Below are 55,229 nucleotides of genomic sequence, written 5' to 3'. Positions count from 1 at the left end.
GCGCAACAGTTGGTTGACCGTCGCGCGCAGCGTAGCCAGGCCCGAGGCGTCAACCCCGACGTGTGGGTACACGGGACTCCCAGAGGCAGAGCTTCCATCACGTGCAGTACGGAACCTTTCACCCGTCGTAGCGACGGAGGGGTACCGGTTTGCGTTTGAGGAGAATAACGCTTCGTGCAGGCACTGCTACACCCAGTTGCTCAAATCATCGATTACGTCGCTTCTGTAACCGATTGACGGCTGCTCAAGTGCCGATCCGTGATCGATTGCTGATCGATTGAGTTCGTGTTCCGTCTGGGTGCGGGGCGTGTTGTGGTCGGGTGCGGATGGCGTGACTGAGGGGCACGGAGTGGGGGTAGGACGGCTGGAATGCGGGGTGGCGGGGCCGGACGCGCGAACGCCGGAGAGGCTGGTTTCCCAGCCTCTCCGGCGTTCGAAAAACGACAGACAGTTCAGACGGCCCGGACGGTTCAGCGGCGACGGCGATGCAAAGCGATCGCGGCCGCCGTGCCGCCGGCCACCGCTCCCACACCCGCCGCCGCGGGCAGACCGACCTTGGCGGCCTTGCGGGCGGTTCGGTAGTCGCGCAGCCGCCAGTCCATCTCGCGGGCGTGCTTGCGGAGTTTGGTGTCCGGGTTGATGGCGTAGGGGTGCCCCACGAGCGACAGCATGGGGATGTCGTTGTGGGAGTCGCTGTACGCGGCGCAGCGGGAGAGGTCGAGGCCCTCCGCCGCGGCCAGGGCGCGGACGGCCTCGGCCTTCGCGGGACCGTGCAGCGGCTCGCCGACCAGCTTGCCGGTGTAGACGCCGTCGACCGACTCGGCGACCGTGCCCAGCGCGCCGGTCAGGCCCAGGCGGCGGGCGATGACCTGGGCGATCTCCACGGGCGCGGCCGTGACGAGCCAGACCTTCTGGCCGGCGTCGAGGTGGGCCTGGGCCAGGGCGCGGGTGCCCGGCCAGATGCGCTCGGCCATGTACTCGTCGTAGATCTCCTCGCCGATGATCGTCAGTTCGGCGACGCGGTGGCCCTGGACGATGGAGAGCGCGGAGTTCTGGGCGTCCTGCATGTGCTCGGGGTCCTCGGACCCCGCCAGCCGGAACCATGCCTGCTGCCAGGCGAATCGGGCGAGGTCGCGGGTCTCGAAGAACTTCCGTTTGTACAGGCCCCGGCCGAAGTGGAAGAGCGAGGCGCCCTGCATGACGGTGTTGTCGAGGTCGAAGAAGGCGGCGGCCTTGTCGTCGCCGAGGACCGGGAACTCCGGTTCCTTGACGGCGTCGGGCGCGGGGGAGATGTCCTCCAGCTCCTGGGAGGACTTGCGCGCTGCCTCCGCAGAGGCCTCGCCTGCCAAAACGCTCCGCGCCGTGGCGGAGCGCCTACGGGGAGTGAGCCATCCGAGAGCGGCCATGACGTGAGCATAGCCAGTCAGTTCAGTGGTTCCGGAGTCGAGAGGTTTGCGGGTTGTGAACTCTCCACGACCGTGTCGTTAAAGGAGTGGACCCGGCGGCGTGTCCGTATGCGGAACGGGGAGGAACCGGTCGGGAAAAGAGCAGGTCGTGCGCTTCGTGGTGAGGAAGAGGTGTGCGCCTTCGTGCGGAGCGACAATGGCCGACATGAGTGCCATGTTTCGGCGGACGCCGAGGAATTCCGGTGAGCGTCTCGTCACACTGATCGGGAAACCCGGGTGCCATCTGTGCGACGACGCGGAGGCGGTGATTGGGAAGGTCTGCGGTGAGCTGGGCGTTCCCTGGGAGAAGAAGGACATCACCGAGGACCCCGAACTGCACCGCCAGTACTGGGAGCAGATCCCCGTGGTGCTGGTGGACGGTGCCCAGCACACCTTCTGGCGTGTGAATGAGGAGCGGCTGCGCAAGGCCCTCTCGTAGGGGGCTCTACGAATGTGACCTGACCGACCAGTCCAAGTGGTCCCAAAAGTCGCTTAGGATCGATGGGCTGGTTGGTCTCGGGGGCGGGATTCGTGAGGAGAGTGTGCGGTTTTGCCCCCGTCGTGCAAGGCGCCCGGTGAGGAACGAAGGCATGTGTGTGCCGGTTCCATTCGCGCGTGTCGCGTGCGCGTGACCCCGGTCACGTTGGCCGGGCAAATCGGACACCATCTTTGTGCACGCGTTCACAAAGACATAGCCTGCTGTCGACGGGGCGGTCTGGGGACGCATGACCGCCCGCAGCCCCGCTCTACCCGCAGGAGCACCGTGGCAACTGGCCGAACTCACCGACCGGCGACCCGTAGCCGAGGAATTCCCGAGGCCACCGTCGCCAGGCTTCCGCTGTACCTCCGTGCTCTGACCGCGCTGTCGGAGCGCTCGGTACCCACCGTTTCATCCGAGGAACTCGCGGCCGCCGCCGGGGTCAACTCCGCGAAGCTGCGCAAGGACTTCTCGTACCTGGGCTCCTACGGGACCCGGGGTGTGGGGTACGACGTCGAGTATCTCGTCTACCAGATCTCGCGTGAGCTGGGGCTGACCCAGGACTGGCCGGTTGTGATCGTCGGTATCGGTAACCTCGGCGCCGCGCTCGCCAACTACGGCGGGTTCGCCTCCCGTGGATTCCGGGTCGCTGCGCTGATAGACGCCGATCCGACGATGGCGGGGAAGCCGGTCGCGGGTATTCCGGTCCAGCACACGGACGAGCTGGAAAAGATCATCGACGACAACGGCGTGTCCATCGGCGTGATCGCCACCCCCGCCGGTGCCGCCCAGCAGGTGTGCGACCGGCTGGTCGCCGCCGGGGTCACGTCGATCCTGAACTTCGCGCCCACCGTGCTGTCCGTGCCGGACGGGGTCGATGTCCGCAAGGTGGACCTCTCGATCGAGCTGCAGATCCTCGCCTTCCACGAGCAGCGCAAGGCCGGCGAGGAGGCCGCGGCCGAGGCCGGTGCCGTACCGCTGGCTCCCAAGGAGTCCGGGAAAGGGCCCGACGGGGATGTCCCCGCCGTGATGCCGGCATGAGTCTCCTGGTCGTCGGACTGAGCCACCGCAGTGCTCCGGTGAGTGTGCTGGAGCGGGCGGCGCTGTCCCTGGACGCGCAGATCAAGTTGCTTCAGGACACGGTCGCCGCCGAGCCGGCCGCCGAGGCCGCCGTTCTCGCCACCTGCAACCGCATCGAGCTGTACGCCGACGTGGACAAGTTCCACGCGGGTGTCGCCGAGCTGTCGACGCTGCTCGCCCAGCACAGCGGGGTGGGGCTCGACGAGCTGACGCCGTACCTGTACGTGCACTACGAGGACCGGGCCGTCCACCATCTCTTCTCGGTGGCCTGCGGGCTGGACTCCATGGTCGTCGGCGAGGGGCAGATCCTCGGGCAGATCAAGGACGCGCTGGCCCGGGCGCAGGAGCTGCACACCGCCGGGCGGCTGCTGAACGACCTGTTCCAGCAGAGCCTCAGGGTCGGCAAGCGGGCGCACTCCGAGACCGGGATCGACCGGGCCGGGCAGTCGCTGGTGACCTTCGGTCTGGAGCAGTTCACCGCCGGCGCGGACGTCGAGAGCTGGGCCCGGGGCAAGCGGGCCGTCGTGATCGGTGCCGGGTCGATGTCCTCCCTGGCCGCCGCGACGCTCGCGCGCGCCGGTGTCGGCGAGATCGTGATCGCCAACCGGACGTACGACCGGGCCGAGCGGCTCGCGCAGATCTTGACCGAACAGGGCGGAACGGACGTGCTGGCCCGCGCGGTTCCGATGGAATCGGTGCCGGCCGAGCTGACACGTGCCGAGGTCGTCGTCTCCTGTACGGGCGCCACGGGCCTGGTCCTGACCGCCGAGACGGTCGCGGCGGCCGTCGAGGGCCGGGTGCCCGAGGGCGTCCCCGCCGGGCCGGAGAGCCGTACGGACACGCGTACCGCGATACGGCCGGTCCTGCCGCCGGCCTCCCTCGGCAGCGACGACGACTGCCCCCTCGACCTCCCCGCCGTCCAGGGCGGTGGCTTCTCCGTGCACGGGGAGGCCGCGGTGGCCGGGATGGACGCGGCCACGCTGGAGCAGCACGCCGCCTGGGTGGACAACGCGACCGTGGACCGGCGCGCGAGCCGCCGTACGCCGGAGCGTGAGACCGCGCGTACGCCCGCCGCGGACGCCGAGCTGATCGCAGCGCTCGTCGCGACCGTGGCCGTCACCGGGCGGATCACCGAGCTGCGCAGGCCCGAGCCCGTCGTCGAGGTGCCCCGGCCGACGCCGGTCCTGGCGTTGCTGGACCTGGCGATGCCCCGGGACATCGACGCCGCCGCGCACCGGCTGGCCGGGGTGCGGCTGGTCGACATCGAGTCGCTCGCCGAGGTCTCGGCGGACGCGCCGATGGCCGCCGACGTCGACATGGTGCGAAGGATCGTTTCCGACGAGGTGGCCGCCTTCGGCGCCGCTCAGCGGGCCGCGCACATCACACCCACCGTCGTGGCGCTGCGCGCCATGGCCGCCGATGTCGTCGCGACCGAGATCGCCCGCCTGGAGGGCCGGCTGCCGGGCCTCGACGACAAGCACCGCGGCGAGATCACCCAGACCGTGCGGCGCGTCGTCGACAAGCTGCTGCACGCGCCGACCGTACGGGTCAAGCAGCTCGCGGCCGAACCCGGCGGCGCCGGGTACGCGGACGCGCTGCGGACTCTGTTCGACCTGGACCAGGAGACGGTCGCCGCCGTGTCCCGGGCCGAGGACAGCAGGACCATGGAGAACGACGCCGAGAACCGAGGGCGATCATGAGTGAGCCGCAAAACAGGGCCCTGAGGCTGGGGACCAGGCGAAGCAAACTCGCCATGGCCCAGTCCGGGCAGGTGGCGGACGAGGTCCGCCGGCTGACCGGACGGCCCGTCGAACTCGTGGAGATCACGACGTACGGCGACGTCTCCCGCGAGCAGTTGGCGCAGATCGGCGGCACGGGTGTGTTCGTCACCGCGCTGCGCGAGGCGCTGCTGCGCGGCGAGGTCGACTTCGCCGTGCACTCCCTCAAGGACCTGCCCACCACGCACCCGGACGACCTGGCGCTGGCCGCCGTGCCGGTGCGCGAGGACGCGCGGGACGTGCTGGTCGCCAGGGACGGGCTGACCTTCGAGCAGCTGCCCGAGGGCGCGCGCGTCGGCACCGGTTCGCCGCGACGGATGTCCCAGCTGAACGCGTACGCGCGCAGCCACGGGCTCACGATCGAGACGGTGCCGATCCGCGGGAACGTAGACACCCGGATCGGGTATGTGCGGAAGGGTGAGCTGGACGCCGTCGTTCTGGCCGCCGCCGGACTGAACCGGATCGGGCGGATTGATGAAGTGACCGATTTCCTTTCGGTCGACACCGTTTTGCCCGCCCCCGGCCAGGGGGCACTGGCGATCGAATGCGCCGCGGACAACGCGGAACTGATCGCCGCGCTCGCCGGGCTCGACGACCCGTACACACGGGGCGCCGTGACCGCCGAGCGGTCCCTGCTCGCCGCCCTGGAGGCCGGTTGCAGCGCACCTGTGGGTGCGTTCGCCGACCTGCTGGCCGACGGGCAGATTGTCAAGGAGATGCGCCTGCGCGGCGTCGTCGGCACGACCGACGGCTCGACGCTGGTGCAGCTGTCCACCACCGGTCCCGTGCCCGAGACGTACGACCAAGCAATGGCGCTCGGCCGTGAACTCGCCGCCGAGATGCTCGCTAAGGGTGCGGCCGGTCTGATGGGGGAGCGAGCACATTGAGCCCCACCACCCTTCCCGCCGGTCCGGACCACGGTCACGTCACCTTCCTCGGTGCCGGACCCGGGGATCCGGGACTGCTGACACTGCGCGCCGTCGAGGCGCTGGCGAACGCGGACGTTCTCATCGCCGAGCACGACGTGCTCGACGTGGTGCGTACGCACGCCCGCGAGGGCGTCACGCTGCTGGACACCGATTCGAGCCCGCCGCCGGCACTGACTGCGGCGTCCTCAGCTGCTGCCTCTGCCTCTTCCGCGGCTACTTCAGCGGATACGTTTTCGGGCACAGGCACGCCTCAGCTGACGGTTGTTGACGGCGCGTCAACAACCGTTGGTGCACCCGCTGTGCGGGATGCCGCACATCTTGTCATGGAGGCCGCGCGGGGCGGCAAGCGGGTCGTGCGTGCGGTGTCAGGGGACCCTGGCCTCGACACTTACGCCACCGAGGAGATGCTGGCGTGCGCCGCCGCCGGCGTGCCGTTCGAGGTGGTGCCCGGCGTGGCGGCCGCCGTGGGCGTGCCCGCGTACGCCGGTGTGCCGCTGCGGGACGCGCAGGGCGCGGACGTACGGTTCGTCGACGCGCGCACGGCGTCCGAGCGGTGCTGGTCGGAGGTCGGCACGTCGGACGGGACGGTCGTGGTCTCGGCGACGCTGGAGACCGTGGCCGCGGCGGCGGGTGAACTGGTCGCGGCGGGCCGCAAGCCCGATACGCCGATGACCGTCACCGTCGCCGGTACGACGACCCGGCAGCGGACCTGGAGCGCGACGCTCGGCACGATCGCGCAGACCTTCAAGCAGGCGAAGGTGCTGCCCTCGCCCGAGGGCGGTCGGCCGGTGATAGCCGTGGTCGGTGAGCGTTCCGCGGCGGCCCAGCGCGACCAGCTGTCGTGGTTCGAGAACAAGCCGCTCTTCGGGTGGCGGGTCCTCGTGCCGCGTACGAAGGAGCAGGCTGCCTCGCTCTCCGACCAACTGCGCTCGTACGGGGCCGTGCCGCACGAGGTGCCGACGATCGCGGTCGAGCCGCCGCGGACGCCGCAGCAGATGGAGCGGGCCGTGAAGGGGCTCGTGACCGGGCGCTACGAGTGGATCGCCTTCACCTCGGTGAACGCGGTCAAGGCCGTGCGGGAGAAGTTCGAGGAGTACGGGCTCGACGCCCGTGCCTTCGCGGGGATCAAGGTCGCGGCGGTGGGGGAGCAGACCGCCAAGGCACTCATCGCCTTCGGTGTGAAGCCGGATCTCGTGCCGAGCGGGGAGCAGTCCGCCGCCGGGTTGCTGGAGGACTGGCCGCCGTACGACCCCGTGTTCGACCCGATCGACCGTGTCTTCCTGCCGCGCGCCGACATCGCGACCGAGACGCTGGTCGCCGGACTGATCGAGCTCGGGTGGGAGGTCGACGACGTCACGGCCTATCGGACCGTGCGCGCGTCGCCGCCGCCGGCCGAGACCCGGGAGGCGATCAAGGGGGGCGGGTTCGACGCGGTGCTCTTCACGTCGTCGTCCACTGTGCGGAACCTGGTGGGCATCGCCGGGAAGCCGCACAACGTGACGGTGATCGCCTGTATCGGTCCGGCCACGGCCAAGACCGCCGAGGAACACGGGCTGCGCGTGGACGTGATGGCTCCCGAGCCGTCCGTGCACAAGTTGGCCGAGGCGCTGGCGGACTTCGGGCTGCGGCGGCGCGTGGCTGCGGTCGAGGCGGGGGATCCCGTCACTCGGCCGAGCGAGCGGCGGCCGGGGGCGCGGAGACGGCGGACGACCACCTGAGGGTAGGTACGTGAGAACGGCGGAGGGGTCCTGGGTGGACGCCTCCGCCGTTCTTTGCGTGTGGGTCACGGCAGCGCCGGTACGGCGGCACACCCGGCGTGATGAACCGTGCGGCGTACCGGAGCCCGGAAACACGGGTCCCGGTCGGGCGTGTGTCGGGGGTGCGGGCGGTAAAAGAGAAAGAACTCTTGGGAAAGAACCCTCCAAACCAATCCAAACCCCGTGTTCGTCACTCGGCGGAGTGAACTCTCCCAACTCGGCTGGCGCGAGGGAGGTTTGGACGTGCAGGCTCGGCGGAGACCGACCGCAGACATGCGACGGCCCTCGCCGGGAGTGCAATCCCAGTGCGAGGGCCTGACCACCGAGGAGAAGTAGGGCTTCCCTCATGGCTGAGACCAAGCTTAGTGGCGCTGTGCGCCCGCAGTCCCGTATCCGGCAAAGTGCCACCCGTTCCGGTGTCACTCACGTCAAGGAGTACCAGCCTGACCGGTACACGATCATCGGGAATCACCTCTCCCAGCATCGTGAGTTGTCGCTGACCGCCATCGGGCTCGGCACCCACATCCTGTCGCTGCCCCAGGGGGCTTCCGCCGACATCCGCACTCTCGCCGAGCGGTTCACCGAAGGCAGGGACCGGATCGCCTTCGCGCTGAGGGAGTTGGAGGCGCACGGTTACGTCGAGCGGGTGCGGGAGCGGGTCGACGGTGGGCGCGTGGTCACGCGGACGTACGCGTACAACGCTCCGGCGCTCACACGGGCCCGTGGGGTGGCGGGGGAGAGGGAGGGGTCGATTGCTGTCGCCGCTCCGGTGGACCCCGTGCCCGTACGGCCGGTCGTCGAGGAGGTGCCCGTCGAGGACGTGGTGGGCGACGGGGGGCCTGTTGGAGGCGATCCAGGCGCCGTTGATTCCGTCGTACCGCCTGCGGCGCAGGACGTCGACCCCGACTCGTCGGAACGCGGTGAGCACCACGACAAGGCTGTCGCGCTGCTCGTGGGGCTGCGCCGGACCGATGATCGGTTCACGCTCTCGCAGAAGGATGTGCGCCGTCTCGCTCCGGCCGTCGTCGCCTGGTTCGAGAACGGGGCCACTAAGGCGGCGGTGCACCACGCCATGACGGCCGATCTTCCCGTGCCTCTCCGGAATCCGGCACGGTTCCTCGCCTACCGCCTGAGTGAACTGCTGCCACCGCCGTTGCCAGTCCTGCCGGACATGTCCGAGGAGCGGGCCGCAGAGGGCGAACCGGCCCCGTGGTACCGGATGGTGGACTGCGCGGGCGGCTGCAATCGGGCCTTCCGCCAGCCCGAGGGGACCTGGTGCCGAGATTGCCGCGCCGAACGCGACCGCCGTACCACCGGGGCGGCCGGGGCCACCGGGGCCACCGGGGCCGTGGGGCGGCAGGACCCGAATCCGTCCGTACCGCCTGAGCTGTCCGTACCGCCTGAGCTGTCTGAGCTGTCTGAGCTGTCTGAGCCGGATTCGGGGCGGACCGATCCACCCGGCTTTCCGAGGAGTGCCGCATGACCGACCACACGATCCACGCCACCTATGTGCAGGTGTACAACACCCTGCGCGATGCGTCGGCCACCCTGGAGTACCTGAAGAAGGAAGGGGTGGCGGAAGGGGTGGAACCTCATGCCGGGGCCGCCATGTGGGGTGTCCGGTTCGCCGCCGCCGTCCTCTACCCGCTGCTGCCCTGCCAGCCGGGGCCGCCCGTCGACTACGACCCGCAGAAGTTGCTGGACTTGGCCGCGCACTGGCGGGATGCCGCGTTCGATCTCGGCGAGTTCGCCCTGCCGGAGCCCGTGCTGCGGGTCGTCCGGGAAGAAGAAGGGGGCGCCCACGTTCCGGGGAGTGGCGTTCAGGGGGCGTAGGACGGGTGCGGGGCTGCCGACGGGGTGTTGGCAAAGGGGGCCACGGCCCGGGCGTAGCGTAGGTATATGTCGAAGTACGGATCGTTTCCCGGTACGCGGCCCCGCCGGCTTCGTACGACGCCCGTGATGCGCCGGATGGTGGCCGAGACGCGGCTGCATCCCGCCGACTTCATCCTGCCCGCGTTCGTGCGGGAGGGCGTGAGTGAGCCGGTGCCGATCGCGGCGATGCCGGGGGTCGTGCAGCACACGCGGGACAGTCTGAAGAAGGCCGCCGTGGAGGCCGTGGAGGCCGGGGTCTCCGGGATCATGCTGTTCGGGGTGCCGGAGGAGGCGAAGAAGGACGCGCTCGGGACGCCTGGGACCGATCCGGACGGGATTCTGCAGGTCGCCATCCGTGATGTGCGGGCCGAGGTGGGCGACGAGCTGCTGGTGATGTCGGATGTGTGTCTCGACGAGACCATCGACCACGGGCACTGCGGGGTGCTGGACGATCAGGGGCGCGTCGACAACGACGCGACGCTGGAGCGGTACGCCGAGATGGCCCAGGTGCAGGCCGACGCCGGTGCGCATGTCGTCGGGCCCAGCGGGATGATGGACGGCCAGATCGGGGTCATCCGTGACGCCCTCGATCAGATCGGGCGTGAGGACGTCGCCATCCTCGCCTACACCGCCAAGTACGCGTCCGCCTTCTACGGGCCCTTCCGGGAGGCCGTCGGCTCCTCGCTGAAGGGGGACCGGAAGACGTACCAGCAGGACCCGGCGAACGCCCGCGAGTCGCTGCGCGAGCTCGCCCTCGATCTGGAGGAGGGCGCCGACATGGTGATGGTCAAGCCGGCCGGGCCCTACCTGGACATCCTCGCGCGGGTCGCGGACAGCGTGGACGTGCCGGTCGCCGCGTACCAGATCTCCGGGGAGTACTCGATGGTCGAGGCCGCCGCCGAGAAGGGGTGGATCGACCGTGACCGGGCGATCCTGGAGACGCTGACGGGGATCAAGCGGGCGGGTGCGCAGAACATCCTCACGTACTGGGCCGTCGAGGCGGCTCGGATGCTGCGCTGAAAAAGACCGGTCGGTCGCCCTGCGCACTGCGGCTCATCCAGGCCCGGTGGGGTTCCGCGGGCGGTTCGGGATGCGGCCCCAGGCGGCGTGGTGTCCGCCGCCTGGGGGGACGCGCTGAGAGGCCGCCGCTCAGTACATCAGGGCGTCCTCGATGGTGGACTGCCAGTAGGTGACGGCCACCGTGCTGTCGACGTACACGCCGCCGGCCGGGAGGGCGGGGGACGCGGGGGAGCCGGCGTCGCCGCCCTCGCGGTCCTGGAAGTAGACGACGGCCTTGTTCTCCGTCGAGCCGCCCTCGCCGCTGCCGTCGGCGGAGGAGAGGAGGACGCCCGCGTAGCCGGACTCGCCGGGAGCGAGGGTCACCACGGCCTGCGGCTGGGACTCCTCGATGACGCGCGGTGCCGACTGCGCCTCGCCGAAGCGGACCGAGGGGGCGTAGTAGAGGTCGCAGTACTTCGAGCCGGTGTTCTTGACGGTGATCAGCATGTGGTTGATCGGGCGGGACACCCGCTGGGTCGTCACCGTGGTGTTGGAGCCGTTGCAGGTGACGCGGTTGGCGGGGTCCCAGGGGTCGTCGCTGACGGCTTTCGAAGAGGCCTTGTGGGAGGCCTTGTCGGCCGTGGCGCCGCCGGTGGTGGAGCCGGACGTGCCGGTGGTCGTGCCCGAGCCGCCGGTGGTCGTGCCCGAGCCGCCGGTCGTCTGCGAGGTGCTCGCCGAACCCTCGTCCCGGGGGCCCATTCCGTTGTCGCACGCCGTGAGGGCGAGGGCCGCGAGGGCGACTCCTGTCGCGGCGAGCAGACGGGCGGGGCGGGCGGTACGAGCGGTGCGGAACGTGCGCATGGTGAATCCCTTTCGGACAAAGCCAGTTGAAGAGGCTGAGAACAAGTGCTCGAAGCCGCGCCGCTCGACCGGTCTGCCGGGAGCGGCGTGCTTGGATGACCAGAGCTTGCGGGGTGATCCGTCCCAGCCGCCACAGTTGGCGGCCGATCAGGGACGCTGGAATGCCCGCAACGGCTTTGACCTGGGGAAACGTTGCTTCCCTGGAACGCGGAACGGGACGTGAGGGACGTGAAGGCTGACTTTGCCGAGCTCCTACGGGAGTTGAAGGAGCGCTCCGGGCTCAGTTACGGGGTGCTCGCCAAGCGGCTCCACATGAGTACGTCGACGCTGCACCGGTACTGCAACGGGGACGCCGTGCCGACGGACTACGCGCCCGTCGAGCGGCTCGCTCGCCTCTGCAAGGCGACGCCGGAGGAGCTGGTCGAGCTCCACCGGAGATGGGTGCTCGCGGACGCGATGCGGCGGCACAAGGGGGATGACTCCGTCGGTTCGGCGGCGGTGGGGGCGGCTGCGGATCGGGTGCCTGCGGAGGGGCCGGCTCCGGAGGCGGTGCCTTCGGGTGGGGTGCCAGCGGACGGGGCCACTGCGGAGGGGCCGGCTGCGGAGGCGGCGGCTGCGGGCGCGGTGCCTTCGGAGGGGTCGGCCGGGCAGGTGGCGGCCGTGGAGGAGCGGCCGGAGTTGGAGGCGGTCGTCGGGGACCAGGGTTCCGGTGTGGCGAAGGCCCCGCCGCATGCTCGACGGCGTACCCGGCTCGCCCTCGTGGCCGGGGTGGCCGTGGCCGCCGTACTGGGCGCGGTGACGCTCGCCGCCAGTCTGTCGCCGGGCGGGACGGAGGACGGAGCCGGGCGGAAGGCCGGGTCGGCGTCCGTCGGGAGCGACGGGAAGGACGCGGCGGACGAAGGCGCCGCCTCGCCGTCCAGCGCCTCGCCTTCCGCCACGGCGAGCAGGAAGGGCAAGGAGGGCGACAAGGGGGGCGACGGCGGCAAGGGCGACAAGGCCGACGGCAAGGGGGCCGGTGCCTCGGTCACCACCGAGCCGACCAGCCCCGGCGAGGGCGGTGAGGACGCCTCCCTCCCGGCGCCGCTGTCCGTGAAGGTGGAGCCGTACACCTGGGAGAGCCCCTGCGGTCAGCGGTACCTGGTCGACCGGCCGCCGGCGAAGGTGGGGCCGCCGCCGCCGGAGCAGGACGCGCCGGCCTGGGTGAGGTCCGCCGGGGCCGTCTCGTCGGGGGAGCAGTTCCTGACGCTCACCCTGCAGGGCACCGGCGAGGAGACCGTGGTCGTACGGAGCCTCAAGGTCCGGATGGCCGACAAGCGGTCGCCCCTCGCCTGGAACGACTACGCCATGGGGTACCCCGGTGTCGGCTGCGGGGCCGGCGTACCGACCCGGTCCTTCACGATCGCCCTCGACGCCGCGCGCCCCGATGTCCAGCCCAAGGCGGGCAGCAGGGACTTCCCGTACTCCGTCAGCGAGTCCGACCCCGAGGTGTACTACATCACCGCCGACGCCTCGGCGTACTACGTCAGCTGGTACCTGGAGCTGGAGTGGACCAGCGGCACCCGCAGCGGCACGCTGACCGTGAACGACAACGGTCAGCCGTTCCGTACGAGCGGCAACAACGGGCGCCCGGCGTACGAGTACCCGCTGGGCGGGCCGAAGTGGGTCCCGGAGGGGACGACCTTGGGCGAGAACGGCGAAAGCAGCGACAGCAGCGAAAGCGGCGACAGTGGTGAAGGTGGCTGAAGCGGTTAAGGAATTGACGAGTCCTCGTCAATCGGCATAACTTCTGCGCCTGTCCTGATGTGCAGGGCAGGCGTGTGCCGATTCTCGGGGGAAGCTATGAACTGGTTCGTCGAGGTGCTCAAGAAGTACGCGGTCTTCAGCGGGCGGGCGCGTCGCCAGGAGTACTGGATGTTCACGCTGATCAGCTCGCTCATCTATCTCGGGCTGGTCATCCTCGGCCTCGCCATGGACACCGAGGTGCCCGAGATCGTCTTCGCCGTGGCCATCTTCCTACCGTCCCTGGCTGTCAGCGTCCGGCGACTGCACGACACCGGCCGCAGCGGCTGGTGGGTCCTCATCGGGCTCGTCCCCTGCGTCGGTCTCATCTTCACGATCATCTTCATGGCCACCGAGGGGCAGCGGGACGCCAACCAGTACGGCCCCGACCCGAAGGCGTATCCGGCGCAAGCCTGACGCGGCAACTCCCCTGGGGCGTTAGGTTGTTGGTCATTCAATGACCCGACCCCCCAGGGAGAGCTTGATGGCCGGTGACGCGCTCAGCCAGGACCCCGCCGAGCTGCGGAAGAGGATCGACACCACCAAGGCGCACCCGGCGCGGGTCTACGACGTCTTCCTCGGCGGCAAGGACAACTACCCGGTGGACCGCGAGGCCGCCGGCGCGGCCCTGGCGGCGAACCCGCGCGGATACCTCGACGTCCGGCACAACCGGGACTTCCTGCGCCGCGCGGTGAGCACGCTCACCGAGGACGAGGGCATCCGGCAGTTCCTCGACATCGGCACCGGCCTGCCGACCGCCGAGAACGTCCACCAGATCGCCCAAGGCATCGCCGCCGACTCCCGGGTCGTGTACGTCGACAACGACCCGGTGGTGCTCGCCCACGCCCGCGCGTTGCTCACGAGTGGGCCCGAGGGGGCGACGGACTACATCGACGCCGACCTCACGACGCCGGCGCGCATCCTCGAAGCGGCCGCGAAGACGCTCGACTTCGACCGGCCGATCGCGCTGTGCCTGGTGGCGATCCTCCACTTCATCGAGGACGACGAGGCGTACCCCGTGGTGCGGGAGCTGGTGGAGGCGCTGCCCGCCGGGAGCCGGCTCGTGCTCAGCCATCTGACCGAGGACCTCAATCCGGCGAAGATCCGCGCGGTGCAGGAGACCTACACCACGCGGGGGTTCACCTTCGTACTGCGGTCCAAGGCCGAGGTCGCCCGCTTCTTCGAGGAGAGCGGGCTCTCGGTGGACGAGCCGGGGGTGGTGCCGGCGCATCACTGGCGGTTCGAGGGTGGGGCGCCGTTGCCGGAGGCGATCGAGTCGCTGCGGCTCGCCGCGATGGACGACATCGAGAAGGTTCGGTATCGGGACATCAACGATGTGACCGACGCGGACATCAACGTGTACGCGGCGATGGGGCGGAAGGGGTAGGGGGCAGGCGCAGCCCCGCGCCCCTTCAGGCGCGCAGCCCCCGTTACCAGACGCGCGGCCCCCGTTACCAGGCGCTCAACCCCCCGTTCCGAACCACGTCTCCGCCAGCGCGTCGAAGTTCTGGCTGGGCGGGGCCGGGAGGCTTCGCAGGTACCAGTTCAGGTCGCTGTAGACGTGCAGGAGGGTGTAGGCCATCAGTTCGCGGGGGTCGAACGGGGGGTGGCCGTACGCCTCGTAGAAGAGTTTGAGGAGGGTGGGGTCGGCTCGGGTCAGGAAGAGCCCGACGCTGACGAAGTCGTAGGCGGGGTCGCCGACCATGGCGGGTTCGAAGTCGAAGAGGCCGGTCAGGCGCCAGCCGTCGTGCGGGTCCACGGTGAGGTGCTCGCGCATGAACTCGGTGTGCAGGAGGACCGGTCGGCGCGAGGCGGGGAGCGGGACGGAGCGGAGGAAGTCCGGGATCTGTTCCAGCCAGGGGCCCGTGAGGCCGCCGCTCCGCTGCTGCTCGACCGCCGCCGCGCGCTGTGCGGCGATGAACCTCCCCCAGTCCGGCGGTCCGGTGAGGGAGACGATCGGGGCGGCGTCCAGGGCGTGCAGGGCGGCGAGGCCCTCGGCGGCCTCGGCGACGATACGTTCCTGGTCGGGCCGGGGGATGCGGGGCCAGACCTCGTTGAGGTCCTCGCCGGGCAGGCGGGACATCAGCGCATAGCGCCAGCCGTTCTTGTACTGGTCGGCCGAGTGCAGCCGGGGTGTGGGGATGGGCAGTTTGCCCCACAGGAGGGACAGCAGCCGGGCTTCCCGGATGGCTTCGTCCGCTTCGAAACCCGGATACAGCTTGAGGACGAGGGCGTCACCGACGGCGTACACCGGCAGCGAGCCCTCGGGGAAACGCACGATTCGCGCGCCTGCGAGACCGAGTTGACCACAGAGATCCTGGGCGGCCGGTCGCAGCAGCGCCTCGTCACCGACGACTTCTTCCAACTCGTCGTTCGTGTCCACGCTGGGGAGCATGCGCGCAGCCTAGGGGGTGCGCAGGGCGGTCCGCATCGCGGAAATGGTGGATGTAGGAGGCATGTATCGGGCTAGGGTGCGGGCAGGGGGCGGGGTTCTGCCGTCCGGGAGTGCCGAAGGAGCCGTGGGATGGGTGCCGTGGATGCTGTGCGGGGCGCGGATGACGTGGGGTTTGTCGCGGTGGAGGGGGATCCGGGCGGGGCGGCGGGCGAGGACGCGGTGGACGGCGGGGCGGCCGTGCCCGCCTTCGCCGAGCGGGTCGCGGCTGTCGGAGGTTCCCCCGTACGGGACATCCTCGCCGTCACCTCGCGTCCCGAAGTCGTCAACTTCGCGGGTGGGTTGCCCGCGCCGGAGCTGTTCGACACCGAGGGGATAGCGGCGGCCTACCGCGATGTGCTCGCCGAGTCGGCCGGGCGCGCCCTGCAGTACGCGACGACCGAGGGCGAGCCCGCGCTCCGGGCGGCTCTCGCCGCGCGGTACGGGGCGCGGGGGCTGGCGACGGACGCGGACGAGGTGCTCGTCACCACCGGGTCGCAGCAGGCGCTGTCGCTGCTCGCCACCGCGCTCGTCGAACCGGGGGACGTCGTACTGGTCGAGGACCCCTGCTATCTGGCGGCGCTTCAGGCGTTCCGGTTCGCGGGGGCACGCGTGGTGGCCGTGCCGGGCGACGCGTACGGCGTGGACCCGGAGGCGCTGGAGAAGCTGGTGGTGCGGACCCGGCCCAAGCTCTTCTACACCGTGCCCACCTTCCAGAACCCGACCGGGCGCACCCTTCCGGCCGCGCGGCGGGCGGCCGTCGCCGCCGTCGCCGCCCGGCGCGGGCTGTGGATCGTCGAGGACGACCCGTACGGCGAACTCCGCTTCGAGGGCCACCGGGTGCCGTGGATCGCTTCGTACCCGGGCGCCGAGGACCGTACGGCCCTGCTGGGCTCCTTCTCCAAGGTGATGGCGCCCGGTATGCGGCTCGGGTGGCTGCGCGCGCCCGCCGGGCTGCGCCGGGCGTGCGCGGTCGCCAAGCAGGCGGCCGATCTGCACACCCCGACCGTCAACCAGCTCGCCGCGGCCCGCTATCTGGCCGACCGTGACCTGGACGCGCATGTCGCCCGGGTCGCCGCCGCGTACCGGGAGCGCCGCGACACCATGCTCGCGGGGCTGGCCGGGGCGCTGCCGGAGGGGTCCGTGTGGAACCGGCCCGAGGGCGGCATGTTCCTCTGGGCCCGCCTTCCTTCGTCCTACGACACCACCGCCCTCCTCCCGCGCGTGGTCCGCCAGGACGTGGCGTACGTGCCCGGGGCGCCCTTCTACGCCGGGGAGCCGGACCGGTCGACGCTGCGGCTGTGCTTCGTCACACAGGCGCCGGAGGAGATCCGGGAGGGGCTGCGGAGGCTGGGGGAGGGCTTGCGGGGCGAGTGAGGGGGCGTTCCGGGGCGAGTGAGGGCGTTCCGGGGCCCGCCGCGCGTCCCCTCGGCGGCCTCAGTCCCACCAGAAGGACCACGTGCGCTCGCCGGGCAGGGTGCGGGCGTACGACTGGCGGGTGCCGTCGGGGGTGCCCTGCCGGACGTTGTCGGGGCAGAAGGCGAAGTGTTCGGCGGCGACGGCCTCGGCTTCGGCCTCGGTGGCGGGTGGGACGGCGACCGAGAGGACGAGCTGGTCGTAGGTGAGGGCGATGACGCGTATGCCGAAGCGGTCCTCCCAGGAGCGCAGGACCGCGCACAGCCTCGCCACGTCGTTCTCGTGGTTCATCGGGCCGCCCCAGCCGATGGCCGCCGGGATGTCGGCGCTGCGGCGGGCGGGGACCAGGGCGAGGCGGGGTTCCTTCAGCCGGGAGGGGTCCTTGACGAGGGCGTCGGCGGTCTCGGCGGCGAGGGCGTCCGGATCGGGGGCGAGGGCGTCCGGGTCGGGAGCGGAAGAGGGTGCGTTCCGGGCGGGGCCGGGCGTGGGGGCTTCGGTGAGGCCGGGCCAGTCGGGGTCCTCGCCGGTCGCGTACTCGTCCCAGAACTCGGCCAGGACCTCGTCCGCGTCGTGGTCCCCGGGGTACGACATCTCGCCGGGCGCCAACTCCCACCCCTCCGGCCCGCCCTGGCTGCCGCCGACGTCCAGCAGCACCGGGAGCAGACCGGCCGTACGGCGTGCGGGCTGGACGGCGGTCCAGACGCCGGGCGTGGCCGGCTCGTCCGCGCACCACAGCAGCGGCTCGTGCCACGGACCCTCGTCCGTCGCATCGATCAGCCGCCCCTGCGGAAGCGGGATCTCAAGCCCGAGCACACGCCCGCTCGGGTCGGCCGCCAGCTTGGGCAGCGGGTTGGGAAGTGTCGCCATGCCGGTGACTGTAAGGGCAGCCACTGACAGTCACCGACGGACGGACGGACGGACAGACGGCCGGCTCGCGCGCGCGGGAGGGCTCCTGTCCCGCTGTGTCCCGAAGGGCAATGCCCGAAGAGACGGTTGCGGCCAACTCCCAAGAGAGCGGTTCAGAGCTTCTCGGGCGTCCTGATGCCCAGCAGGGCCATGCCCTGGTGCAGGGTGCGGGCCGTCAGGTCGACCAGGAACAGGCGGTTCTCCACCTGGGCCGGGGTCTCGGCCTTCAGGACCGGGCACTGGTCGTAGAACGTCGTCAGCAGCGTCGCCAGCTTGAAGAGGTACGCGGCCAGCTTGTGCGGCTCGTACGACTGGGCCACCTCCGCCAGCGTCTCGCCGAACTGGTCCAGGTGCAGGCCCATCGCCCGCTCGGCCGGGGCCAGTTCCAGCTCCGGGTGCGCGGCCGGCGCCGTCTCGCCCGCCTTGCGGAGGATCGACTGGATACGGGCGTACGCGTACTGGAGGTACACGGACGTGTCGCCGTTCAGCGAGACCATCTGGTCCAGGTCGAACTTGTAGTCCCGGACGGCGGACGTGGACAGGTCGGCGTACTTCACCGCGCCGATGCCCACGTGACGGCCGTTCTCGACGATCTCCTGCTCGGTCAGGCCCACCTTCTCGGCCTTCTCCCGGACGACGGTCGTGGCGCGGTCGATCGCCTCGTCCAGCAGGTCGACCAGGCGGACCGTCTCGCCCTCACGGGTCTTGAACGGCTTGCCGTCCTTGCCGAGGACCGTGCCGAAGGCCAGCTGGAACGCCTTGACGTCGTCGTCGTTCAGCCAGCCCGCCCTGCGCGCGGTCTCGAAGACCATCTTGAAGTGCAGGGACTGGCGGGCGTCCACGACGTACAGGAGCGAGTTCGCCTTGAGGTTGAAGACGCGGTCCCTGATCGCGGAGAGGTCCGTCGCCGCGTAGCCGTAGCCGCCGTCCGACTTCTTGACGATCAGGGGGACCGGGTTGCCGTCCGGGCCCTTGATGTCCTCGAAGAAGACACAGAGGGCGCCCTCCGAGCGGACCGCGACGCCCGACTCCTCCAGGAGGCGGCACGTCTCGTCCAGCATGTCGTTGTAGCCCGACTCGCCGACGATGTCCGCGTCCCGGATCTCCATGTCCAGCTTCTCGAAGACGGAGAAGAAGTAGATCTTCGACTCGTCGACGAACTTCTGCCATGTGGCGAGGGTGTGCGGGTCACCGGCCTGGAGGTCGACCACCCGCCGGCGGGCCCGCGTCTTGAACTCCTCGTCGGAGTCGAACAGCCTCCGGGCGGCCTTGTAGAGGCGGTCGAGGTTCGACATCGCCTCCTCGCCGCTCACCTGGGCGTCCTTGTGGTCCAGCTCGTGCGGGTGCTCGTCCAGATACTGGATCAGCATGCCGAACTGGGTGCCCCAGTCGCCGATGTGGTGCCTGCGGACCACGTTCTCGCCGGTGAACTCCAGGATCTGGACGACCGCGTCGCCGATGACGGCGGAGCGGAGGTGTCCGACGTGCATCTCCTTCGCCACGTTCGGCTGGGCGTAGTCGATGACCGTCGTACCCGGGTGCTCCGCGAACGGCACGCCGAGACGGTTCTCCGCGTCCGCGTAGCGCTCCGCGAGGTTCGCCGTGATCGCGTGGTCGGTGAGGGTGATGTTGAGGAAGCCGGGGCCGGAGACCTCGATCTCCTTGATCAGCTCACCGGACTCCACCTGGGCGACGACCTGGGTGGCCAGCTCCCGGGGGTTCGCCTTCGCCTTCTTGGCGAGGGCGAGGATCCCGTTCGCCTGGTAGTCCGCCCGGTCGCTGCGTCGCAGCAGCGGGTCCGCGTCCGCGGTCGGCAGGGTTGCCGAGAGGGCGGTTGCGAGGCGCTGGTGGACGGAGGCGGTGAGGGACGTGACCGAAGCCATCAGGGGGTGCCGTTCTCCTCGGGGTACGGGTGGATGTCGTCAGTATCCCACGGGGGGTAAAGGGGTTTTCCTGGTGCGGGGGGCTGGGGTGAGGGCGCCTGAGGGGGAGGGGGTTCGGGTGCGTCGGCGGGTGCGGGTGCGTGGGGCTTCTCGCGCAGTTCCCCGCGCCCCTGAAAAGCAGGGGCTGCGCCCCGTGCTTTTCGGCCCGCGGCCCCGTGGTCTTCCAGGCCCGCGGCCCGTGCTTTTCGGCCCGCGGCCCCGTGGTCTTCCAGACCCGCAGCCCCGTCGTCTTCATGCCAGCGGCCTCGTCGTCTCCATGCCCGCAGAGCCGTGGTCTTTCAGGCCCGCAGGGCCTGATCTTTAGGGGCGCGGGGAACTGCGCGAGAAGCCCCACCGACCCGCACCCGCCGACGGACCCGCATCCCCGAGTAAATAGGCGCCCGGTTCGACCCACGGAGTGAAAGGCTGGGAGAATGGCGCGGTCGCCCGGGACCGTAACCGGCGGCCATGGAAACTCCAGGAAAAAGAGGACGTGCCGATCGTGGCTCAGAGCACCGAGACCACCGACTGGGTCTCCCGTTTCGCGGATGAGGTCATCGAGGAGTCGGAGCGTCGGGCCCCGGGCAAAGCGACATCACCCGCTAACGCTCCGGTGGTCGTCGTCGCGTCCGGACTCTCCCCCTCCGGCCCGATCCACCTCGGCAACCTCCGCGAGGTCATGACCCCGCACCTCGTCGCCGACGAGATCCGGCGCCGCGGGTACCAGGTCCGGCACCTCATCTCCTGGGACGACTACGACCGCTACCGCAAGGTCCCCAACGGCGTCGAGGGCATCGACGCCTCCTGGGCCGAGCACATCGGCAAGCCGCTCACCTCAGTGCCCGCCCCCCGTGGCTCCGCCCACCCCAACTGGGCCGAGCACTTCAAGGCGGCGATGATCGACGCGCTCGCCGAGATGGGCGTCGAGTTCGACGGGATCAGCCAGACCGCGCAGTACACCTCCGGGGCGTACCGCGAGCAGATCCTGCACGCCATGAAGCACCGCGGTGACATCGACGCGATCCTCGACCAGTACCGGACCAAGAAGGCCCCGGCCAAGAAGCAGCAGAAGCCGCTGGACGAGGCCGAGATCGAGGCCGCCGAGGGCTCCGGCGCCGCCGCCGAGGACGACGGCAGCTCCGGCTCCGCCGGGTACTTCCCGTACAAGCCCTACTGCGGGCGGTGCGAGAAGGACCTCACCACCGTCACCGCCTACGACGACGACACCACCGAGCTGACCTACACCTGCACCGCCTGCGGTTTCTCCGAGACCGTCGCGCTGAACGAGTTCAACCGCGGCAAGCTGGTGTGGAAGGTCGACTGGCCGATGCGGTGGGCGTACGAGGGGGTTGTTTTCGAGCCCTCCGGGGTCGACCACTCCTCGCCCGGGTCCAGCTTCCAGGTGGGTGGGCAGATCGTCGGGATCTTCGGCGGGAAGCAGCCCATCGGGCCGATGTACGCCTTCGTCGGGATCAGCGGCATGGCCAAGATGTCGTCGTCCAAGGGCGGTGTGCCGACGCCCGCCGACGCGTTGAAGATCATGGAGCCGCAGATCCTGCGCTGGCTCTACGCCCGCCGCCGGCCCAACCAGTCCTTCAAGATCGCCTTCGACCAGGAGATCCAGCGGCTCTACGACGAGTGGGACAAGCTCGACGCCAAGGTCGTGGACGGGTCCGCCCTCCCCGCCGACGTGGCCGCCCACTCGCGTGCCGTGCGCACCGCCGCCGGTGAGCTGCCGCGCACGCCCCGCCCGATGCCGTACCGGACCCTCGCGTCCGTCGCCGACATCACCGCGGGCGCCGAGGACCAGACCCTGCGCATCCTCAGCGAACTCGACCCCACCGACCCGCTGTCCGCCCTCGACGAGGTACGGCCCCGGCTCGACAAGGCCGAGGCCTGGATCAACACGCAGGTCCCCGCCGACCAGCGGACCATCGTGCGCGACGAGGCCGACGCCGAGCTGCTGAAGTCCCTCGACGAGCAGTCCCAGCAGTCGCTGCGGCTGCTGCTCGACGGCCTCGCCGAGCACTGGTCGCTCGACGGGCTCACCCATCTCGTCTACGGCGTGCCCAAGGTGCAGGCCGGCTTCCCGGCGGACGCCACGCCCAAGGAGCTGCCTGCCGAGATCAAGACCGCCCAGCGGTCGTTCTTCGCGCTGCTCTACCACCTGCTCGTCGGGCGTGACACGGGTCCGCGACTGCCCACGCTGCTGCTGGCGGTGGGGCAGGAGCGGGTGCGGCGTCTGCTCGGGGAGTAGACCGGCCTCGCTCGACGACGATGGGGGCGCCCGGTGTTCGCCGGGCGCCCCCATCGTCGTACGGGTGCGGGTCACGCGATGTGGTCGTCCTCCAGCTCCGCGGTGTGGCGGTTCTGGAAGCGCAGCACCATGCGCTTGGCCTCGGCGTCCAGGACCGTGACGCCGTAGGTCATCTCGACGTTGTCGCTGAACTCGCGAGGGGTCGGGTAGCCGCTGCCGGGCACTATCGACTGCTTGAAGACCTGGTAGTACGCCTCTTCGTCGGGCTCCGGGGCGCCGCCGCCCTCACCCAGCTCCCGCGTGCGGCCCGGGCCCGCCGGGATGGGGAAGCTGCCGGTCTCCTCCGAGGAGGGGTCCTGGGGCTGGCCCTGGGCTTGGGGCTGGCCCTGGGCCTGAGCCTGGGGTTCGGGGGCCTGGAACTGTCGCTGCTGGTAGCGGGGGTCCCGGGGGTCCGGCTCGAACTGCTGGTATTGCTGGTACTGCTCCGGGTCCTGCTCCTCGTACCAGTCCTCGTACTGCTCCTCCGGCTCGTACGACGGGTCGTAGCCGCCCTGGTAGGGGACCTCCTGGGGGTGGCGGGCGTGGAGCCAGGGGCTTTCGTCCACCGGGGGCCCCTGCTCGGCGTATCCCTGTTCCTGGTGCTCGGCGTACTCCGGCCGCTGCTGGGCGGGGGTGCTCTCCAACTGGGGGCGCTGCTCGCCGGGAGGTGCCGCTCGCTGTGGGACGGGCGCCGCCCCAGCGGCACGACTGCCCGCAGCCATGTCGACCTCGACCTGCGGCGCCGGGGGCAGCAGTGCCGGTTCGATGCCCGCCGCCGCCAGGCCCGCCGGGGCCGTCTCCGCCAGGGGGACGCCGTAGCGGGCCAGGCGCAGCGGCATCAGGGACTCCACGGGGGCCTTGCGGCGCCATGCCCGGCCGAAGCGGGAGCGAAGGCGGGCCTGGTAGACGAGACGTTCCTGCTCCAGCTTGATGACCTGTTCGTAGGAGCGGAGCTCCCAGAGCTTCATGCGGCGCCAGAGAAGGAACGTGGGCACGGGGGAGAGCAGCCAGCGGGTGAGGCGGACGCCCTCCATGTGCTTGTCGGCGGTGATGTCGGCGATACGGCCGATGGCGTGCCGGGCCGCCTCCACCGAGACGACGAACAGGATCGGGATCACCCCGTGCATGCCGACGCCCAGCGGGTCCGGCCAGGCCGCCGCGCCGTTGAACGCGATCGTCGCCGCCGTCAGCAGCCACGCCGTCTGGCGGAGCAGCGGGAAGGGGATGCGGATCCAGGTCAGGAGCAGATCCAGGGCCAGCAGGACGCAGATGCCCGCGTCGATGCCGATCGGGAAGACGTACGAGAAGTTCCCGAAGCCCTTCTGGAGGGCCAGCTCCCGCACCGCCGCGTACGAACCCGCGAAGCCGATCCCGGCGATGATGACGGCGCCGAACACGACCACGCCGATGAGAACGCGGTGCATTCGAGTCAGCTGCATTGGCGCGGCCACCCGTACTCCCCTCCCCTTGCGTGTTGTTGCGCGCAACAGGGTGGCACATGTGTACGGCGAACGGGTTGCCGGATGGTGTCGAGCCCGGCCCCCACAGGGACCGGGCTCCGGTGAAACACCAGGTCAACGGCTACGACTTGGTCTTCCTGCTGCCCGACGTCGAGGAGTCCGAGCCCGAATCGGAATCAGAGTCGGAACTCACATTCGCGCCCTGGCCGCCCGACGAGGAGGACTTCGACGCACTCGGCGACGGCGTCTTGGAGGCGCCCTTCGACGGGGACGCCGACGCGTCCGTGCCGTCGTTCGCCTCCTCGACCGCCTCCACGGCCTCCTTGGCGGCGGACTTCGCGGACTTCAGCAGCGCGGCCGCCTCCGGCGCCTTCTCGCCGGCCAGACCGGCGCCGTTGTAGTCGACGGTGATGACCACGTTCTCCGTGCGCACCACGATCGTCTGCTGCTTGAAGGTGTCGCCGTCCTTCTTCAGGTCGTACAGGACCGCCGTCGCCTGGTCGCCCGTGCCCGTCACCGGCTCCGTCTTGACGCTCTTCGCCCCGTCCACGGCCTTCGCCGCGGTCAGCTTCGACTCGTACGCCTTGGCCGCCCGGTCCTCACCGGGGCCGTTCGCCGCGTCCGACGCCAGCAGATGCAGCGACACGCTGAGCCAGCGGTACTGGGAGCCGTCCACCCCGTTGTTGTCGAGGCTGATCCAGCGGCAGTCCCCGGTGACGTTCTCCTCGGCGGCGTTGATCGCCTTCCCGGACTTCACGCCCTCCGGCACCAGCGACTTCAGCGTCTTGTCGGCGAACACCTCGCACGCGTCCGGCAGCGACGCGTACTTCGCCACGACCACCTCGGGCGTGGCGCTCTCCGTCGCCGTCTCCTTCAGCCCCGCCGGCGTCTCGTCACCGGAGGCGCTGTCGGTGTCGGAGCCCGACGAACAGCCGACGGCCAGCAGCATCACCGGCACGACCGCCGCGCCCACGAGCACCCGCCCACGGCCCGGCCGCCCACGGCGTCCGACAAGCGACACCCGCGCCGAACGCGCGATTCGCGGCGACTGAAGCTGATCTGACTCTGCGGCTCGTTGCATGGTTCCTTCACAATCGGATCGGGTCTCCGAGGGGCCACGGTACGCGGTGAGGAAGAAGTGCGGTCCTGATTCAGGTGGTTCACGCGGACGCCCGAACCACCCCCGACCACCGCTCAGTCGTCGAACGCCTCGGCCAGTCGCTCGGCCAGATTCCGGGCCCTGTCCTGCATTTCCGCACTGTCCGGCACCGCCGTCGTGGTCGCCGGCTGCTCCTCGTACTCCACCGTCACGATCACGTTCGACGTGCGGAACACCACAGTCACGGTCCGCTGCCGGCTCGTCCCGAGCGCGTCGTCGAGGAACGCCTCGTCCCCGAGACCGTCGAGTGTGCGGGGCTGGAGGGAGGCGGTCGCCGAAGGCGAGGGGTCGGAGGAACCGGAGGCTTCGGAAGATCCATCAGATCCATCAGATCCATCAGATCCATCAGATCCATCAGATCCATCAGATCCGTCAGATCCGGGTGAATTGGGAGAAGCGGAGGAGTTGGGGGAATCGGGGGATTTCGAGGTGGAGGGTGTGCCGGAAGCGGAAGGTGAGGCGTCGCTCGACGGCGTGGCCGTGGCCTCTCCCGTCTCCTCCCCCTCCTCGCCCGCCCCCTCGGAGACGGTGGGCGACGGCTCCGGGAGGTCCGCCGCCTCGACCTTGCCGCCGTACACCTCCTGCGCCTTGCTGTCGTCGCTGACCGCGTTGTCGAACGACACGACGCGCTCGAAGTCGACGAACAGATAGTGGGTGGCGTCGGTGGACTCCACCTTCCAGCGGCAGCCGGCCTTGCGGTCCGTGTCGTACGTCTGCGTCGCCTCGCCCTCGTACGCCAGTTCGCGCTGGGTGGGGTCGGTGAGTTGCTTGATGCCGGGGAGGAGGGAGTCGAGGGTGCCGTGGTCGATCGAGCCGCAGGGTTCCGGGAGCGTGTCGTAACGGCCGGGCTGGGCGACGGTGGCCGTCGCGGTGGCGTTGCCCGGGCGTGGGTCGTCGGCCGAACCGCTGTCGTCCGAGCCCGTGCACGCGGCCAGCAGAGCCGCGAGGAGCACGGCGACGCCGGGTACGTACGCCTTCCGCTGCACGGTGGGGCTCCTCTCGACGGGGTCCCTCGGGACGCCTGCGCTGGCCAGCCTGTGGTTATTCACTTGCCGCCCGGGGGTGACCCCCGGGCACCATGTGTATCGCACGCACTGCCGTGGACGCCGGTCCGTCATCCCTTTCGTTGACCTTGGCGCCGGTTTTGCGTTCTGAGACTTTGATCTTCTTTTCGGGGGAATGAGGGCGATATGTCGTACGTCGAGATACCGGGCGCGAAGGTACCCATCCGGATGTGGACCGACCCCGCGTCGGTCGAGGAGGGGGCACTGCAGCAGCTGCGCAACGTCGCCGCCCTCCCCTGGATCGAGGGCCTCGCCGTCATGCCGGACGTCCACTACGGCAAGGGCGCGACGGTCGGGTCCGTCATCGCGATGCGGGGCGCCGTGTGTCCGGCGGCGGTGGGTGTCGACATCGGCTGCGGGATGTCGGCGGTGAAGACGTCCCTGACGGCCAACGACCTTCCCGGCGACCTGTCCCGGCTCCGGTCGAAGATCGAGCAGGCGATTCCGGTGGGGCGGGGGATGCATGACGACCCCGTCGATCCGGGGCGGCTGCACGGGTTCGCCGGTGCCGGGTGGGACGGGTTCTGGGGGCGGTTCGACGGGGTCGCGGAAGCGGTCAAGTTCCGTCACGAACGGGCGGGAAAGCAGATGGGAACGCTCGGCGGCGGAAATCACTTCGTCGAGGTCTGCACGGATACGACCGGTGCTGTCTGGCTCATGCTGCACTCCGGCTCCCGGAACATCGGCAAGGAACTGGCGGAACACCACATCGGCGTGGCCCGTGAACTCCCGCACAACCAGGGCCTGATCGACCGTGACCTCGCTGTCTTCGTCGCGGACACCCCGCAGATGGCGGCGTACCGCAACGATCTGTTCTGGGCGCAGGAGTATGCGAAGTACAACCGCTCGATCATGATGGCGCTCCTCAAGGACGTCGTCCGCAGGGAGTTCAAGAAGGCGAAGGCGGCCTTCGAGGGTGAGATCAGCGCGCACCACAACTACGTGGCCGAGGAGCGCTACGAGGGGATGGATCTCCTGGTGACCCGTAAGGGCGCGATCCGCGCGGGCTCCGGCGAGTACGGGATCATCCCGGGCTCGATGGGCACCGGCTCGTACATCGTGAAGGGGCTCGGCAACGAGAAGGCCTTCAACTCGGCGTCGCACGGCGCCGGTCGGCGGATGAGCCGCACGGCGGCCAAGCGGCGCTTCTCGACGAAGGACCTGGAGGAGCAGACGCGGGGCGTGGAGTGCCGTAAGGACTCCGGTGTCGTGGACGAGATCCCGGGCGCCTACAAGCCGATCGAGCAGGTCATCGACCAGCAGCGGGACCTGGTCCAGGTGGTGGCGAAGCTGAAGCAGGTCGTCTGCGTCAAGGGCTGAGGCCCGCCGCGCGCGTCCATCGGCGTGGGAGGCTGAGCCGCATGGTCATCGCCCGCTCCGCCGCCCTGTTCGTGCTCGCCGCACTGTTCGAGATCGGCGGGGCCTGGCTGGTGTGGCAGGGGGTGCGGGAGCACCGGGGGTGGGTGTGGATCGGGGCGGGGGTCGTGGCGCTGGGGGCGTACGGGTTCGTGGCGACGTTCCAGCCCGACGCGCACTTCGGGCGGATTCTGGCAGCGTACGGCGGGGTGTTCGTGGCCGGGTCGATCGCCTGGGGGATGGTCGCGGACGGCTACCGGCCCGACCGGTGGGACGTGACGGGCGCGTTGATCTGTCTCGCGGGCATGGCGGTGATCATGTACGCGCCGCGGGGCGGTTGAGCGCTCAGGTCAGGACGGCTCCTCCGGCAGCAGTCCCAGTTGTCCCAGGAACTCCATCTCGTCGAAGTAGAGCCGGTAGTCGACGATCTTGCCGTCCTTCACCGTGACGAAGTCCACTCCGCGGATCTTTACTTCCCTCTGGGTCGCGGGGAGGGTCTCCCCGGACGGCAGCTGGATCGGCCCGGTGTTCGTTCCGCTGAAGAACCCCTCGTCGATGGCCGTGTCGCCGACCTCGTACGCGTGCACCGTCTCGAACGTCCCGTCGGGGATCGCTTCGGTCATCTGGCGCCAGTACTCGACGATGTTGTCGCGCCCGCGGATCTCGCCGCCGTCGGGGGTGACGGCGATCGCGTCCTCGGCGTACAGCGCACCGAGGGCCTTCAGGTCGGGGTGCGTCGTCACCGCGTCCGTGAGCCGGTCCATGACCTCACGTGCCTGTCCCATGATCCACCTCCAGGGCAGAGGATCACCCGTCTCATTGTCCCACCGCCCGCCTATCCTGGCCGGACAAGGATTCGAGCACTCCCAGGAGCAGCCATGGCCACCGCCGCACCGTCCGCCGCCTCCCGCATCGCCGTCGTCACCGGTGCGAGCAGCGGGATCGGCGCCGCGACGGCCCGGCAGCTCGCCGCGGCGGGGTACCGGGTCGTGCTGACCGCCCGCCGCAAGGACCGTATCGAGGCGCTGGCCGAGGAGATCAACGACGGCGGCGGACAGGCCACGGCGTACGCCCTGGACGTCACCGACCGCGCGGCCGTGGACGAGTTCGCGACCGCGTTCCGGACGATCGGTGTGCTGGTCAACAACGCGGGCGGCGCGCTCGGGGCCGACCCGGTCGCCACCGGTGACCCGGCCGACTGGCGCACGATGTACGAGACGAACGTCATCGGCACGCTCCACGTCACCCAGGCCCTGCTGCCCGCGCTGACCGCGAGCGGTGACGGCACGGTGGTCGTGGTGTCCTCGACGGCCGGGCACGGGACGTACGAGGGCGGCGCCGGCTATGTCGCCGCCAAGCACGGCGCGCACGTCCTCGCCGAGACGCTGCGGCTGGAGATCGTCGGGACGCCGGTCCGGGTCATCGAGATCGCGCCCGGCATGGTGAAGACCGACGAGTTCGCCCTGACCCGCTTCGGCGGCGACGCGGAGAAGGCGGCGAGCGTCTACGAGGGCGTGGCGGAGCCGCTGACCGCCGACGACGTCGCCGACACGATCACCTGGGCGGTCACCCGGCCCAGCCACGTCAACGTCGACCTCCTCGTCCTGCGCCCCCGCGCCCAGGCCTCCAACACCAAGGTCCACCGGGAGCTGTGATGGCGGAGGAGGAGCTGACGCCCGAGCGGCGTCGCCTCGCCGAGGAGAAGAAGAACGAGCGGTATGTGTGGTGGTACCTCGCGTACTTCCTGTTCGGCATCCACCTCGTGGCGTTCGTGATGATCTACGCGGTCATGCACGCGAAGTAGTGGCGAGAGGCGACACGGCCTCCGCGTACGCCGTCGGGGGCACCCCCACCGTCGCCGTGAAGTCGCGGACGAGGTGGGCCTGGTCGGCGTAGCCGAGGTCGGCGGCGAGGGCGGCCCAGTCGGTCGTCCGGTCGGTCTCGGCGCGTTCCAGGGCCTCGTGGATGCGGTAGCGGAGGATCACCCACTTAGGGCCCACTCCCACGTACGCCGAGAACAGGCGCTGCAGCAGTCGTACGGACAGGCCCTCGGCGCGGGCGAAGTCGGTGACGCGGCGGATCGTGCGGTCGGTGCGGATGCGGTCGACGAGGGCCATGGCGAGGTCCGCCTGGGGGTCGGGGCGTGGGCCGAGCCCCGTCAGGAAGGCGTCGAGGGCGGCGACCCGGGAGTCCTCGTCGTCGGGGGCGAGGATCGCGGTCGGGTCGGTGCCGGGGAACACCTCGGACTGTCGGACGCGGCGGCCGGTCCAGGCCGTCGCGGGGGTGCCCGGAGTGAAGGGGCGGAAGCCTCCCGGACGGAACTGGATGCCGCAGACCCGGCCCCTGCCCTCCAGCTTCTGCGTGAAGAGGCCGAGGCCGATGCCGGAGACCTCGGCGAAGGGTTCCTGGCCCTCGAACCGCTGGAAGACGACGTTCACCGACGGGTGCGGGACGACCTGGGAGACGTACGGCTCGGGCAGGTCCCAGTCGATCAGCCAGTAGTGCTCCAGGAACGGGCGGAGCGGCTCGGCGGGCTCGCGGCGGCGGAAGCGGACACGGGCGAAGAGCTCCGGGGCGTCCACGATGCCTCGGGTGTCACGGCGTGGGGCGGCCATGGGGAGATCGTAGGGACGACCACTGACATCGCCCCCGGCGCCGTCGCCGACATCGCCCGCGACATCGCCCGTGACGTCGCCCCGACATCGCCCCGTGACGTCGGCGTCGGCTCTGGAGGAATAGTGGGAAGGGGGCCCTCGTTCATAGGTATAGTTGAATCGTAAACAACCTGGGCCTGAGAGGGTGGCAGCGATGATGCAGTTCGGGATCTTCAGCGTCGGTGACGTGACGCCGGACCCCACGACGGGCCGGACGCCGACCGAGCGCGAGCGCATCAAGGCGATGGTCGAGATCGCGCTGAAGGCGGAGGAGGTCGGGCTCGACGTCTTCGCGACCGGTGAGCACCACAACCCGCCGTTCGTGCCGTCGTCGCCGACCACGATGCTCGGCTACGTCGCCGCGCGGACGGAGAAGCTCGTCCTCTCCACCGCGACCACCCTCATCACCACCAACGACCCGGTGAAGATCGCCGAGGACTTCGCGATGCTCCAGCACCTGGCCGACGGCCGGGTGGACCTGATGCTGGGGCGCGGCAACACCGGGCCCGTCTACCCGTGGTTCGGGCAGGACATCCGGCAGGGCATCAACCTCGCCGTCGAGAACTACGCTCTGCTGCACCGGCTGTGGCGCGAGGACGTCGTCAACTGGGAGGGCAAGTTCCGCACGCCCCTCCAGGGGTTCACGTCCACGCCCCGGCCCATGGACGACGTACCGCCGTTCGTCTGGCACGGATCCATCCGCTCGCCCGAGATCGCCGAGCAGGCCGCGTACTACGGCGACGGCTTCTTCCACAACAACATCTTCTGGCCGGCCGACCACACCCGGCGGATGGTCGAGCTGTACCGGCAGCGGTACGCGCACTACGGGCACGGCACGCCCGAGCAGGCGATCGTCGGGCTCGGCGGGCATGTGTTCATGCGGAAGAACTCGCAGGACGCGGTGCGCGAGTTCCGGCCGTACTTCGACGTGGCGCCGGTCTACGGCAACGGGCCGTCCCTGGAGGACTTCGCCGACCAGACGCCGCTGACCGTCGGGTCGCCGCAGCAGGTGATCGAGAAGACGCTGGCGTTCCGCGAGTACGCCGGTGACTACCAGCGGCAGCTGTTCCTCGTGGACCACGCGGGGCTGCCCCTGAAGACCGTGCTGGAGCAGATCGACATGCTCGGCGAGGAGGTCGTGCCGGTGCTGCGGGAGGAGTTCGCGAAGGGGCGGCCGGCGGACGTGCCGGACGCGCCGACGCACGAGGCGTTGGTGAAGGCGGCGGAGAAGAAGGAGAGCGTGGCATGAAGCTGGTCGTCGTCTCGGCGGGGCTGAGTGTGCCGTCGTCCACGCGGTTGCTGGGGGACCGGCTGGCCGCGGCGGTGGTCGGGGCCGATGCGTCTGTGGAGGTGCGGGTCGTCGAACTGCGGGACCTGGCGGTGGAGATCGCGCACAACCTCACCAATGGGTTCCCCGGCCGGAAGCTCGCCGCAGCGCTGGACGCGGTGGCGGGGGCTGATGGGCTCGTCGTCGTGACGCCGGTGTTCTCCGCCTCGTACAGCGGGCTGTTCAAGTCGTTCTTCGATGTGCTGGAGCGCGACGCGTTGGCGGGGAAGCCGGTGTTGATCGCCGCCACCGGGGGATCGGCTCGGCATTCGCTGGTGCTGGAGCATGCGATGCGGCCGTTGTTCGCGTATCTGCGGGCCGTGGTGGTGCCCACGGCGGTTTATGCCGCGTCCGAGGACTGGGGTGCGGAAGGGTTGGCCGGGCGCATCGAGCGGGCGGCTTCGGAGTTGGCTCGGCTGATGGCGGTGGCTCCGCCGGTTGAGCCGGAGGGGTTCGCTGTCGTTCCGTTCGCCGAGCGGTTGGCGGCGTTGCGGAGCTGAGAAGCGCCGTTGGGGGTTCGGGGGGCGTCGTTGGGGGGTTCGGGGGGCGCCGGCGGGGGTTCGGGGGCGTCAGGCCGCGGGTTGTTCGTGGTTGCTCGCGCCGTTCCCCGCGCCCCTGAAGGGCGCTGGGGTTGCCCTCTTCCAGGAACGTACCCTCCTCCGCAGCCAGGCCCTCGCCCTCGTCGACTCTCGTTCCCAGGTGCGCCGGAGCCTTGTCGCGCGCAGGTCGGCGAACAGGTGCTCGTACCTGGTGACGATGGGGGCCGGGTCGTAGCGGTGCGCGCCGGCCAGGGCGGCTCGGCCCATGGCGCGGCGTAGGTCCGGGTCGGCGGTGAGGTCGAGGATCGCGTCGGCGAGGGCGTGGGGGTCGTCCACGGGGACGAGGCGGCCGTCGGTGCCGTCGGTGATGATCTCGGCGGGGCCGAGCGGGCAGTCGGTGCTGACGACCGGGACACCGCAGCGCATGGCTTCGACGAGGGTCATGCCGAAGGACTCGGCCTCGGAGGCGCTGACGACGATCGAGGCCCGCGCGAACTCCTCCTCGATGGGGGTGTGCGGGCCCATCAGATGGGCCCGGTCGGTGAGGCGGAGGTCCTCGATGAGAGCTTCCAGCCGCTCCTTCTGCTTGCCGCCGCCGTAGATGCGCAGCTCCCAGTCCGGCTCCTTCGCGGCGACCTTCGCGAACGCCTCCAGGAGGAGGTCGAAGCGTTTGCCCCGGGCGAGGCGCCCGGCCGCCGCGATGACGGGGGCCGTGCCGTCCGACGGGGCGACCCCGGCCGGCGGGACGATGTTGGGCACGGACATCACCCGTACGCCGGGCAGTTTCATCCGCGCGCGGTACACCGCCGCGTCCGCCGCCGTGGTCGTGACGACCGCGTCCAGGGTGCGGTAGTGGTGGGCCAGGATCTTGCGGAGCTGCTTGGTGTGGGCGTCGTGGCGCAGGTGCTCCTGGCCGATGCGCAGGGCGCGGCGGGGTGCGAAGCGGGAGACGTAGACGTTGATGCCGGGGCGGGTGCCGATGACGACGTCCGCGTCGCAGCGGGCCAGATAGGCGCGGACGCGGAGGTCGGTGAGACGGCTGTACTGGCGGTGCCGCTTGTCCTCGGCCGGGAAGTCCGTGGCGGGCTGCGCCTGGGCCGGATCGCGCAGGTCGGGGCTGTAGGGGCGGATGTCCACCAGGGGGACGAGCGCGACCCTCGGGTCGACGGCGAAGCGGGGTTCGTCGAGGTGGCGGGCCATCGAGGCGATCTCCACGTCGTGGTGGTCCGCCAGCGCTGCGGCCAGGTTCAGTGTCGTGCGGACGGTGCCGCCGATGGCGTACGCGTTGTGCAGCAGGAACACGATCTTCATGCGGCGGCTCAATGCACTACCTTCCCGACGGCGTGAGAGATGCGGTTGTGGGTGTCGCGGTTGTGGGTGTCGCGGTTGTGGTTCGTGGTGGTTCGGACCCTTTGTACTCCATCCGCTGGTGGTGTCCGGGTTCCCGTACGGGCGGGGGTCACACGGACACGCTGCTCGGGAGCGGTAAGTCGAACTCACGGTCGGGGTGAGAGGCCGGTAAGAAGGGTGTACCCGCCCTGCTGACGAGGTGGTGTGCGCCCGAGGCCTTGGCAGACTGGTGGGGTGCCCCAGAATGTGCTGCTCGCCGAGGACGACCGCGCCATCCGCCATGCCCTGGAACGCGCGCTGACCCTGGAGGGGTACGAGGTCACGGCGGTCGCCGACGGCGTCGAGGCGCTCGCCCAGGCCCACCGGACCCAGCCCGACGTGCTCGTGCTCGATGTGATGATGCCCGGCATAGACGGCCTCCAGGTCTGCCGGGTGCTGCGCGCGGAGGGTGACCGGACGCCGATCCTGATGCTCACCGCGCTCGTGGAGACCGCAGACCGGATCGCGGGACTCGACGCCGGCGCGGACGACTACGTCGTCAAACCGTTCGACGTGGAGGAGGTCTTCGCACGGCTGCGGGCGCTGCTGCGGCGCACGGGCAACGCGGACGGCTTCGCCAAGCCGCTTCCGTCGTCGGCCGGCGCGTCCCCCGCCGCCGGGCCCGCGGCCCAGGACGCCGGCGGGCTGCTCACGGCCGCCGGGCTGCGGATGGACGTCCAGGCACGGCGGGCGTGGCGCGGGACGCGGGAACTGGAGCTGACGCGGACCGAGTTCGACCTGCTCGAACTGCTCGTCCGCAACGTCGGCATCGTCCTCGACCACGCGACGATCTACGACCGTATCTGGGGCTACGACTTCGGGCCCGGCTCCAAGAACCTCGCCGTCTACGTCGGTTATCTGCGCCGCAAGCTCGACGAGCCCGGGGCGCCGGCGCTGATCCACACCGTGCGGGGTGTGGGGTACGCGCTGCGGGAAGACTGAGGCGGCGCTCGGTGGCGTCCCGTCCCGTCCGGGTGCTGACCCGGCTGCTCGCCCGGCTGCGGCCGGTGCCCTCGCTGCGGGCGACGTTCACCGTGTCGTTCGTGGCGGTGGCGTGCGTCGTCACGGTCCTCGTCGGGATCCTCAGCTACAGCGCGGCGGCACGGCTGGTGCGGGTCGACGAGCAGACCGTGTTCGCGGAGGTCGTGCGGGATCTGCGGGAGCTGGTCGAGCAGGACCCGCTGACGCCGGAGGACTTCGCGCCGAGCGGCAGCGGCGGCCCGCGCGACGACCTGATCCGTTCTGGCCGTACGGACGTCCAGGTGCTCGGCCCGAACGGGGAGATCCTCGACGAGGGCGCCCCCGGCCTGCCCGTACGCGACGCCGACCGCCGTACGGCCGACGCGGCCCCGGCCGGGGTGATGGTCGAGCACGGGGAGGTCGAGGTCGGCGACGACCGCTACCGGGTGGTGACCGTCGCGCTCGGCGGCGGCCGGGGGGCCGTGCAGGTCGCGCAGGAGTTCAGTGACACGGAGGATCTGCTGCGGGAGCTGCAGCAGCGGACCCTGCTGTTCGTGTCGGGTGTCGTCATCTCGGCCGGGTTGTTCGGGTGGTGGCTGGCCCGGCGGCAGACGCGGCGGCTGGTGCAGTTGGCGGGGGCGGCGGAGGACGTGGCCCGGACCGGGCGTCTGGGCATCCAGGTGCCGGTCGCGGGCCGGGACGAGGTGGGGCGGCTCGGCCGCTCCTTCGACCGCATGCTGGTACGGCTCGCCCAGTCGGAGGAGGACCAGCGGCGCCTGGTCCAGGACGCCGGCCACGAACTCCGCACCCCTCTCACCTCCCTGCGCACGAACATCTCGCTTCTCCGGCGCATCGACGAGCTGCCGCCCCGTATGCGCGAGGAACTCGTCGACGACCTCGCCCAGGAGGCCCTCGAACTGACGGATCTGGTCAACGAGTTGGTCGACCTCGCGGCCGGCCAGTCGAGCACCGAGCCGGTGCGGCGGGTGCAGCTCGCCGACCTCGCGGACGACGTGGCGGCGACCGCCCGCCGGCGCACGGGGCGGGACGTCGTCGTCCGCGTGGCCGGCGACACGGCCGTCGAGGGGCGGGCCGGGGCCCTCCAGCGGGCCATCTCCAACCTGGTGGAGAACGCGGCGAAGTTCGACCGCGGGGGCACGGGGGCCATCGAGGTCGTCGTCGCACGGGGCTCGGCGGTGACCCTGGGGGAGCTGGGGGAGCTGGGGGATCTGGCCGGCCTCGGCGGTCCGGGCGGGCCGGACCCCGATTCCGATGCCGTCCGGGTCGAGGTCCTCGACCGGGGCCCCGGCGTCCCCGACTGCGACCTGGAGCGGATCTTCGACCGCTTCTACCGTGCCCCGGACGCGCGGAGTCTGCCCGGGTCCGGGCTCGGGCTGTCGATCGTACGGGCCGTGGCGGCGGCGCACGGCGGAGCCCCGTTCGCGTTCCGGCGCGAGGGCGGGGGGCTGGTGACCGGGTTCACGGTGCGGGGTGCCGCTGAGTGAGGGCCGGATGGGCGGGCCGGCCTCGCCCTGTCAGACGTAGGTCCAGCGCCAGGCGTTCGAGCTGTAGGCGCACTTGATCTCCGTGCCGTTTTCGGTGGTGGTGACGGCCCCGTGGTCGCTGTTCCGGCAGAACTGGCCCGCCGAGTAGCAGTTCCCGGAGTTGGACACGATCGAGCAGGTGCCGGCGTCGTCCTGGCTGCCGCTGTCGCTTCCCGTGTCGGTGCCGGTGCCGGCGGCCTGGGCGGTGGCGGTCTTGGTGACGGTGACGGTCGGACCCGGCTTCGCCTTGGCCTTGACGGTCTCGGTGACGGTCGGGCCGGGCTCGGGGGTGGCCGTGGTGGTGGCCGTGACGGTCGTCGTGGGCTTGACGGCGGCCTTGACGGTCTGCTGCCCGTCGTCCCCGGCGGAGCCGACGAGTGCGCCCGCGACGAAGAGACCGGTGCCGCCTATCCACACGAGAACGCGCTTGCGCAGGGGGCGGGTGTCGGGCGGGCGGGGCGCGGAGGGCATGGTTCCGGCGTACGGGTTGGTCATCTCGTCCCCCTGTGTGCTTCGAGTGGAGTGACCGTAGTGCCCGGACGGAGCGACATGTGAGGGGCGTGTGAGAGAAGTGGCCATTCTGTGACCGGTCGCCGTTTGTGTGTGGGGGGAGGGGGGAGGGGGCCCGTCGGGTCGCGGACGGTCAGGCCGGCCGCGGGAAGGGCGGCGGTTCGGTGACGTGGGTTCTCATGCGGTGGTTCGGGTCGCGCCCGCGCTCCAGCGGCCGAGTAGCGGCTCGGTCAGGGTGCGGGCCGTCCAGCAGAGGGTCTGGCCGTGGCGTTCGAACAGTTCGTCGCGGTCGTCGAAGTGGCCGAGGTCGGCGACGATCTGAGCAGAGAGGTCGCAGGCGCTGCCCTGCGGCGCGCCACAGGCGTCCCACCGGACGCCGGTACGGGCGACCGCGTCGAAGAGGGTTTCGCCGCCCTTGTTGGCGAAGCCGGGGCCAGAGCCGGCGGCCGGGCCGTGGTCGGCGGCAGAGCCGGTGACGGTGGTCGTGGGAGTGCTGCCGGTGGTCGTGGGGGTGCTGCCGGTGGTCGTGGGGGTGCTGCCGGTGGTCGTGGGGGCGTCGAACAGTTCGCCGATCGGTATCCACGTGCCGTTGATCCTGAACTCCGGCCAGGCCAGGAGGACCTGCTCCGGCACGAGCGGCTTCAGCCGGGGGAACCGCGGATACCAGAAGGTCCCGTCCACGAGCAGGCCGCGCACCCGCGTCCGTACGCGTACGGCCCGGGCCACCGCCTCCAGCGCCGCCATCCGCTGACTGCACGATCCGCGCCCGAGCCGCAGGGTCCGTGACACGCGCCGACGGTCCTCTACCGAGTACACCGGCCGTACGTCCCGCGCGATGATCCGGTGCGCGGTCCGCAACGCGTCACGCGGTGTCGCCTCGCTCAGCACCCGGCGCGCGACCGCGCCGACCAGCGGATCGTCGTGGTCCAGGATCGCCGTGGCCCGCGTGGAGCCGACCACGTCCTCCGGCGCCTTGGCCGCCACCCCGGCCCGTTTGACCTGCGCGTCGTACGACATGAGCAACCGACTGGTCATGACAGCCCCCGTCCCCCGTACCCCTCTGTGTTCCTGGTCCCCGTCTCGAGCCCTGCCCGTCCCCACGGGCGCTCGTCGCCCATCATCACATGGCGTGTCGGGCGGGTCATGGGCCACTCGGCGTGAGGGCCACTCAGCGTGAGGGTCGGGCCGGGGCCTGCCGGGTGCCCGACGACGCGCTTTCGTAGTACTTCCACCGACCCCATTGCGGCGGCGCGAACCCGCCGACTACGGTCATTCCTGCGCTCACGGAGAGTGCTCAATTGACTACCGATATGCATTTCGCCTGTATACCGCCCTCTCACTCAGCCTCGTCCGCTCGCCCTCAGTTCTTCCGCTCGTCCGCAGTTCGTCCGCGACTCTCCGCAGCCCTGCGCAATCCGCCCCCGCGTACCGCCAGTTGAAGCGCACCCCGGGCCGTCGACACCCGAGGAGGAGCCGCCGACGCGGTAGGGACCCGAGCAATCCCTTCTCGTCGCAATGGAGTTGATCATCCATGACCGAAACTGCCCGTTACCTCCCCGTCCCAACCCCGAGCCCGACCCCGGCCTCAAGTCAGAGCCCGGGGCTCTCGCCCTCGGCGACGACGTACACCCTCTTCTGTCCGCCCCTCGACACCTCCCCGCACATCGCCCGCGACTTCGTCGCCACCGTCCTGCGTGCCCTTGGCCTCGACAGCCTGGTCGACGCGGCCGCCCTGTGCACCTCCGAACTGGTCACGAACGCCTGTGTGCACGCCAAAGGAGGAGGATCGGTTCTCTGGCTGGCGGTGGAGGCCTGGCGGGTCAGGGTGATGGTCTACGACGGTGACGAGAACCCACCGGTCATAAGGGAGTTGACCTCGGACGGGTGGGAGGAGGGCGGTCGCGGGCTCTATCTGGTCGACGCCCTCACCGAGGGCCATTGGGGCACCTCCGCCGCCCTCCCGAACGGCGGGGGCCTCGTCCACCCCGACGGCAAGGCGGTGTGGTTCGACCTGGCGGCGCCCCAATAGGGGACTTCGGATGAAACGTCACTCCATGGCGCGTACGGCGTGGTGCCAGGCCGTGTCACGGGCCTGGCAGGCGGCCAGGACCTCGGCCGGCTCCTCGGTGAGGTACACCCCGAGGCAGGCGTCCTCGTCGTCGAACGCCAGCCGGGCCAGGATCTTCGAGTCGAAGAGCCAGAAGTCGTGGCCGGGCAGCCCCAGTTGCTCGGCGGCTGCGCGGGTGAGGGTGCGGATGTCCTCGCCGGCCGCGAGGTGCGCGGGTGCGACGGCCGCGAGGAACTCCTGCCCCGGCGTGGGCGGTTCGTCGACGATCCGCACCCGCTCGACCCGCTTGCCGCGACCGGTCTGCGCGCGGACGTTCATCCGCCACGCGTCCGGCCGCCCCCGCGCGATGTCCTCGCCCGCCAGGAACCGGGGCCACTTGGCACTGTGCCGGTCGGCGGCGTACCCCCGACGCGTCTCCAGCCGCCACGCCGTATGCCCGAACTCCTCGAAGAGGCGGGTGATCGAGGCGAACGGCTGAAGCACCGGCGCCACGCTCCCGGGCGAGTACCGGGCCAGCAGGGCACGCGGGACACGGACGAAGCCCTCGGACTCCTTGGCCTCGCCTTCCCGCAGCCGGGCCAGGTGCGCCGGGTCGGCCTCCCGCTCACCCCGTACGAGGATCTCGTCCGTCCCCTCGATCTCGTACAGGGCGGGGCCGGAGCGGCCGTCGTCGCCGGCGGTCGTTCCGATGAACCTGAGGGTCACGTCGTCCTCCACACCTTTCACACCCTTCGGCCGGACCTCCAGCATGCGCGGGAACGCCGTACGCCCGGGCGGCTCGGGGAATCCGTTTGTGTCCGGCGAGTCCCGCGCATTACATGCGGGGGTGACCGCCCCCGAAGAGCGGCGGGCCGACCGGAACCGGAAGGTGACCACATGCGGAGCAGGGCCGGCTTCATCGCGGCGGACGCGTACTCCCTCGGCGGCGGGGCCTGGAGCATGACGCCCGTCACCCGTGGGGCGCTGGGGCAGATCTGGCGGCTGTCGGCCGGGGGCGGCGACGGGCGGTCGTGGGCGGTGAAGGAACTGCTGTTCGGGTGCGACGAGGAGCAGGTCGGGCGGGAGGCGGCGTTGCGGAACGCCGCCGAGGAACTGGGGATCTCCGCGCCCCGGCTCTTCGCGGACCGGCACGGGTCGTATGTGTCCCGGCTGCCGGAGTCGATGGGCGGGTCGTACGTGAAGCTGTACGACTGGGTCGACGGGAGCGAGGCGGATCCGGCCGACCCGGAGATCCTGGCGTGGTGCGGCCGGACGCTGGCTCTGCTGCACCGGGCGGGGGAGGGGACGAGCGAGACGCCCAGCGACTGGTACGAGCGGTGTCCGGGGGAGGACGAGTGGGCGGAGTTGTACGAGGGGGTGCGGCGGGCCGGGCTGCCGTGGGCGGACGCGTTCGGCCGGTTCGTCGCCGGCCCGGCGGTGGAGCTGGCCCGGTATGTCACTCCGTCCGGGGCCGGTGACATCGTGACCTCCCACCTCGACCTGCGTCCGCAGAACGTGCTGGTGGGACCCTCCGGGCCCGCCCTTCTCGACTGGGACAACGCCGGGCCCATATCGGCGGAGCGCGAACTCGCCCGTGCGGTCCATGTGTGGGCCGGCGGCAACGACTTCCGGCCCGAGTCCGCGCGGCGGCTCGTGCGCGGCTATCTGGACGCCGGGGGCCGTGCGGTCGTCAAGGGGCCGGACTCCTTCTCGATGCTCTTCGCGACGGACCTGAACTACGTCCGGGTACAGGCCGAGTGCGCGATCGATCCCGACGTGACCGCGGCGCAGCGGGAGTTCGCGAGCGAGCAGGTCGTCGCCACGTTGGGGAGCCTGCCGGATCCGGTCGCCGTCTCCCGGCTGGTGCGGGCGCTGGCTCCCGAGTGGTGATGCCGTTCACGCCGGATACGCGCCAGGATCACGCCGGATACGCGTGGGTCTGTGCTGCCTTCACCGTCGCCCATACCGGGGTGCCCGTGTGGAGCCCGAGTTCGGCTGCCGCCATGGTCGTGAGGTCGGCGGTGAGCGGGAGTTCGCCCGTGAGGTCGGCGCGGATCTGGTCGCCGTGTACCTCCAGACCGGCCACCTCGCAGCGCCAGAGGTTGCGGGCGCTGGAGCCGGTGGGCCGGTCGCGGTGGAGGGTGACGGCGCTTGGCGGGAAGGCGACGAAGACGGGGCCGATGAGGTCTTCGGTGGTCGTGATCACCGGGCGGGCGCCCTCGGCGGCTGCTTCGGCCGCCGCTTCGACCGCCGTCTCCGTGCCTGCCGGGCGGCCGGTGCCGCTCACGTGCTCCGCGGCTGCCCTGCCCTCCGGGTCCAGCCGTACGACGTGGCCCTCGGCCCACCCCCGGTACAGGTTCAGGCCGACGAGGTGGGCGATGTAGTCCGTGCGGGGGTGGCGGGCGATGTCGCGCGGGGTGCCCTCCTGGACCACCCGGCCGTGTTCGACGACGACGAGCCGGTCGGCCAGGACCATGGCGTCCAGGGGATCGTGGGTGACGAGTACGGCGACGGCCTCGAACTCGGCGAGGTGGCGCCGGAGTTGGGCACGGACGTCGAGGCGGGTGCGGGCGTCCAGGGCCGCCAGGGGTTCGTCGAGGAGCAGCAGACGGGGGCGGGTGGCGAGGGCGCGGGCGAGGGCGACGCGCTGGGCCTGGCCGCCGGAGAGGCGGCGCGGCTTGGTGCCGGCGTACTCGGCGAGATCCATCCGCTCCAGCCACTCGGCGGCCTGTGCCCGGGCCGCCGCCTTGGCCACGCCCTGGCAGCGTGGGCCGAACGCGATGTTGTCCAGGGCCGTGAGGTGCGGGAAGAGGAGGTAGTCCTGGAAGACCACGCCGACCGGGCGGGACTCGGGCGCCGTGCGCTCCAACGCCGCCCCGTCGAGCCGTAGATGACCGCCGCTGAGCGGGGTCAGGCCGGCCAGCGCGCGCAGCGCGGTGGTCTTTCCGGCGCCGTTGGGGCCGAGCAGGGCGACCACGTCACCGGGGGCGGCGGTCAGGGAGATGTCCAGGCGGAAGTCACCGCGCTGGACGACGAGACGGGCGTCGAGGCCGTCGAGGCCGTCGGGTCCTTCGGGGCCGTCGGATTCTTTGAAGCCTGCGGAGCTCTCTCTCATGACGCGGTCATCCAGCGGTCCCGGAGCCCGGCGAGCACCGCCACCGAGACCGCCAGCAGGACCAGGCTGAGGGAGATCGCGGCGGCCGGGTCGCTCTGGAGGGCGAGGTAGACGGCGAGGGGCATGGTCTGGGTGCGGCCGGGGAAGTTACCGGCGAAGGTGATCGTCGCGCCGAACTCACCCAGCGCCCGCGCCCAGGCGAGCACCGCGCCGGCCGCGATACCGGGGGCGATCAGCGGCAGGGTCACGCGGCGGAACGCGGTGAACCGGGAGGCGCCCAGCGTGGTCGCGGCCTCCTCGTAGCGCGGGTCGGCGGCCCGGAGCGTGCCCTCGACGCTGATGACGAGGAACGGCATCGCGACGAACGCCTCGGCGATCACGACCCCGGCCGTGGTGAACGGCAGCGTGACCCCGAACCAGTCGTCCAGCAGGCGCCCGACGACACCGTTGCGGCCGAGCGCCATCAGCAGGGCCACACCGCCGACCACCGGGGGCAGGACGAGGGGGAGGGTGACGAGGGCCCGTACGAGACCACGGCCCGGGAACTCGACCCGGGCCAGCAGCCATGCGAGCGGTACCCCGAGCACGAGGCTCACCGCCGTGGCCAGCGTGGCGCACAGCAGCGACAGCCGCAGCGCCTCCCACACCGCCGCGCTGGTCAGCTGCTCCGACAGGCCCGACCACGGGGTGCGTACGAGCAGTGCGACCAGCGGCAGTACGAGGAAGGCGAGGCCGAGCAGGGCGGGGAGGAGGAGGGGGAGAGGGACGGGTACGGAGCCGTGTGGCCGCCGCCGTAGCCGTCGTGGGCCCGTGCCGCGGCCCGACGTGCCGCGGCCCGACGTGCTGTCGCCCGATGTGCTGTCGCCGGACCCCGTGGCGCGGGACCCCGTGGCGCCGGACCCTGTGCCGCCCTTTGTGGTCTCCGCCCCCATCGCGTCGCCCGGCCTGGCGGAAGGCTCGCTCACGGCTTCAGGAACCCCGCCGCGGTCAGGACCTTCTGGCCCTCGGCGGACCGCACCAGCGCGATGAACGCCTTGGCGGCGGCCGAGTTGGGCGCGTCCTTGAGGAGGGCGATCGGGTAGTCGTTGACGGCGTCGGCCGATTCGGGGAAGTCCACGCCCACCACCTTGTCACCCGCGGCCTTCACATCGGTCTTGTAGACGACCGCCGCGTCGGCCTCCTTCAGCTCGACCTTCGTCAGGGCCGCCTTGACGTCCTGCTCGTACGAGACGGGGGTCAGCTTGAGGTCACTGGCCTCCAGCGCCTTCTGCGCGGCGGCGCCGCACGGCACCTCCTTGTCGCACAGCACGACCTTCAGGCCCGACCTGGTGAGGTCCTTCAGGGAGGCGATCTTGTCGGGGTTGCCCGGCAGGGTCGCGATCTCCAGCTGGTTGCGGACGAAGGTGGCGGGGGTGCCGGAGGCGTTGCCCGCGTCCGTCACGATCGCCATCGTTCCGGGGCTGGCGGAGGCGAACACGTCCGCCGGGGCGCCGCCGGTGATGCTCGCGGCGAGGGAGTCGCTGCCGCCGAAGTTGAAGGTCACCTTCGTGCCGGGGTGGTCCTTCTCGAACCGCTTTGCCAGCGTCGTGAAGCTCTCCTTCAGTGAGGCGGCGGCGAACACGGTGACCGGGCCGGAGAGCTTCGCGGAGGAGCCGGAGGCGGCGGGCGACGCCTCGTCGGAGCCGGATTCGGAGGAGGAGCAGGCGCTCAGGGTCACCAGAAGTGCGACGGCGGCACTCACACCGGCGATCGGACGCGCGGAACGGATCATCAGGATCTCCCTGCCTACTCCCTCAGAGCCGGCCCACCCAACGGGCCGGACGCCATGCCGACCCCCATCCTGGCGCATGTGCGAGGGGTAAGTCTCCTGTCACATCGCATGAGCCATGTCACTGTGGGGTGAAGGTGGGCATGTGCGTTCCTCTGAGGGTGTCGTTCATGTCCGGTCGATGTGCACGTTCGTGGACTTCACGCGGGCCGTGGCCTCCATACCGACCTCCAGACCCAGTTCCTCCACGGCCTCCCGGGTGAGCAGGGAGACCAGGCGGTGCGGGCCCGCCTGGATCTCCACCTGGGCGGCCACGTCACCGAGCTTCACGGCGGTGACGATGCCGGGGAAGGCGTTACGGGCCGAGGTGTACGGCACGCCGGCCTCCTCGGCGGCGTCCGAGGCCAGCTCCACGGAGAAGGCCGCGAGGTCCTTCCCGTCGATGAGCCGCCGCCCGCCCTCGTCGCGCCGCGTCGCCATCCGGCCCGCGTCCGCCCACCGCCGCGCGGTGTCGGGACTCACCCCGAGCAGCCGCGCGGCCTGACCGATCGTGTAGGACTGCATGCCCGCCAAGATATGCGCAGCCGCACACCGCCTTGGCGTCCGCGTACGCCGACGGAGCCTCGGGGGTCGACGGGACCGCCATCTCCGGCCGACTGGGAGGGCCTGGCCGGTCGGGGGTCCGCGCCGGGGTTGGCGGACCAGGCGGCCGACCCGGCCACCTGGCCCGGAGTGTCTTCCTGGCCCGAGGGTCGCGAGGACCGGAGGGGCCGGTGGGTGGCCGGAGCGGGCGGCCGGCTTGGCTTCCTGGTCCGGGGGGTCCGCCAGGCCGGCAGGGCCCCAGGTCGGGAGGACCCGCTGGGTGGCCGGGCCGGGCGGTCGGCTCGACCTCCTGGGCACGGGGGAACCCATCTGGCCCGGTGGGTGTACCCGGCCCGAGGGCTTGGCCGGTCGGGGTCCCCGCCGGGGTGGCCGGAGCGGGCGGCCGGCCCGGCTACCTGGTCCGGAGGGGCCGCCGGGCTGGGAGGGGCCGTCAGGTTGGGATGAGCCGCCGGGCGGTCGGCGGGGTTCCTGGGCTGGGGGAACTGTCCGGCCGGGTCGGGGCGTCGTGGCTGAGAGGTCCGCTCAGACCCCGGTCGGTGGGCCACGTGGCGATGGCCGGGCTGCGTGGACGGGCTACGTCGTCGGTGCTCGGCGTTTGCCTGCTCGGCCGATGAAGATCGCTCCTACCGCCATCAGCAGACCGATCGTCGCCGCACCGCCGCCGATCGTCACCATTTCCGTGTCCAGGTCGGGGTGCTTGGTCTTCGAGGTGTCGTCCGGGGTGCCGAGGTGCTCCTCGCCCTCGTACGCGACCGGCTCCGTGCGGTCGGCCGGGGGCTTCGCGGCGGCCTCGACGGCGGCGGGGGTGTCGATGATGCCGTAGCCGTCCAGGGGGCTGTGGCCCTGCGAGGCGTGGCCGGCCGTGCTGGTGAGGATCGACCGGACCTGCGCCGGGGTCAGCTTGTCGTTGTGGGAGAGCATCAGGGCGACGACACCGGAGGCGAGCGCCGTCGCGGGCGAGGTGCCGTCGATCGTCGCGTAGCCGCCGCCGTTGCTCGCGCTCATGATGTCCACGCCGGGCGCCGCGACCGCGTTGTACGTCCGTACGGTCGAGAACGCGGCCCGCGTGCCGTCCTGCTGGAGCGCGGCGACCGCGATCACGCCCGGGTAGCCCGCCGGGTACTGGGCGTCGTTGAAGAGGTCACCGTTGTTGCCGGCCGAGGCGAGGACCGGGATCCCCGCCAGGGCCGCGCGGCCCAGGGCGTCGGTCTCGTCCTCGTCGTAGCTGTTGCCGAGCATCTGGTCGCCGATCGACATGGAGATCACGTCGGCGCCGTGCTCGATCGCGTAGTTGATCCCCTGCGCGATGGGGTTGCCGCCCTCGCTGTACCCCGGCTCCCCGCTTCCGTCGGTCACCCGCAGCGAGAGGATCTTCGCCTTCGGGGCGACCTTGAGGACGTCCGAGGCCATCGCCGTGCCGTGCCGGCCCTCGTTGTCCGCCTCCTCGGAGTCCGAGCCCTCCCCCATGTAGTCGGGGCCGGTGGTCACCTTGCCCTTGAGCGCGGGGTGCTCGGCATCGACGCCGGTGTCGAGGACCGCGACGGTGATGCCCTCGCCCTGCGCGAGTCGCTGCGCCGCGTCCAGCTTCAGCGCCTGGTACTCCCAGGACCGCGGGGTCGTCTCGGCCGCGCTCGCCGTACCCGCGGTCGCCGTGGCGAGCAGCAGCGCCGCCGTGGACGTGATGACACCGGTCCGCCGTATGGTCGTGCCGCTCATGAGGTCTCCAGCAACAGGTCACCGAGGTGGTAGCTGACGTCTTCGCACAGGGCCTTCGCCGAGCCCCGCCACGGGGCGCGGTCGTCGCCCGCGTCCCAGTTGTGGCTGCCGTACTCACCCGGCAGATGGCCCGCCTCGCGGCCGTCGACCGCGCCGGTGGAGGCCACGATGACGTACGGCAACGACGATTCCGGCACGGCGATCCCCGCCCCGCCGTTGCTCCGCGCGTCGCTCCACTTCGCCGCGATGGTGCCGGGCACGGTGAACGCCTTCACCCCGACCTCGGGGTCGAGCTTGTCCTCGTCCTTCTCGAAGAACGCGGTCATCTCGTCCTTCGCGGACTGCCCCGCGGGCAGCACGATCAGCGCGACCGTCCCGACGGTGTTCCCGGTCGGGTCCACGTACGTGGCGCGCAGCACCGCCTCGCAGTCGAGCTTCGCCACGGCGGCCGAGGTGACCTTGTTCAGCCCCTTCGCGCAGTCGGTGTCCTCGGATATGCCGACACGGTGCCAGGTGGCCCGCGAGCTGTCCGGCTTCGTGGTCGTCACGCTCACCCGGGGGGCCAGGGCGTCGGGGAAGAGCTTGTCCGCCGGCTCGTTCCGCCACATGGTCGGGCCGTAGCCGTCACGGTTGGGAATGTCCTGGCTCGCGTTCGAGTACGCGTGACCGACCAGCAGACCGCCGCCGAGCATGCCGAGCAGACCGACGAGACCGAGGGCGCCCGCGAGACAGCCGCGCACCGCTCCGCCCTTGGCCGGGGGAGGGGTCCGGACCGGGGCCGGGTGAGGCGCGGCGGGATGCGGCGCGGCGGGGGCACCGCCTCCCGGGTGCAGGGCCTGACCCGGGTGCGGGGCCTGCCCCGGATAGGGCGTCTGCCCTGGGTACGGCGCCTGCGCCCCGTACTGCTGCGGCTGGCCCTGCGCCTGGCCGTGCGGCCACGCCCCCGGCTGGGGCGGTTGGCCGTACGGCTGCTGCGGTTGCCCGTAGGGGCCGGGCGGTTGTCCGTAGCCTCCGGCACTGCCGGGCTGCTGGGGCGGTGTCGGATAGGACATGGCCCCTCTCCTCGTCGTCGGGTGTCACTGAAAGGGCACGCGACGCACGGAGGGAAGGGCGAGAGAGACAACGCGGAACGAAAAGGGCACAGTTGCACCCGCACATGCCCCCGTGCATGCGAACGCCGATCATATAGAGCCACTTTGACGAGTGGTCGACCCGCTACCAAGACGTGATCAGACCTCCACGCCCATGCCTCAGTCGACACGGGAGAAGCGGCGGCCCGCGAGGAGCAGCAGAAGCACCGACGGGACCACGACCAGGGCGAGTTCCAGGTCGAGAAGAACGAATACGGAGGACGGACATCCATCGAGCCATGGCCGTTTCCCGTCCTCCGCTAATCCGCGATGGCCGAAAGCTCCGGCTGGACCGTCTCACCGCACCGTGGTCATGAACTTCCCCAACCGGGCGATCCCCTCGCGCAGTTGGTCCGCCGAGGCCGCGTAGGAGAGGCGGACGTGGGTGTCGGCGGTGTGCGTGCCGAAGTCCTCACCGGGGGTGAGGGCGACGTGTGCCTCCCGCAGGGCCCGTTCGCAGAACTGCCAGGAGGTGAGGCCGGTCCCGCTGACGTCGAAGTAGACGTAGAACGCCCCGTCGGGCGGCACCGGGACCGGCAGCCCGATCCGCGCGAGCCCGTCCAGGACGAGCGTGCGCCGCTCGCCGAACTCGACCCTGCGGGCCTCGCAGACCGCCAGTGACTCGGGGGTGAAGCAGGCGAGGGCGGCGTGCTGGGCGGGCGCGGAGGCGCAGAGGAAGTAGTTCTGGGCGAGGCGTTCCAGGGCCGGTACGAGGGGTTCTGGGACGACGCACCAGCCGAGCCGCCAGCCGGTCATGCCGAAGTACTTCGAGAAGCTGTTGATGACGACGGCGCCGGGATCGAGCGAGAGTGCGCTGCGCGGCGGGCGGCCCCGCTCGTCGTGGTCGCCGAGGTCGAGGTAGATCTCGTCGACGAGCCGCCACGCCTCGCGCTCGCGGGCGAGGTCGCAGATCGCGGCCAGCTCGTCGGCGGGGACGGAGGTGCCCGTGGGGTTGGAGGGGGTGGCGACCATGACGCCCCGCGTACGGTCCGTCCAGTGCGACCGCACCGAAGCCGCGTCCAGCTGGAACCGGGACCCGGCGGTGGTGGGGACGAGGGTGACGTCGGCGCCGAAGCTCTCGACGATCTGCCGGTTGCAGGGATAGGACGGGTCGCCGATGAGGACCTCGTCACCGGGGTCGACGAGCGCGGCGGTGGCCAGCACCAGCGCGGCCGAGGCCCCGGCGGTGACGACGATCCGGCCCGGGTCGACGTCGACGCCGTGCCGGTCGCCGTAGAACCGGGCGATGGCTTCCCGCAGGGCCGGCAGCCCGAGAGCCGCCGTGTAGGTCATCGGCCGCCCGTCCATGGTCTCGCGCATCGCGTCCCGGACGGCCGGGGGCGCCCCGAAGTCCGGTTCGCCGAGGCTGAGTCGGACGACGTCATGGCCCTGCGCGACCAGGGCGGCGGCCTCCTTGGCGAACTCCATGGCGTAGAAGGGGGCGACGGCCTGGGCGCGCCGCGAGATCCGCACACCGTCCACCACACCACTCGCGCGGCCACTCCCGCCGCAGTCCGTACGGCCACTCCCGCCGACGCTCGCGCTGCCACCCATGTCGCTCATGCCGCTCATGCCGCCCATGTCGCTCGTGCCGCTCACGTTGCTCATGCCGCTCATGCTGCGGCCCCGAGGGGGCTCGGGGCCAGCGGTGTCCACGTCAGGACAGTGTGAGCCGACGCCGGGTGGCCCCATGCCGAGGGCGGAGCCCGAAAGCTCCGCCCGCAACGTACGAAACCGCTGGTACGAATCCGCTGGGTCAGGGCCACACCAGGCAGTACGGCTGGTGCCCCGCCTCGTGGAGGCGGTGGCTGAAGTCCTGCCACTCGTGGAGGAGCTGGTAGACGTTGAACGCGTCTCGGGGGCCGCCGCGGTCGGGGACCGTGGACCAGATGAAGGCCGCCGCGCCCACCGCTTCCTCGCCGATACCGCGCAGGGGGTCGACGACGGTCATGGGCAGCTTGACGACCGCGTAGTCGGGGTGGAGGACGACCAGTTCGAGCGGGGGGACCTTGTGGAGGGGGACGCCTTCGATGCCGGTCAGCACCATCGCGGCCATCGTCTCCGGCTTGATCTTGGTGAACATGCCGTTCATGCCGAGCTCGTCGCCGCCGAGTTCCTCGGGGCGCATCGAGATCGGGACGCGGGCCGCGGTCGCGCCGTCGGGCGCGCCGAAGTATTTGTACGTCACCCCCACCCGACCACCATTCCCGCTCCCCGCCCGGAGCCGGTTGACCACGTGGTCCAGGCCCTCCACACGGTCCACGCGGTCCGCACTCTCGATGCGGTCCGCACGGTCCTTGCGGTCCGCGCGGCTCCTGCGTTCCGCGCGCGTCCTGCGATCCACCAGGTCAGGCCGGTCCATCCGGTCCGTCTGATCCATTCCGTCCACACGATTTACACGATCCACATGATCGGCACGATCCATACGGTCCATACCGTCCATACGGCTGCGCCGCCCGATCCGCTCAGGTCCACCGCCCTGGATCCGGTCGGAACCGCCGGACCGGCCCCGCTCGGAACCACCTTCGGCCCGGTCGGAACCGCTCTCGACCTGCTCGGAATCGGCATTGGTTCGGTCGGCACCGCTCTGCGGACCGTACATGCCCGGCCGGCCCTGTGGGGCGTACGGGGGCTGTGACCCCGGCGACCCCGGCGACGCCGGTGACGTCGGCGACATGGGTGACGTTGGCGACATGGGTGACCCCAGCGATGTCGGGGGTACGGGCGGAACCGGTGGCACGGGTGGTGCCGGGGGGCCCGGTGGCGGCGCGGGCAGGGAACCCTGCGGTCCCGGCGCCGCCGGCCCGCTCACCTCGCCCGGCGTGCCCCGGTCGGTCGTCCCGCTCCGGTCCTGCCGTGTCTCCGCGGCCTCCTCCGCCTCGCGCCGGTGCCTGCCCCGCCGGGCACGACGAGGACCGAGGTCACCGGTCCCCTCGCCCAGTCCGCCACCGCGATGCATATCTCCACCCGAACGCATTTCTGGGCCGCGTGACCCCCGCCGCGCAACCCGATCATCGTGTCAGTGACCTCCCCCGCGACCGCCCGCCGAAACGTGCGGTGAAACACCAGTCCGCAGGATCTTCGGGGCCTCTGACACCATGGCCTGTGTGAGCTATCCGTACGAAGCCCCAGTTTCGCAGACTCTTTTCGAGCGCGCGGCGGCCGTCACGCCCGGCGGCGTGAACTCTCCCGTGCGCGCCTTCCGTGCCGTGGGCGGTACGCCCCGGTTCATGGTGTCCGGTACCGGTCCCTATCTCACCGATGCCGATGGTCGCGAGTATGTAGATCTTGTGTGCTCCTGGGGTCCCATGATCCTCGGGCACTCCCGTCCCGAGGTCATCGCCGCCGTCCAGGAGGCCGTCTCGCGGGGTACCTCGTTCGGTACTCCCGGTGAGGGCGAGGTCGCGCTCGCCGAGGAGATGGTGGACCGGGTCGGGCCGTTGGAGCAGGTGCGGCTCGTGTCCAGCGGGACCGAGGCCACCATGTCGGCGATCCGGCTCGCCCGCGGCTTCACCGGCCGCACCAAGGTGGTGAAGTTCGCCGGGTGCTACCACGGTCACGTCGACTCGCTGCTCGCGGCGGCGGGCAGCGGGGTCGCCACCTTCGCCCTCCCCGACACCCCCGGTGTCACCGGCGCCCAGGCCGGCGACACCATCGTCCTGCCCTACAACGACCTCGACGCCGTACGCGCCGCCTTCGCCGCGCACCCCGGCGAGATCGCCTGTGTCATCACCGAGGCATCCCCGGGCAACATGGGCGTCGTACCGCCCCTGCCGGGCTTCAACCAGGGGCTCAAGGACGCGTGCGCCGAGCACGGCGCGTTGTTCGTCTCCGACGAGGTCATGACCGGGTTCCGGACCAGCAGGGCCGGGTGGTTCGGGATCGACGGGGTCGTCCCCGACCTCATGACCTTCGGCAAGGTCATGGGCGGTGGCTTCCCCGCCGCCGCGTTCGGGGGCCGCGCCGACGTGATGGCGTACCTCGCGCCCGCCGGGCCCGTCTACCAGGCCGGCACGCTCTCCGGGAACCCGGTCGCGACCGCCGCCGGGCTCGCGCAGCTGCGGCTGCTGGACGACGCGGCGTACGACGTCGTCGACGCCGTCTCGCGGCAGATCCAGGGGCTCGTCACGGACGCGCTCACCAAGGAGGGCGTCGCGCACACGCTGCAGCACGCCTCCAACATGTTCTCCGTGTTCTTCACGGACACGCCCGTGCGGAACTACGAGGAGGCCAAGGCGCAGGAGTCGTACCGCTTCAACGCCTTCTTCCACTCGATGCTGTCGCAGGGTGTCTACTTGCCGCCGTCGTCGTTCGAGTCGTGGTTCGTGTCGACCGCGCACGACGAGCGGGCGGTTCAGCGGATCGCCGACGCCCTTCCGGCGGCGGCTCGGGCAGCAGCGGAGGCCACAGCGGCATGAGTGACATCACCGTCGTCCACCTGATGCGGCACGGCGAGGTCGCCAACCCGGACGGGATCCTGTACGGGCGGCTCGCCGGTTACCACCTCTCCGACCTCGGGCGCCGGATGGCCGACCGGGTCGCCGAGCATCTCGCACCCCGGGACGTCACGTACGTCGTCTCCTCGCCGCTGGAGCGGGCGCAGGAGACGGCGACGCCGATCGCCAAGGCGCACGGGCTCGACCTCGCCACCGACGCGCGGCTGATCGAGGCGGACAACGTCTTCCAGGGCAAGACCTTCGGTGTCGGTGACGGTGCGCTGAAGCGGCCGGAGAACTGGAAGCACCTGGTCAACCCCTTCAAGCCGTCCTGGGGTGAGCCGTACGTCGACCAGGTCGTCCGGATGATGGGGGCGCTCGACGCGGCGAAGGACGCGGCGCGGGGGCATGAGGCGGTGCTCGTCTCGCACCAGCTGCCGATCTGGATCGTGCGGTCGTATGTCGAGCGGCGGCGGCTGTGGCACGACCCGCGTCGGCGGCAGTGCACGCTCGCGTCGCTGACGACGTTCACGTACCAGGGCGACAGGATCGTGTCCGTGGGTTACAGCGAGCCCGCGCGTGATCTGGTGCCGGCGCATCTGCTGGCGGGGGCTAGGCCGGTCAAGGGCAAGGGCAAGGCCTTCGGAGCGTGAGCGCTCCGCTGGGAACGGGGGGGGGTTGGGGCGTTGGGGAAGTGCGGGTTCGTTGTGGTTCCTCGCGCGGTTCCTCGCGCCCCTTGGAGGTTGGGTGTGTGCTGTGGGTGGGGGGCTGCGGGTTCGTTGTGGCTGGTCGCGCAGTTCCCCGCGCCCCTTAAAAGCCCGCGCGTGCCCCGTGCCGTGAAAGCTGGGCGGGGGCTTGCGTGACTTGGAAGGCCCGTGCGTGCCCCGCGTCGTGGAAGGCCGGGCAGTGACCCGCGTGACCTGGAAGGCCCGTGCGTGCCCCGCGTCGTGGAAGGCCGGGCAGTGACCCGCGTGACCTGGAAGGCCCGTGCGTGCCCCGCTTTGTGGAAGGTCGGGTGGGGGTCTGCGGGGCCTTGGAAGGCTTGTGTGTTCCCCGCGGTCCTGGAAAGTGCCGCGCGGTCTTCGCGGACTGAGAAGAATCTGAATTCGGCGGAGATCAAAAGGAACCCTCGCCTCCTCTCATCCCTCTAAAACGGTGTGCTTCACGTGAACTGGTGCGTGAGCTGACCAAGGGGGACGTAATGCGCGAAGTGTCGCGAAGGGGAGTGCTGGGGCTCGGTGCGGGAGCGGTCGCGGGGCTGGGGCTGACCGGGTGCGGTACGGGGCTCGGGGGTGAGCCGAGCGAGGCCGGCGGGTCCGGTGGTGGTGGCAAGGGCCCGGGGAAGAAGAAGCCGGGGAAGACGGCGAAGCCGCTGGGTGACGGGTCGACCTCGTACACGGGCAAGCAGCCCAACCAGCCGGGCAAGCCGCAGGCATTGGCGCCGGGCGAGACGCCGCCGCAGTTCGTGGTGTTCTCCTGGGACGGTGCCGGCGACGTCGGGAACGGTCTTTTCGAGCGGTTCCTGAAGGCCGGGCGGGACCACGACGCCCATATGACGTTCTTCCTCTCCGGGATCTATCTCCTCCCGGAGTCGAAGAAGCGCAAGTACCTCCCGCCGAACAACGCGCCCGGCGCCTCCGACATCGGTTATCTGACCGACGAGCACATCAAGTCGACGCTGGGGCACGTGCGCACGGCGTGGCTCGACGGCCACGAGATAGGCACCCACTTCAACGGCCACTTCTGCGGCGGCAGCGGCTCCGTCGGGAACTGGACGCCGAAGCAGTGGCGCAGCGAGATCGACCAGGCGAAGTCGTTCGTCAAGGAGTGGCGGACCAACAGCGGGTGGACGGATGTCGAGCCGCTGCCGTTCGACTACGACAAGGAACTCGTCGGCGGGCGCACGCCCTGTCTGCTCGGGCAGGAGAACCTGCTGCCCACCGCGCGCGAGCTCGGCTGGCGCTACGACTCCTCCTCGCCCGGCGGCCTCCAGGTCTGGCCGAAGAAGAAGCAGGGTTTGTGGGACCTGCCCCTGCAGTCCGTGCCCTTCCCCGGACGGAGCTTCGAGGTGCTCTCCATGGACTACAACATCATGTTCAACCAGTCCCAGAACTCCACCCAGGCCCCGCCCGCCAACTACCCCGCCTACCGCACCCAGGCGACCGGCGCGTACGTCGCCGGTTTCCAGCGCGCGTACGAGACGAACCGGGCGCCGCTCTTCATAGGGAACCACTTCGAGGAGTGGAACGGCGGGGTGTACATGGACGCCGTCGAGGAAGCCCTCAAGCACATCGCCCGGGCGAAGGAGAAGGCCAAGGACGGGGAGATACGGATCGTCTCCTTCCGGCAGTTCGTGGACTGGATGGACGCGCAGACGCCCGACGTCCTCGCCAAGCTCCAGACCCTCGGGGTGGGGCAGCAGCCGACGGGCGGGTGGAAGGAGTTCCTGGGGGCCGGCTCAGCCGCCTGACCTGCGCACAAGGGGGCCGCCGACCCCGCCGTAAGCCCCCGAAACGGGCATGCGAAACTTTTCACATGAGTGTCCGTACGAGCCGCAGTCGTGCCGCTTTGCTCTCCGCCGGGGCCGCCGCCCTGGCGCTGACGCTGTCCGCCTGTGCGGGCGGAGGCATCGAGGGCGGTGGCGGACAGACCGGGTTCGTCACCGGCTCCGACGGGATCGCGACGGTCAAGAAGGGGGACCGGGACGCCGCTCCCGAGCTCTCCGGGAAGACCATCGACGGCGACCAGCTCGATGTCTCGTCCGCCTACAAGGGCAAGATCATCGTCCTGAACGTGTGGGGCTCCTGGTGCGCGCCGTGCCGCGCCGAGGCACCCAACCTGGCGAAGGTCTCCGAGGACCTCGCGGGCCAAGGCGTGCAGTTCGTCGGCATCAACACACGGGACACCAGCACCCGGCCCGCGGTCGCCTTCGAGGAGCAGTACAAGGTCGAGTACCCGAGCCTGTACGACCCCACGGGCAAGCTGCTGCTGCGCTTCGAGAAGGGCTCGCTCAACCCGCAGTTGATCCCCTCCACGCTGGTCATCGACCGGGAGGGGAAGCTCGCGGCCCGCACGCAGCAGGCGCTGAGCGAGGAGAAGCTGCGCAAGATGCTCGAGCCGATCCTCGCGGAGAAGTGACGTGAAGGTGTCGGGAATGTCCGCGCTCACCACGACCGCCGCCGAGATGAACGAGACCGTCTTCAGCGGTGCCCTGCTGCTCGCCCTGCCGGTCGCCGTCCTCGGCGGCCTCGTCTCCTTCTTCTCCCCCTGCGTACTGCCGCTCGTGCCCGGCTATCTGTCGTACGTCACCGGCGTCGGCGGCACCGATCTGGCCGAGGCCCGCAGGGGGCGGATGGTGGCCGGGGCCGGGCTGTTCGTGCTCGGGTTCACCGTGGTGTTCGTCTCCAGCGGCGCGCTCTTCGGGTACTTCGGCCGGACCCTGCTGGAGCACCAGGACGTCCTGACCAAGGTGCTCGGCGGACTCATGATCGCCATGGGCCTCTTCTTCATGGGGCTGATGCCCTGGTTCACCCAGCGGGAGTTCCGCTTCCACACCAAGCCGGCCACCGGGCTGGTGGGCGCCCCGATACTGGGCGCGCTCTTCGGCATCGGCTGGGTGCCCTGCATCGGCCCGACCCTCGCCTCGGTCAACGCCCTCGCCCTCTCGGAGGCCAGCGCCGGGCGCGGGGCCCTGTTGATGGTGGCGTACTGTCTGGGGCTGGGCGTGCCCTTCGTGCTCGCCGCCGTGGCCTTCCGCAAGGCGCTCGGTGCCTTCGCCTGGGTCAAGCGGCACTACGCGTGGGTGCTGCGCATCGGCGGCGGAATGATGATCACGATCGGTCTGTTGATGCTGACCGGCGCCTGGGACCGCATCGTGCAGGAGATGCAGGTCTGGTCCTCCGGCTTCACCCCTGGGATCTGAGCCAATGACGACGACCGACTCCGGCCGCGGGGCCTCCGGCGACCGAGAGAACACCGCCGGGACCACCGCCGGGAATACCGCTGAGGACACCGCCGGGAGTGCTGCCGAGCGCACCGGTGGTGGCAAGCGCCGCCCGGCCGGTGCCGCCCGGGCCGCTGGCAAGGGCCGGGCGACCGGCGAGAGCGGGGCATCCGGCGCCGCCCTCGCCTCCGGCCCCGGCCGCTCCTCGGCCGACGCCTCCGACCGCGCTTCCATCCCCGCCTCCGCCTCCGCCTCCGCCTCCGCCGACGGTGGTCTCGGGGCCGCCGGTTCGCAGCTGTCCACCGCGCCGCAGGAGGACGCGCCCCACCTGCCCTCGCTGGGCGCGATCGGGTGGGCGCGCTGGTTCTGGCGGCAGCTGACGTCCATGCGGGTCGCCCTGCTGCTGCTGTTCATGCTGTCGCTCGCCGCGATCCCCGGCTCCCTGATCCCGCAGTCGGGGCAGGACGAGACCAAGGTCGCCGACTTCATGGAGCGGCACGACACGCTGGGGCCGGTCTACGAGAAGCTCGGGCTCTTCCACGTCTACAGCTCTGTGTGGT

At 71.0% G+C, this 55,229-nt stretch carries 53 protein-coding genes (2 of these 53 only partly in view); 30 read left to right on the top strand and 23 right to left on the bottom strand.

The window, feature by feature from the left end:
- Both ACWD26_RS34100 and ACWD26_RS34095 read right to left on the bottom strand, forming a co-directional pair.
- Positions 1-72, bottom strand: the beginning of a protein-coding gene (locus ACWD26_RS34100) for an ECF subfamily RNA polymerase sigma factor, BldN family (RefSeq protein WP_451275860.1). Its footprint begins 705 nt before the window's first position; only the first 72 of its 777 coding nucleotides appear in the window; the start codon lies at positions 70-72; its stop codon lies off the left edge, out of view.
- A gap of 398 nt (positions 73-470) precedes the next feature.
- A complete protein-coding gene (locus tag ACWD26_RS34095; protein WP_451275858.1) occupies positions 471-1,406 on the bottom strand; it encodes an HAD family hydrolase in 936 nt (311 codons plus the stop codon).
- Between the two features lie 196 nt (positions 1,407-1,602).
- Here ACWD26_RS34095 and ACWD26_RS34090 point away from each other — a divergent pair, with 196 nt between their 5' ends.
- From ACWD26_RS34090 to hemB, 8 genes are all read left to right on the top strand, one after another.
- Entirely contained in the window at positions 1,603-1,884 is a 282-nt protein-coding gene (locus tag ACWD26_RS34090) for a glutaredoxin family protein (RefSeq protein ID WP_451275856.1), read from the top strand.
- A gap of 324 nt (positions 1,885-2,208) precedes the next feature.
- Complete coding sequence (locus ACWD26_RS34085; RefSeq protein WP_451275854.1) at positions 2,209-2,964, top strand: redox-sensing transcriptional repressor Rex; 756 nt, start codon at positions 2,209-2,211, stop codon at positions 2,962-2,964.
- Positions 2,961-4,703 carry a glutamyl-tRNA reductase gene (locus tag ACWD26_RS34080; RefSeq protein WP_451275852.1) on the top strand — a complete coding sequence of 581 codons (1,743 nt, stop codon included), beginning with the start codon at positions 2,961-2,963 and terminating at the stop codon, positions 4,701-4,703. Before ACWD26_RS34085 ends, ACWD26_RS34080 begins: the two co-directional genes overlap by 4 nt.
- Entirely contained in the window at positions 4,700-5,668 is a 969-nt protein-coding gene (hemC, locus tag ACWD26_RS34075) for a hydroxymethylbilane synthase (RefSeq protein WP_451275851.1), read from the top strand. The genes ACWD26_RS34080 and hemC overlap by 4 nt, the downstream gene beginning before the upstream one ends.
- Positions 5,665-7,428 carry a uroporphyrinogen-III synthase gene (locus tag ACWD26_RS34070; RefSeq protein ID WP_451275849.1) on the top strand — a complete coding sequence of 588 codons (1,764 nt, stop codon included), beginning with the start codon at positions 5,665-5,667 and terminating at the stop codon, positions 7,426-7,428. The genes hemC and ACWD26_RS34070 overlap by 4 nt, the downstream gene beginning before the upstream one ends.
- Before the next feature lie 385 nt (positions 7,429-7,813).
- Positions 7,814-8,950: a helix-turn-helix domain-containing protein gene (locus ACWD26_RS34065; RefSeq protein ID WP_451275847.1), complete on the top strand. Its 1,137-nt coding sequence runs from the start codon at positions 7,814-7,816 to the stop codon at positions 8,948-8,950.
- On the top strand, positions 8,947-9,300 hold the full coding sequence (locus ACWD26_RS34060; RefSeq protein ID WP_451275845.1) for a hypothetical protein: 354 nt from the start codon (positions 8,947-8,949) through the stop codon (positions 9,298-9,300). Before ACWD26_RS34065 ends, ACWD26_RS34060 begins: the two co-directional genes overlap by 4 nt.
- Positions 9,301-9,366: 66 nt before the next feature.
- Positions 9,367-10,359: a porphobilinogen synthase gene (gene hemB / locus ACWD26_RS34055; RefSeq protein ID WP_451275843.1), complete on the top strand. Its 993-nt coding sequence runs from the start codon at positions 9,367-9,369 to the stop codon at positions 10,357-10,359.
- Positions 10,360-10,488: 129 nt separating this feature from the next.
- On the opposite strand, the gene ACWD26_RS34050 is transcribed toward hemB, so the two are convergent.
- Complete coding sequence (locus tag ACWD26_RS34050) at positions 10,489-11,199, bottom strand: DUF4232 domain-containing protein (protein WP_451275841.1); 711 nt, start codon at positions 11,197-11,199, stop codon at positions 10,489-10,491.
- 228 nt (positions 11,200-11,427) lie between these two features.
- Between ACWD26_RS34050 and ACWD26_RS34045 the strand changes: the two genes are divergently transcribed.
- The 3 genes from ACWD26_RS34045 (at position 11,428) to ACWD26_RS34035 (ending at position 14,365) form a co-directional block, all read left to right on the top strand.
- On the top strand, positions 11,428-12,942 hold the full coding sequence (locus tag ACWD26_RS34045; RefSeq protein ID WP_451275839.1) for a helix-turn-helix domain-containing protein: 1,515 nt from the start codon (positions 11,428-11,430) through the stop codon (positions 12,940-12,942).
- Positions 12,943-13,038: 96 nt separating this feature from the next.
- The gene (locus ACWD26_RS34040; protein WP_451275837.1) at positions 13,039-13,395 is read left to right on the top strand and encodes a DUF805 domain-containing protein; all 357 of its coding nucleotides are present in this window, start codon (positions 13,039-13,041) and stop codon (positions 13,393-13,395) included.
- A gap of 67 nt (positions 13,396-13,462) precedes the next feature.
- Positions 13,463-14,365 (top strand): SAM-dependent methyltransferase, encoded by a 903-nt coding sequence (locus ACWD26_RS34035; protein WP_451275835.1) that lies wholly within the window; start codon positions 13,463-13,465, stop codon positions 14,363-14,365.
- Positions 14,366-14,440: 75 nt separating this feature from the next.
- On the opposite strand, the gene ACWD26_RS34030 is transcribed toward ACWD26_RS34035, so the two are convergent.
- Positions 14,441-15,373 (bottom strand): aminoglycoside phosphotransferase family protein, encoded by a 933-nt coding sequence (locus ACWD26_RS34030; RefSeq protein WP_451275833.1) that lies wholly within the window; start codon positions 15,371-15,373, stop codon positions 14,441-14,443.
- A 129-nt stretch (positions 15,374-15,502) separates the two neighbouring features.
- On the opposite strand from ACWD26_RS34030, the gene ACWD26_RS34025 reads away from it, so the two are divergent.
- Positions 15,503-16,786: an aminotransferase-like domain-containing protein gene (locus tag ACWD26_RS34025; protein ID WP_451275831.1), complete on the top strand. Its 1,284-nt coding sequence runs from the start codon at positions 15,503-15,505 to the stop codon at positions 16,784-16,786.
- A 60-nt stretch (positions 16,787-16,846) separates the two neighbouring features.
- Here ACWD26_RS34025 and ACWD26_RS34020 read toward each other — a convergent pair whose 3' ends face one another.
- Together ACWD26_RS34020 and argS are read right to left on the bottom strand one after the other, a co-directional pair.
- Positions 16,847-17,692 carry a DUF4253 domain-containing protein gene (locus ACWD26_RS34020; protein ID WP_451275830.1) on the bottom strand — a complete coding sequence of 282 codons (846 nt, stop codon included), beginning with the start codon at positions 17,690-17,692 and terminating at the stop codon, positions 16,847-16,849.
- A gap of 152 nt (positions 17,693-17,844) precedes the next feature.
- Entirely contained in the window at positions 17,845-19,614 is a 1,770-nt protein-coding gene (gene argS, locus ACWD26_RS34015) for an arginine--tRNA ligase (RefSeq protein ID WP_451275828.1), read from the bottom strand.
- Between the two features lie 532 nt (positions 19,615-20,146).
- Here argS and lysS point away from each other — a divergent pair.
- The gene (lysS, locus tag ACWD26_RS34010; RefSeq protein ID WP_451275826.1) at positions 20,147-21,910 is read left to right on the top strand and encodes a lysine--tRNA ligase; all 1,764 of its coding nucleotides are present in this window, start codon (positions 20,147-20,149) and stop codon (positions 21,908-21,910) included.
- Positions 21,911-21,981: 71 nt separating this feature from the next.
- Here the strand turns inward: lysS and ACWD26_RS34005 are convergent, their stop codons facing one another.
- The 3 genes from ACWD26_RS34005 to ACWD26_RS33995 all read right to left on the bottom strand — a co-directional run bounded on the left by ACWD26_RS34005 (position 21,982) and on the right by ACWD26_RS33995 (position 25,554).
- Complete coding sequence (locus ACWD26_RS34005; RefSeq protein WP_451275885.1) at positions 21,982-23,373, bottom strand: DUF2637 domain-containing protein; 1,392 nt, start codon at positions 23,371-23,373, stop codon at positions 21,982-21,984.
- A gap of 157 nt (positions 23,374-23,530) precedes the next feature.
- Positions 23,531-24,490, bottom strand: coding sequence for a hypothetical protein (locus ACWD26_RS34000; RefSeq protein ID WP_451275824.1), 960 nt, complete (start codon positions 24,488-24,490; stop codon positions 23,531-23,533).
- Between the two features lie 113 nt (positions 24,491-24,603).
- The gene (locus ACWD26_RS33995) at positions 24,604-25,554 is read right to left on the bottom strand and encodes a DUF3558 domain-containing protein (protein ID WP_451275822.1); all 951 of its coding nucleotides are present in this window, start codon (positions 25,552-25,554) and stop codon (positions 24,604-24,606) included.
- Between the two features lie 204 nt (positions 25,555-25,758).
- Between ACWD26_RS33995 and ACWD26_RS33990 the strand changes: the two genes are divergently transcribed.
- Together ACWD26_RS33990 and ACWD26_RS33985 are read left to right on the top strand one after the other, a co-directional pair.
- Complete coding sequence (locus ACWD26_RS33990; protein ID WP_451275820.1) at positions 25,759-26,952, top strand: RtcB family protein; 1,194 nt, start codon at positions 25,759-25,761, stop codon at positions 26,950-26,952.
- 41 nt (positions 26,953-26,993) lie between these two features.
- Complete coding sequence (locus ACWD26_RS33985) at positions 26,994-27,329, top strand: YnfA family protein (RefSeq protein ID WP_451275818.1); 336 nt, start codon at positions 26,994-26,996, stop codon at positions 27,327-27,329.
- Between the two features lie 9 nt (positions 27,330-27,338).
- On the opposite strand, the gene ACWD26_RS33980 is transcribed toward ACWD26_RS33985, so the two are convergent.
- Positions 27,339-27,773: an ester cyclase gene (locus ACWD26_RS33980; RefSeq protein ID WP_451275816.1), complete on the bottom strand. Its 435-nt coding sequence runs from the start codon at positions 27,771-27,773 to the stop codon at positions 27,339-27,341.
- 93 nt (positions 27,774-27,866) lie between these two features.
- Here ACWD26_RS33980 and ACWD26_RS33975 point away from each other — a divergent pair, with 93 nt between their 5' ends.
- Positions 27,867-28,643 (top strand): SDR family NAD(P)-dependent oxidoreductase, encoded by a 777-nt coding sequence (locus ACWD26_RS33975; protein ID WP_451275814.1) that lies wholly within the window; start codon positions 27,867-27,869, stop codon positions 28,641-28,643.
- On the top strand, positions 28,643-28,792 hold the full coding sequence (locus ACWD26_RS33970) for a hypothetical protein (RefSeq protein ID WP_451275812.1): 150 nt from the start codon (positions 28,643-28,645) through the stop codon (positions 28,790-28,792). The genes ACWD26_RS33975 and ACWD26_RS33970 overlap by 1 nt, the downstream gene beginning before the upstream one ends.
- On the opposite strand, the gene ACWD26_RS33965 is transcribed toward ACWD26_RS33970, so the two are convergent.
- Entirely contained in the window at positions 28,776-29,603 is an 828-nt protein-coding gene (locus ACWD26_RS33965; protein ID WP_451275810.1) for an AraC family transcriptional regulator, read from the bottom strand. The genes ACWD26_RS33970 and ACWD26_RS33965 overlap by 17 nt on opposite strands.
- A gap of 196 nt (positions 29,604-29,799) precedes the next feature.
- Here ACWD26_RS33965 and ACWD26_RS33960 point away from each other — a divergent pair, with 196 nt between their 5' ends.
- Together ACWD26_RS33960 and ACWD26_RS33955 are read left to right on the top strand one after the other, a co-directional pair.
- Entirely contained in the window at positions 29,800-30,891 is a 1,092-nt protein-coding gene (locus tag ACWD26_RS33960; RefSeq protein WP_451275883.1) for an LLM class flavin-dependent oxidoreductase, read from the top strand.
- Positions 30,888-31,469: a CE1759 family FMN reductase gene (locus ACWD26_RS33955; RefSeq protein WP_451275808.1), complete on the top strand. Its 582-nt coding sequence runs from the start codon at positions 30,888-30,890 to the stop codon at positions 31,467-31,469. The genes ACWD26_RS33960 and ACWD26_RS33955 overlap by 4 nt, the downstream gene beginning before the upstream one ends.
- Positions 31,470-31,538: 69 nt before the next feature.
- Here ACWD26_RS33955 and ACWD26_RS33950 read toward each other — a convergent pair whose 3' ends face one another.
- Entirely contained in the window at positions 31,539-32,819 is a 1,281-nt protein-coding gene (locus tag ACWD26_RS33950) for a glycosyltransferase family 4 protein (protein ID WP_451275806.1), read from the bottom strand.
- 273 nt (positions 32,820-33,092) lie between these two features.
- On the opposite strand from ACWD26_RS33950, the gene ACWD26_RS33945 reads away from it, so the two are divergent.
- Together ACWD26_RS33945 and ACWD26_RS33940 are read left to right on the top strand one after the other, a co-directional pair.
- A complete protein-coding gene (locus ACWD26_RS33945) occupies positions 33,093-33,839 on the top strand; it encodes a response regulator transcription factor (RefSeq protein ID WP_451275804.1) in 747 nt (248 codons plus the stop codon).
- A gap of 11 nt (positions 33,840-33,850) precedes the next feature.
- Positions 33,851-35,362 carry a HAMP domain-containing sensor histidine kinase gene (locus ACWD26_RS33940; RefSeq protein WP_451275803.1) on the top strand — a complete coding sequence of 504 codons (1,512 nt, stop codon included), beginning with the start codon at positions 33,851-33,853 and terminating at the stop codon, positions 35,360-35,362.
- A 30-nt stretch (positions 35,363-35,392) separates the two neighbouring features.
- Here ACWD26_RS33940 and ACWD26_RS33935 read toward each other — a convergent pair whose 3' ends face one another.
- Both ACWD26_RS33935 and ACWD26_RS33930 read right to left on the bottom strand, forming a co-directional pair.
- Positions 35,393-35,896, bottom strand: coding sequence for a hypothetical protein (locus ACWD26_RS33935; protein ID WP_451275802.1), 504 nt, complete (start codon positions 35,894-35,896; stop codon positions 35,393-35,395).
- Between the two features lie 192 nt (positions 35,897-36,088).
- Entirely contained in the window at positions 36,089-36,946 is an 858-nt protein-coding gene (locus tag ACWD26_RS33930) for a transglutaminase domain-containing protein (protein WP_451275801.1), read from the bottom strand.
- A 496-nt stretch (positions 36,947-37,442) separates the two neighbouring features.
- Here ACWD26_RS33930 and ACWD26_RS33925 point away from each other — a divergent pair, with 496 nt between their 5' ends.
- Complete coding sequence (locus ACWD26_RS33925) at positions 37,443-37,940, top strand: ATP-binding protein (RefSeq protein ID WP_451275800.1); 498 nt, start codon at positions 37,443-37,445, stop codon at positions 37,938-37,940.
- An 18-nt stretch (positions 37,941-37,958) separates the two neighbouring features.
- Here ACWD26_RS33925 and ACWD26_RS33920 read toward each other — a convergent pair whose 3' ends face one another.
- Entirely contained in the window at positions 37,959-38,684 is a 726-nt protein-coding gene (locus ACWD26_RS33920; protein WP_451275799.1) for a DUF6879 family protein, read from the bottom strand.
- Positions 38,685-38,855: 171 nt separating this feature from the next.
- On the opposite strand from ACWD26_RS33920, the gene ACWD26_RS33915 reads away from it, so the two are divergent.
- The gene (locus ACWD26_RS33915) at positions 38,856-39,848 is read left to right on the top strand and encodes a phosphotransferase enzyme family protein (protein ID WP_451275798.1); all 993 of its coding nucleotides are present in this window, start codon (positions 38,856-38,858) and stop codon (positions 39,846-39,848) included.
- A gap of 28 nt (positions 39,849-39,876) precedes the next feature.
- Here the strand turns inward: ACWD26_RS33915 and ACWD26_RS33910 are convergent, their stop codons facing one another.
- The 8 genes from ACWD26_RS33910 to ACWD26_RS33875 all read right to left on the bottom strand — a co-directional run bounded on the left by ACWD26_RS33910 (position 39,877) and on the right by ACWD26_RS33875 (position 48,484).
- Positions 39,877-41,073, bottom strand: a complete 1,197-nt coding sequence (locus tag ACWD26_RS33910) for an ABC transporter ATP-binding protein (protein ID WP_451275797.1) — start codon at positions 41,071-41,073, stop codon at positions 39,877-39,879.
- Positions 41,070-42,038 carry a molybdate ABC transporter permease subunit gene (gene modB / locus ACWD26_RS33905; protein WP_451275796.1) on the bottom strand — a complete coding sequence of 323 codons (969 nt, stop codon included), beginning with the start codon at positions 42,036-42,038 and terminating at the stop codon, positions 41,070-41,072. Before modB ends, ACWD26_RS33910 begins: the two co-directional genes overlap by 4 nt.
- Positions 42,035-42,844, bottom strand: a complete 810-nt coding sequence (gene modA / locus ACWD26_RS33900; RefSeq protein WP_451275795.1) for a molybdate ABC transporter substrate-binding protein — start codon at positions 42,842-42,844, stop codon at positions 42,035-42,037. Before modA ends, modB begins: the two co-directional genes overlap by 4 nt.
- Positions 42,845-43,009: 165 nt before the next feature.
- Positions 43,010-43,405, bottom strand: a complete 396-nt coding sequence (locus ACWD26_RS33895) for a TOBE domain-containing protein (RefSeq protein ID WP_451275794.1) — start codon at positions 43,403-43,405, stop codon at positions 43,010-43,012.
- Positions 43,406-44,017: 612 nt separating this feature from the next.
- Positions 44,018-45,160, bottom strand: a complete 1,143-nt coding sequence (locus ACWD26_RS33890; RefSeq protein WP_451275793.1) for a S8 family peptidase — start codon at positions 45,158-45,160, stop codon at positions 44,018-44,020.
- Positions 45,157-46,212 carry a hypothetical protein gene (locus ACWD26_RS33885; RefSeq protein WP_451275792.1) on the bottom strand — a complete coding sequence of 352 codons (1,056 nt, stop codon included), beginning with the start codon at positions 46,210-46,212 and terminating at the stop codon, positions 45,157-45,159. The genes ACWD26_RS33890 and ACWD26_RS33885 overlap by 4 nt, the downstream gene beginning before the upstream one ends.
- A 375-nt stretch (positions 46,213-46,587) precedes the next feature.
- A complete protein-coding gene (locus tag ACWD26_RS33880; protein ID WP_451275881.1) occupies positions 46,588-47,763 on the bottom strand; it encodes a pyridoxal phosphate-dependent aminotransferase in 1,176 nt (391 codons plus the stop codon).
- A gap of 283 nt (positions 47,764-48,046) precedes the next feature.
- Positions 48,047-48,484 (bottom strand): hypothetical protein, encoded by a 438-nt coding sequence (locus ACWD26_RS33875; protein ID WP_003974483.1) that lies wholly within the window; start codon positions 48,482-48,484, stop codon positions 48,047-48,049.
- 213 nt (positions 48,485-48,697) lie between these two features.
- Here ACWD26_RS33875 and ACWD26_RS33870 point away from each other — a divergent pair, with 213 nt between their 5' ends.
- The 7 genes from ACWD26_RS33870 to resB all read left to right on the top strand — a co-directional run.
- Positions 48,698-48,928, top strand: a complete 231-nt coding sequence (locus ACWD26_RS33870) for a hypothetical protein (protein ID WP_451275791.1) — start codon at positions 48,698-48,700, stop codon at positions 48,926-48,928.
- A gap of 460 nt (positions 48,929-49,388) precedes the next feature.
- On the top strand, positions 49,389-50,708 hold the full coding sequence (hemL, locus tag ACWD26_RS33865) for a glutamate-1-semialdehyde 2,1-aminomutase (RefSeq protein WP_451275790.1): 1,320 nt from the start codon (positions 49,389-49,391) through the stop codon (positions 50,706-50,708).
- On the top strand, positions 50,705-51,379 hold the full coding sequence (locus tag ACWD26_RS33860) for a histidine phosphatase family protein (protein ID WP_451275789.1): 675 nt from the start codon (positions 50,705-50,707) through the stop codon (positions 51,377-51,379). The genes hemL and ACWD26_RS33860 overlap by 4 nt, the downstream gene beginning before the upstream one ends.
- Positions 51,380-51,927: 548 nt before the next feature.
- On the top strand, positions 51,928-53,196 hold the full coding sequence (locus ACWD26_RS33855; RefSeq protein WP_451275788.1) for a hypothetical protein: 1,269 nt from the start codon (positions 51,928-51,930) through the stop codon (positions 53,194-53,196).
- Positions 53,197-53,261: 65 nt separating this feature from the next.
- Positions 53,262-53,864 (top strand): TlpA family protein disulfide reductase, encoded by a 603-nt coding sequence (locus ACWD26_RS33850; RefSeq protein ID WP_451275787.1) that lies wholly within the window; start codon positions 53,262-53,264, stop codon positions 53,862-53,864.
- A 16-nt stretch (positions 53,865-53,880) separates the two neighbouring features.
- On the top strand, positions 53,881-54,648 hold the full coding sequence (locus ACWD26_RS33845) for a cytochrome c biogenesis CcdA family protein (RefSeq protein ID WP_451275786.1): 768 nt from the start codon (positions 53,881-53,883) through the stop codon (positions 54,646-54,648).
- Positions 54,649-54,652: 4 nt separating this feature from the next.
- A protein-coding gene (gene resB / locus ACWD26_RS33840; RefSeq protein ID WP_451275785.1) for a cytochrome c biogenesis protein ResB crosses the window boundary here: on the top strand, positions 54,653-55,229 show its 5' portion. 1,382 nt of this gene lie beyond the right edge of the window; 577 of the gene's 1,959 nt are visible here — the first part of the coding sequence; it begins with the start codon at positions 54,653-54,655; its stop codon lies off the right edge, out of view.

The organism is Streptomyces sp. NPDC002787 (assembly GCF_053592095.1).
Note: the sequence above shows the minus strand (reverse complement) of the source record. Positions and strands in the feature narration are given on the sequence as shown.

Bases quoted from the DNA above. Each gene is read 5' to 3' on its own strand.
- ACWD26_RS33890 (WP_451275793.1), bottom strand. From the start codon at position 45,160: ATGAGCGGCACGACCATACGGCGGACCGGTGTCATCACGTCCACGGCG.
- ACWD26_RS33870 (WP_451275791.1), top strand. From the start codon at position 48,698: ATGATCGGCACGATCCATACGGTCCATACCGTCCATACGGCTGCGCCG.
- ACWD26_RS33930 (WP_451275801.1), bottom strand. From the start codon at position 36,946: ATGACCAGTCGGTTGCTCATGTCGTACGACGCGCAGGTCAAACGGGCC.
- ACWD26_RS33990 (WP_451275820.1), top strand. From the start codon at position 25,759: ATGTCGTACGTCGAGATACCGGGCGCGAAGGTACCCATCCGGATGTGG.
- ACWD26_RS34040 (WP_451275837.1), top strand. From the start codon at position 13,039: ATGAACTGGTTCGTCGAGGTGCTCAAGAAGTACGCGGTCTTCAGCGGG.
- ACWD26_RS34005 (WP_451275885.1), bottom strand. From the start codon at position 23,373: ATGCACCGCGTTCTCATCGGCGTGGTCGTGTTCGGCGCCGTCATCATC.
- ACWD26_RS33955 (WP_451275808.1), top strand. From the start codon at position 30,888: ATGAAGCTGGTCGTCGTCTCGGCGGGGCTGAGTGTGCCGTCGTCCACG.
- ACWD26_RS33980 (WP_451275816.1), bottom strand. From the start codon at position 27,773: ATGGGACAGGCACGTGAGGTCATGGACCGGCTCACGGACGCGGTGACG.
- argS (WP_451275828.1), bottom strand. From the start codon at position 19,614: ATGGCTTCGGTCACGTCCCTCACCGCCTCCGTCCACCAGCGCCTCGCA.
- ACWD26_RS34000 (WP_451275824.1), bottom strand. From the start codon at position 24,490: ATGCAACGAGCCGCAGAGTCAGATCAGCTTCAGTCGCCGCGAATCGCG.
- ACWD26_RS34035 (WP_451275835.1), top strand. From the start codon at position 13,463: ATGGCCGGTGACGCGCTCAGCCAGGACCCCGCCGAGCTGCGGAAGAGG.
- ACWD26_RS34025 (WP_451275831.1), top strand. From the start codon at position 15,503: ATGGGTGCCGTGGATGCTGTGCGGGGCGCGGATGACGTGGGGTTTGTC.
- ACWD26_RS33895 (WP_451275794.1), bottom strand. From the start codon at position 43,405: ATGCAGTCCTACACGATCGGTCAGGCCGCGCGGCTGCTCGGGGTGAGT.
- ACWD26_RS34095 (WP_451275858.1), bottom strand. From the start codon at position 1,406: ATGGCCGCTCTCGGATGGCTCACTCCCCGTAGGCGCTCCGCCACGGCG.
- ACWD26_RS34090 (WP_451275856.1), top strand. From the start codon at position 1,603: ATGGCCGACATGAGTGCCATGTTTCGGCGGACGCCGAGGAATTCCGGT.
- ACWD26_RS34030 (WP_451275833.1), bottom strand. From the start codon at position 15,373: ATGCTCCCCAGCGTGGACACGAACGACGAGTTGGAAGAAGTCGTCGGT.
- ACWD26_RS33860 (WP_451275789.1), top strand. From the start codon at position 50,705: ATGAGTGACATCACCGTCGTCCACCTGATGCGGCACGGCGAGGTCGCC.
- ACWD26_RS33935 (WP_451275802.1), bottom strand. From the start codon at position 35,896: ATGACCAACCCGTACGCCGGAACCATGCCCTCCGCGCCCCGCCCGCCC.
- ACWD26_RS33960 (WP_451275883.1), top strand. From the start codon at position 29,800: ATGCAGTTCGGGATCTTCAGCGTCGGTGACGTGACGCCGGACCCCACG.
- ACWD26_RS33855 (WP_451275788.1), top strand. From the start codon at position 51,928: ATGCGCGAAGTGTCGCGAAGGGGAGTGCTGGGGCTCGGTGCGGGAGCG.
- ACWD26_RS33985 (WP_451275818.1), top strand. From the start codon at position 26,994: ATGGTCATCGCCCGCTCCGCCGCCCTGTTCGTGCTCGCCGCACTGTTC.
- ACWD26_RS34060 (WP_451275845.1), top strand. From the start codon at position 8,947: ATGACCGACCACACGATCCACGCCACCTATGTGCAGGTGTACAACACC.
- hemC (WP_451275851.1), top strand. From the start codon at position 4,700: ATGAGTGAGCCGCAAAACAGGGCCCTGAGGCTGGGGACCAGGCGAAGC.
- ACWD26_RS33970 (WP_451275812.1), top strand. From the start codon at position 28,643: ATGGCGGAGGAGGAGCTGACGCCCGAGCGGCGTCGCCTCGCCGAGGAG.
- ACWD26_RS34020 (WP_451275830.1), bottom strand. From the start codon at position 17,692: ATGGCGACACTTCCCAACCCGCTGCCCAAGCTGGCGGCCGACCCGAGC.
- ACWD26_RS33915 (WP_451275798.1), top strand. From the start codon at position 38,856: ATGCGGAGCAGGGCCGGCTTCATCGCGGCGGACGCGTACTCCCTCGGC.
- ACWD26_RS33885 (WP_451275792.1), bottom strand. From the start codon at position 46,212: ATGTCCTATCCGACACCGCCCCAGCAGCCCGGCAGTGCCGGAGGCTAC.
- ACWD26_RS33910 (WP_451275797.1), bottom strand. From the start codon at position 41,073: ATGAGAGAGAGCTCCGCAGGCTTCAAAGAATCCGACGGCCCCGAAGGA.
- ACWD26_RS33975 (WP_451275814.1), top strand. From the start codon at position 27,867: ATGGCCACCGCCGCACCGTCCGCCGCCTCCCGCATCGCCGTCGTCACC.
- ACWD26_RS33965 (WP_451275810.1), bottom strand. From the start codon at position 29,603: ATGGCCGCCCCACGCCGTGACACCCGAGGCATCGTGGACGCCCCGGAG.
- hemL (WP_451275790.1), top strand. From the start codon at position 49,389: ATGGCCTGTGTGAGCTATCCGTACGAAGCCCCAGTTTCGCAGACTCTT.
- ACWD26_RS34065 (WP_451275847.1), top strand. From the start codon at position 7,814: ATGGCTGAGACCAAGCTTAGTGGCGCTGTGCGCCCGCAGTCCCGTATC.
- ACWD26_RS34080 (WP_451275852.1), top strand. From the start codon at position 2,961: ATGAGTCTCCTGGTCGTCGGACTGAGCCACCGCAGTGCTCCGGTGAGT.
- ACWD26_RS33845 (WP_451275786.1), top strand. From the start codon at position 53,881: ATGTCCGCGCTCACCACGACCGCCGCCGAGATGAACGAGACCGTCTTC.
- ACWD26_RS33925 (WP_451275800.1), top strand. From the start codon at position 37,443: ATGACCGAAACTGCCCGTTACCTCCCCGTCCCAACCCCGAGCCCGACC.
- ACWD26_RS33950 (WP_451275806.1), bottom strand. From the start codon at position 32,819: ATGAAGATCGTGTTCCTGCTGCACAACGCGTACGCCATCGGCGGCACC.
- ACWD26_RS34050 (WP_451275841.1), bottom strand. From the start codon at position 11,199: ATGCGCACGTTCCGCACCGCTCGTACCGCCCGCCCCGCCCGTCTGCTC.
- ACWD26_RS33850 (WP_451275787.1), top strand. From the start codon at position 53,262: ATGAGTGTCCGTACGAGCCGCAGTCGTGCCGCTTTGCTCTCCGCCGGG.
- hemB (WP_451275843.1), top strand. From the start codon at position 9,367: ATGTCGAAGTACGGATCGTTTCCCGGTACGCGGCCCCGCCGGCTTCGT.
- modA (WP_451275795.1), bottom strand. From the start codon at position 42,844: ATGATCCGTTCCGCGCGTCCGATCGCCGGTGTGAGTGCCGCCGTCGCA.